Below are 57,671 nucleotides of genomic sequence, written 5' to 3' on the forward strand. Positions count from 1 at the left end.
AAAGAGCCGGCACCAGAACCGCGCCCAGGGCCAACCGGAATATTATTATCTTTACTCCACTGAATAAACTCCATCACGATAAGGAAGTAACCAGGGAAGCCCATTTGGTTAATCACATCTAACTCGGTTTGTAGACGTTCATCGTATTCCGGACGTCGCTTCGCCCGTTCTTCAGGATCGGGAAATAAAAACTCCAAGCGTTCTTCTAAGCCATCGCGCGATACCTTACAAAAATACTCTTCAATAGGCATACCGCCGGTGGGGAAATCTGGAAGAAAATACTCACCCAACCGCACCGTAACGTTACAGCGTTTGGCAATTTCTACGGAATTTTGTAAGGCTTCCGGAATGTCTGCGAACAGCTCAAGCATTTCTTGTTCGCTGCGTAGGTACTGCTGTGGGCTATACTTTTTGGGGCGACGGCTATCGTCAATTGCGTAACCATCATGAATAGCAACACGAACTTCATGTGGTTGAAACTGTTCCTCTTCAAGAAATACGACTTCATTGGTGGCAACCACTGGCAAATGTTGCTCCGCCGCCAAGGCAACCGCTTGATGAAGATAGTTTTCTTCATCTGGACGCCCAGTTCGAATCAATTCGAGGAAGTAATTATTAGAAAAATGTTGTTGATAAAAGCTCACACAACGCTCTAGCAGTACCGGATTTCCCTTGAGTAAAGCCTTACCCACATCGCCCTGACGAGCGCCGGACAGAATAATCACCCCGTCGGCATGTTCCACCAACCATTGCTTGTCGATAACAGGACGCGCCTGAACATGACCACGCAAATAAGCCCGAGAAATCAACATGGTGATATTCTGATAACCTTGATTATCTTTGGCCAGCAAGGTCAAGCGGAATAGCTCATCGGCAAATTCTTCCGATTGCACATAGAAGTCACAACCCACTATGGGTTTAATCCCCTGATTATGTGCTTCACCATAAAATTTAACCAAACCACACATGTTAGTTTGGTCGGTCAGAGCAATTGCCGGCATATTTAATTCTGCCGCCTTAGCCACGATGGGCTTGACCTTTTTCAAACCATCGACCATAGAAAAGTCTGAATGGACTCTTAGGTGAATAAAGGCTGGCGATTGACTAGTTGACGACAAACTCAAAACTCCCCCAATACACGCTGTACCGGTTTAAAACTGCGACGATGCTCAGCAATAGCACCGTGTTTTTGCAACATGTCTAAATGTAAGGCAGTGGGATACCCCTTATGCTTAGCAAACTGATATTCCGGGTGTCGCGCATCCAGCTCAAGCATTTCTTGGTCCCGAGCCACTTTAGCGATAATTGAAGCCGCGCTAATTTCAGCCACCAAACCGTCCCCTTTCACTACTGCCTGACAAGGAACTAGCAACGATGGTTCACGGTTACCATCAACTAAAACAAAATCGGGCGTAATAGCTAACGCCGCTACGGCGCGCGACATGGCCAACATGGTGGCATGCAAAATATTCAGTTGGTCGATTTCTGCAGGCTTAGCACGAGCAATCGCCCAAGCCTTAGCTTTGGTTTTGATTTCATCGGCTAATAGCTGGCGCTTCTTTTCTGAAAGTTTTTTAGAATCATTTAAACCGATTATCGGCTTAGCAGGATCAAGTATCACCGCTGCGGTTACCACATCGCCCACTAGAGGGCCACGCCCCACTTCATCAACACCAGCAAAACACTGATAGCCACTAGGATAAATAAACTCTGACATAAGGATTCCTAAAACAAATGACTACTAGCTGTTAATAACGTCGACAATAGCTTGGGCGGCTTTTTGATCTGCATCACAGCGAATTTGCTGATGTAGCTGAGTAAACCTAGCCAGTAGCTCACTATTGTCAGTATCTAATAAACGCGAAACTTCTTGAACGATGTTGTCACTGGTGCACTGCTCTTGAACATACTCCTGCACCAACATCTTATCGGCTAGCAGGTTAGGCAGCGCCGCAAATTTGGCTTTAACAATGAGCTTGGCGATACGGTAGGTCAGCGGTTTAAAGCGGTAAGCTACTACCATAGGCCGTTTTACCAACATAGCCTCTAACGTCGCCGTGCCTGACGCTAATAACACAACATCGGCCGCGGTCATCACTGTTCGCGCCTGACCGTCTACCAATGTTAGCTTTAACTCTGGAGCGTGCTCAGCCAACAAGGCTTCAAATTGCTCACGTCGTCGCTGATTAACCAATGGCACCACAATTTGTAAGCCCGTATAGCGCTGAGTCAATTGCTTAGCCGCCGCCAAAAATACCGGAGTTAACAAACCCACTTCCGCGTTTCGACTGCCCGGTAACATCGCTAAGACTTTGTTATTAGGATCAAGGCCTAGTTGCTCAAGAGCTGGCTTTTGTGGATTAACTAAAGGAATTTGATCCGCCAACGTATGACCGACAAATTCACAAGGCACATCGAAGCGCTGATAAAAGGCTTTTTCAAAAGGCAGAAATACCAAAATTTTGTTACAGCCTTGCTTAATCTTAAATACTCTTTTTTGCTTCCAAGCCCACACAGAAGGGCTAACATAATGCACTGTTTTAATCGCTTGCTGGTGCAGCTTTTGCTCTACTCCCAAATTAAAATCTGGAGCATCTATACCAATATAAATATCAGGTGGAGACTGCAAATAATGCTTAATTAAATGGCGACGAATTTTAAGGATACGCGGTAAACGTCCCAACACTTCAACCAAACCCATCACCGATAACTCTTCCATATCATAGAGGGCTTCACAGCCTTGTTGCTGCATCAAAGGCCCTGCTATTCCAGAAAAGTGAGCATTGGGATAACGTTGTTTAAGGGCCGATATCAACCCAGCGCCTAAGATATCACCGGAAACCTCTCCAGCAACGATGGCTATGTGTAATTTATCTTTATTTGTCATTGAGTTAAAAGCACTTGCTTAGAGATAACGCTTTACAGTACCACTATGGCACCCGCTTAAAATAGTTCTAATTAATATTACTTTGTATACGCCCGTATGATAACACATGCTGTCATTTTTTATCCCTTTAGCAGAACCCTTGCAAATAGGATTTGTAAGCTCAAATCGACTACGCGAACAGTCTCTCAGAGTAAGTCAAAAAAAACATTACTAACAATAAAGTTGAATTCAGCAAACAAGCATAACTACCCAAGCTTGAGCTGGCTTTTCTTGCTAACTGGTTAGCAGAAGGCTAAATTGCTCAGTTTAACGTACAGCTCTTTGATTAAGTATGGCTGTGGTAATAGCGACTATTTAGTTCACTACACCAACCGAGAGAAGGGAGCAAAGCCATCACTACAATCGCAACAACCGCCAATAAAAAAGCCCTAACCAAAAGTTAGGGCTTAATAAGGCCTGCGCTACCGCCGAGCGATAGCCACTAACTACCTTAAACTAACGGACAATGCCTCGGCCGTTTTCTTTTAAGAAGTCAGCAAACACTTTTACTTCTGGGAACTGCTCAGCTGAGAGTTCAATTTGCTTTAACGCTTCTTCAAGGGTATTACCGCTTCTATAAAGGGTTTTATAAGCTTGGCGAATCGCTTTAATCGCGTCCTTACTAAAGCCGCGACGCAATAAGCCTTCAGTATTTACGGCTACAGGGCGAGCATAGTTACCTACCGCCATCACATAGGGAGGTACGTCTTTATTTACCGCCGCACAACCGCCAACAAAAGCGTAGGATCCCACTTTGCCGAACTGGTGAATAGCCGCTTGTCCGCCAAAAATAACATTATCACCAATGGTCACGTGACCAGCTAAAGTAGCGTTGTTAGCGAAGATACAACCATTACCCACGATACAATCGTGTGCCACATGAGCGTTAATCATAAATAGACAGTTATTGCCGATTTTAGTCACGCTATTGTCTTGAGTCGTTCCCCGATGAATGGTGACACTCTCTCGAATGGTATTGTTATCGCCAATTTCTAAGTAAGTTTCTTCACCAGCATATTTCAAATCTTGGCAGTCTTCTCCTACCGAGGCAAACTGAAAAATACGGTTATTATTACCTATTTTTGAATGACCTTTTATCACCACATGTGAAGCAATTTGGCAATTTTCGCCAATTTCAACATCACCACGAATAATGCTATACGCGCCAACCGAGGTATTGGCACCAATGCTGACATTACCTTCGATAATGGCAGTTGGATGAATCGTTACAGAGCTATCAATCATAAGCGGTTCCACCTATTTAAAGGCTCTACGAGCACACATAATTTCGGCACTGCATACCACTTCGTCGTCGACCTTAGCCACACAACTAAACTTGCCGATACCACGACGATCTCGTAGCAATTCTACTTCTAAATGTAGGACGTCCCCCGGACCAACTGGCTTTTTAAACCTAGCATTATCGATACCAGCAAAGTAATACAGCTCGTTGTCTGCAGGCTTAGAGGTCGATTTAAATGCCAATATACCGGTACATTGAGCTAGAGCCTCTAAAATCAATACACCTGGGAATACTGGCTGTTGTGGAAAATGTCCTGTAAAGCAAGGTTCATTCACCGTCACATTTTTTATCGCGTGAAGCGTTTTCCCTTCTTGGAAATCCAATACTCTGTCAACCAACAAAAATGGGTAACGATGTGGCAATAAGGCCATAATGTCTTGAATTTCTAAACGGTTAAGTTCTGTTGTCAAAATAGTTTCCTAGCTTTACTCTGCTTCAGGGCGCTGGTGGCGCTCTAAGCTAACAATTCGTTTATGCATCTCGTCTAATTGAGAAAGACGCGCCATTGATTTACGCCATTGACGGTTGGCTTGGATTGGCATACCCGATGAATAAGTTCCGGGTTCAGAAATGGACTTAGTCACCATTGAATAACCGGTAATGGTCACCTGATCACAAATATCAATGTGGCCATTAATAGCTACTCCACCACCAATTATACAATAACGGCCAATACTAGTACTGCCGGCAATACCGGTAGTACCGGCAATAGCGGTACCGCTGCCAATGGTGACATTGTGAGCGATATGAACCTGATTATCGATTATCACATTTGAGTCAATGGTAGTATTGTCCAAAGCGCCGCGGTCAATTGTTACCGAAGCGCCGATTTCAACACAATCACCAATCACTACCGAACCGAGTTGCGGGATCTTAACCCACTGCCCCTGTTGATTGGCATAACCAAAGCCATCACTACCAATAACAGTATTCGCTTGGATCAGACAACGCTCACCCAACTCAACCGAATGATAAATGCTACAGTTAGGCCACAGCTTGGTGTGACTACCGATACGGGCGTTTTTACCAACAAAACAACCAGCACCAATCTGAACTCCATCGCCGAGCTTAACGCCACTCTCAATGACCGCATTGGCGCCAATTGAAACCAGCTCGCCTAACTCAACGCTTTCATCAATCACCGCACTGGGGTGAATGGCTTCTGCGCAGGCTGGTGTGGTATCAAACAACTGGGCTAATTTTGCATAACTGACATAAGGGTCTTCACTCAACAACACATTGCCACTGAAAGAAGCCGCGTGATGTTCGGTTAAAATGAGAGCACTGGCCTTACAGTTTGCTAACAACGGCAAATACTTAGCATTGGTAATAAAACTGATCTCTTGCTCCCCGGCTTTTTCAAAGGGAGCGATTTTGGAAATTACTTGCTCGGCATCACCAATTAAGGTGAGGCCAAGTTGCTCAGCTATTTGGCCAAGGCTGAATGTCATATTTACTTACTCTTACTAACTTGCTGAATAACTAGCTTAGTGATGTCTAAAGAATCAGCAGCGTATGCGGTTGCATCTAATGGCAATACTAAATCGTAGCCCTCAGATTTAGATACTTCAACAATCGCACCTTGAACTTTAACCATTAACTTTTGTTGCTCTTCAGCACCACGACGACGCTGATCTTCTTCTAGATTCTTACGTTTAAGTTTATATTCAGCCTGCATTGTTTCTAACTGACGAGTAATTTTAGTGACCTCTTGCTGCCCTAATAACTCACCGTCTTTTTCTCGTTTTTCATAAAGACGTTGCATTTCTGATTCAAGACCGCGCACTTCTTGAACCCGAACTTCAAACTCATCTTTTAAAGTTTTTTGCAGGGCATCACGCTGAGGCAGTTGTTGGAATACCTCAGCAATATTGATAACTGCAATCTTAGTTTCAGCTTGAGCAGCAAAGCTTGAGCTCATCATAGTAATGGCAAGGGCGACTGCGGCGATTAGTTTTTTCAAAAGATTTACTCCTAAAATCAAAGTTTAAAAAGTTTGGCCAATATTAAATGAGAAAGACTCGGAACGGTCACCATCATACTTTTTAATTGGCTTGGCAAACGAGAATACCAATGGCCCCATTGGTGAGAACCATTGAATAGACACACCTACCGATGCTCGAATCCGATCCGGTGATGAGTAATCACCGAAACGGTCACAATAGCTTATACATTGCATTTGACTAAATTTGTCATAGTCAAATTCGGTATCCCATACGGTACCAAAATCGATGAAGGCGGTGGTACGCACCTGGCGAATATAGGCTTCATCGAGGAACGGCGTGGGGAAAATAATTTCGGCAGAACCAACGGCAATAGCATTACCGCCTACCGAATCATTGGAAGCAGTAACATAAGAACTACCACTATTATCGACTAAGTATAAAGCGCGCGGGCCTACAGTATTAGAACGGAAACCACGCAACGATGAATAACCACCGCCATAAAAGTTTTCAAAAAATGGTAGTATTTGCTCGTTACCTTCTAGCTCACCATAACCATTACCGTAGCCCACTTTGCCACGAATCGAAAAAGCCCAGTCATGATTACTGGTTATCGGGAAGAAATGCCGAGTATCAAAGCTCATTTTGAAATACTGAACGTCCGAGCCAGGCACGGTTATTTTGGTATCAAAGCGCTGTGACGAGCCTGCTGTAGGCATAGTACCGTTATTGAGAGTATTTCGCGTCCAACCTAGCGTTGCGTCCACCGACTGAAAGGTTAGTGAACCATCATCATTACGATGGGGAGAATAAATGTCCCAGAACTGCTGAATTTGAGCATAGGCATTTAATTGAGAAATTTTATTTTGTTCGACACCAAGGCTGAGACTTAAACGGTTATCTTCGTTAACCGGGAAACCTAAGGTACCACGCAAGCCAATGGTTTCGTTGTTATAGTCTACGATATCTGCTTTAGAAGCTTCAAAGTCGGTGTAATAGAAGCGGCCACCAAAACTCACACCATCTTTAGTAAAGTAAGGGTTAGTAAAATTAATATCGAAGTTTTTCGAATATTTATTGGTACTAACGTTAACCCCTGCGCGATTACCCGAACCTAAGAAGTTATCTTGTTGTACCCCGGCAGACAAGCTTAAACCCGATTCGGTACCATAGCCCACACCTGCATTGAATGAACCTGAAGGCTGCTCTTTTACCACAAAGTTGACATCAACTTGATCTTCGGAGCCGGGCAATTTCACGGTATCAACGTCAACAGTTTCAAAATAACCTAAACGACTCAATCTCGCTCTAGATTGCTCAACCAAACGACTAGACAACCAAGTGCCTTCCATTTGGCGCATTTCTCGGCGAATCACTTCATCTTTAGTAATGGTATTACCGCTAATATTGATTCGGCGAACGTAAACACGGCTACCAGGATCGATATTGATATTCAATACTACGGATTTATCTTCATCGTTAATCACCGGAAACACATTTACCTGAGGATAAGCGTAACCATAACGGCCTAAAAACTTAGCAATAAGGTCTTCAGTTTGGGTTACCGCAGAACCACTATAAGTATCACCCGGTTGTATTGCGACTAAGCCATTGAGTTCTTCACTTTTATCCAACAAGTTACCCGATAACTCGACCTTGTCTATGCTGTAAACCTCACCTTCATCCACATTGATGGTGATATAAATACCTTTCTTATCTGGAGTAAGAGCAACTTGAGTTGAGTCAATATTAAAACGAATATAGCCACGGTCGTAATAGAAACTATTAATGGTTTCTAAATCGCCTGCCAACTTTTGTTTTTGATATTTTTGGTCAGCCAGCACGTTCCACCAAGGAGCGCTGTCACTTAAACTCATCCGTTTGATCAGCTCACCTGAAGAGAACTTCTCATTACCAATGATATTAATCTGTTCAATCTCGGCAGATAGACCTTCTTGAAAAGTAAATTTTAAATCAACCCGATTACGAGGAAGTGGGGTAACAATAGAACTAACTCGGGCACTATATTTACCAACACTATAGTAAAAATCTTCGAGGCTTTTTTCGATATTACGTAAATTGGTTTTATCTAAAGGCTCACCAATTTTAATTCCAGATGAACGCAGCGACTCTTCCAACTGTTCCGTCTTAATGTCGTCATTACCGGAAAATTCGATGTTGCTCACTGTCGGTCTTTCAAGAACCTTAAACACCAACCCATTACCATCACGGTAGACTTTAATATCTTCAAAGTTACCACTACGGTACAAACGCTTAATACTGTCACTAACTTCTGCGGCATCAACTTCATCCCCGACTCGCAATGGGATTTGTAATAAAGCTGCACCTAAAGAAACCCGTTGTAAGCCTTCAATACGAATATCTGTTACGGTGAAAGCTGAATCCGATTCAGCATAGCTAGCACCGCCTACGCAGGCCAGAAAAAGTCCAACAACCAACTGCTTTTTGAACATAAGAAAAAAGAACGTCCTATTTAATTGTTATAAGCGCATAAAATCATTAAAAATGGCTAAGCTCATCAGAGCCATCACCAATACTGCACCAATCCTAAATCCTATTTCTTGTACGCGTTCTGAAACAGGTTTGCCAGTAATTCCTTCGATAGCAAAAAATACTAGGTGTCCGCCATCTAATACCGGCAACGGAAACAAGTTTATAATGCCTAAGTTAATACTGACTAAGGCAACGAAACCCAAAAAATACACTAAACCATAGTCTGCCGTTGCCCCGGCTCCCTTAGCTATGGATATTGGACCGCTAAGGTTATCTAATGAAACCACCCCTGTCACCAATTTACCGATCATTGAGACCGTCAATTTACTTAAATGCCAAGTTCGTTCCAATGATTTACCGATAGCCTCAAAAAAACCATAATGTAAATCTATGCGATACTGCTCTGGATAAGGTTTAACTTCGGGAGCAAGCCCTACGTACCCTGTCGATTGCCCTTGGTATTCACGACTCTCAGGACGCAACTCCAATTGCAAATATTGGCCTTGGCGAAGCAGGCCCAATTGAATCACTTGTTCTGGCCTAGCTTGAACGTAACTAACAAAATCTTGCCAAGATGACAGGGCTATACCGTCAAGCGCTTTTAACTGGTCACCAACTTGTACTCCAGCTTTAGCAGCAGGCTTACCCTCGACCACTTGGGCTACCTTAGTCAGGATTTCTGGGCTATAGGCCTGCAGACCGAGACTTAAAATAGGATTCTGTTGCTCACTGTCCAGTTGCCAATTGCGAATATCCAGTAGCTTGTTACTTACCCGCTGAGTTTGAACGTCTTTTACCTGTACATCCAGAGCTTGATGACCTAAGTGGCTAACCAAGGCCAAATTGACGGCTTCCCAATCAAGCGTACGTTGCTCATCAATACTCACAATTTCGTGCCCCGCACGCAGGCCAGCTTGCTCGGCGATACTCCCTTCAACAACACCACCTAACACCGGTTTTACCGAAGGAACGCCAATAATAAACATCAGCCAAAAAGCAAAAATCGCTAGAATGAAATTGGCTAAAGGGCCGGCAGCAACAACTGCACTTCGCTGCGCCAAGCTTTTATTATTAAAAGCCTGAGAACGAAGCTCCGGCGCCACCGGAGCCACTCTCTCATCCAACATTTTAACGTAGCCACCCAGTGGAATCAGAGCCACCACATACTCGGTGCCATCGACAGCAGTTCTACGCCACAGCGCTTTACCAAAACCAATAGAAAAACGCTCTACCTTCACCCCACAACGCCGCGCCACCCAAAAGTGACCAAACTCATGAACCGTAACTAAAATGCCGAGGGCAATAATAAAAAATGAGGTATTCCAAATTAGGTCATTCATCCACAGATCCTCTTAACTACTGCGTCAGCTTGAACTCGAGCTCTTTGGTCGACCTCGAGCAATACCGAAAGTTCAGTTTCCGAACCAAGATAGTCAAGTCCATCCAAACAAGTGGCGACAACTTGAGCAATTTGAGTAAATGTTATTCGTTTGGCAAGAAAAGCCGCTACGGCGATTTCATTAGCCGCATTCAAGCAGGTTGTAGCGGTTTGGCTATCATAACAAGCATCGATGGCCAACTTCAGGCAAGGGTAACGAGAAAAGTCAGGCGGAATGAAACTTAATTCTCCAAGGCTAAAAAAATCCAATGGTTCAACACCAGAAGTGATCCTCTGGGGGTAGGCCATAACATGAGCAATCGGTGTTGCCATGTCTGGTTGTCCCATTTGGGCCAGTACCGAACCATCACAATATTGCACCATCGAATGAATTATTGACTGCGGGTGAATAATTACCTCAATCTGTTTTGGCTGAGTATTAAATAAGCGTTTCGCCTCAATATACTCCAAGCCTTTATTCATCATGGTGGCAGAATCAACCGAAATTTTTTGTCCCATCGACCAATTGGGATGATTACAAGCCTCAGCAGGGCTTACCTTATCCAATGCATCCACAGAATGATAACGAAACGGCCCACCAGACCCCGTCAACAGTATTTTGCTTACCCCTGCTTGCTTTAAGTCACAATGGCCTAAGGCTTGTTGTATCGTTTGCGGCATGCACTGAAAAATTGCATTGTGTTCGCTATCAACTGGTAAGATTTGAGCACCACTGCGGGCAGCAGCATCCATGAAGATGGCGCCGCTCATTACTAAAGCTTCTTTATTGGCCAATAAAACAGTTTTACCCGCTTCAACCGCCGCCAAGGTTGGCAACAAGCCGGCAGCACCAACGATAGCGGCCATCACCAAATCAACCGACTCGGCCTTAGCAAGTCCGATAACGGCCTGATCACCACTTAATACTTCGGTGCTTAATTGTTCACTCTTAAGCGCCTCAATTAAGTTCTTGTTACTAGCAGGGTCAGCCATTACAGCAAATTGCGGCGAAAATTCTCGACAGATTTGCAACATAGCCGCCACATTACGGGCTCCCGTCACGCCGTATAAATCATAGGCTTCAGGGTTATTGCGCAACACCTTTAAGGTGCTGCTGCCAATTGACCCAGTAGCGCCAAGTATTACAACTTGTCTACTCATAATGATTTACATCCAATTAAGGTAGAAAAAGGCGAATACAGGCATGGCAGCCGTTAAACTATCGATACGGTCCAACAAACCACCGTGACCGGGTAACAAGGTTCCACTGTCTTTAATTCCAGCTTGTCGTTTGAACATACTCTCAACTAAATCACCAACTACTGAGGCTAGAACAGTACAGATACTCGCAACAACAAGCACCCACTCTTTTCCTGCCGCTACGGGGAGATACAAGAAAGCACCAGCAGTCACCAAAGCGGCCACACAGAAGCCTCCCAGCAAACCTTCAATGGTCTTTTTCGGGCTAACATTTTGTGCCAATTTATGGCGACCAAAACGCTTACCTGCAAAATAGGCACCGGTATCGGCAGCCCACACTAAAAGCAATACATAGAGCACCCATGCACCACCCACTCTTGGGTTTTCGGGTTCTATCGAGCGTAGGAAAATTAACGACCAAAAGAATGGTAATAAAACCACTAAGCCAACCAACAACTTAAACAAGCTGTTGTTATGCCAAAAGCGAGCCGAATTGGGGTAGCAAGCCAACAGATATACGCTACCCAGCCAGGCCACTACAGCAAGCCCTACCAAAGAGCTAAATACCGCTGAGGCGCTCAATTCTTGCAAAGGCATTAACCAGAAGCTGAGGCCAAAACTGAGTGCAAACACTAATAAAAAACGAACACGCTTGGAATTATGCGCAGAAACAACTCGAGCCCATTCCCTAGCGGCAAGCACTAGCACTAAAGCTAAAGCTAAAGCCAAGCCCGCCAGAGGTAGCATGAAGATAGCCGCAAGGGCTAGGGGCGCCAGTATAAGGGCAGTTAACACTCTTTGCTTAAGCAAAATGGTCCTCATTCTGTTGATTATTATTTAATAAAGCCTGCACCTGCTCACCGGTACAGCCAAAACGACGCTCACGGCTGACAAATGCGGCGATGGCTTTGCCAAACACATCGTCGTCGAAGTCAGGCCAAAGTACGTCACTAAAATAGAACTCTGCGTAAGCCGTTTGCCATAACAAAAAATTACTTATTCGATGATCGCCGCCGGTACGGATCAACAAATCAACATCACCAACGGTATCGGTTTCCATTAAAGCCGATATATCTTGCTCGGTGATCTGCTCTGGATTAATCATACCTTGCTTAACCTGTTGAGAGAGCTTCTGGCATGCATTAACGATATCCCACCGTCCACCATAATTAGCCGCTATATTCAGCACCAAACCAGTATTGTCAGCGGTTTCTTGTTGGGCTGTGGCAATGCGTTGTTGCAATTTCTCACTAAAACGAGAAGTATCCCCAATTATTCGAAGTTGTACATTATTGTTTTTTAGTTTTTTCACTTCACGTTGCAAAACTGTCAAAAACAAATTCATTAAACTTGACACTTCTTCTTCAGGACGACGCCAGTTTTCGCTACTGAAGGCAAATAGGGTTAAGGATTTGACGCCTACATGGGTGGCAAAACTCACCGCCCGTCTCACTGACTTCACCCCGGCTTGATGGCCGAACATCCGCAATTTACCACGCTGCTGAGCCCAGCGACCATTACCATCCATAATAATGGCAACATGTTTAGGGATCGCTTCTTTAACAGCCGCTTGCTGTGCTTCGGGTAAGGTCATATTCACTACTCATACTTACAAAAAAAAACCGTGTAACAAGACACGGCTATTCTTAAACTTACTACTTGCTTAAACTTCAAGCAACTCAGCTTCTTTGGCGGCTAAGGCCTCATCAACCAACTTAACAGCGGCATCGGTAATTTTTTGAATGTCATCTTGCGCGCGACGCTCATCATCTTCACCGATTTCTTTTTCTTTTAGCAATTCTTTTACGTCACCATTGGCGTCACGACGAATATTGCGAATCGCAACACGAGCTTGCTCAGCCTCAGCTCGAACAATCTTAATTAAGTCACGACGACGCTCTTCGGTTAGCATCGGTAGTGGAATACGAATTAAAGTACCAGCAGAAGAAGGGTTCAAGCCCAAATCAGAGCTCATAATCGCTTTCTCAACTGCGCTAATTAAACTAGCGTCAAAAACGGTTACGGTTAGCGTTCGAGAATCTTCAGTAGAAACGTTACCCACTTGTTTCAAAGGGGTATCAACACCGTAATACGGCACCATAATCCCATCTAATAGACTAGTATGAGCACGTCCAGTACGAATTTTTGACATTTGAGTCTTTAATGACTCAATGCTTTTGCCCATGCGTGTTTGAGCATCTTGTTTGATTTCGTTTATCACGATAACTATCCCTACTCTGTTTCAGTTTTATTCGATAGATGATGAATAGTGGTTCCCTCATCGGCGCCCATCACCACATTTTTTAGACTACCCGGTTTGTTCATGTTGAATACACGGATCGGTAGGCTATGGTCACGTGCCAGAGTGAAGGCCGCTAAATCCATCACTTTTAATTCTTTTTCTAATACTTCTTGATAATCCAACTCGCGGTACAATGTGGCGGCAGGGTCTTTTACTGGATCAGCAGTATATACACCGTCAACTTTCGTGCCTTTTAATACTGCTTCGGCTTCAATTTCAATACCACGTAAGCAAGCAGCTGAATCTGTCGTGAAAAATGGATTACCAGTACCCGCGGAAAAAATCACCACTTTCCCCGCTTTCAAATTGCTTATGGCATCGGCCCAATTATAAGAATCACATACGCCATTCAATTCAATTGCCGACATCAACCGAGCATTAACAAAATTCCGATGTAAGGCATCGCGCATCGCTAAGCCGTTCATTACCGTGGCTAACATCCCCATGTGATCGCCCACAACGCGGTTCATACCCGCTTTGGCTAGACCTTCACCTCGGAACAAGTTACCACCACCAATAACTAAGCCAACTTGGATCCCAAGCTCTACTAACTCTTTAATTTCAAGAGCCATACGATCTAATACTTTAGGGTCAATACCAAAACCTTCGTCACCCATGAGGGCTTCACCTGAAAGTTTTAAAAGAATGCGACGATATGCAGGTTTAGGATTGGTGCTCATAGCAATGATGTTCTCTCATTAGTAAGAATACAAGAAGGTTGCGGCATGATACCGCAACCTTTACAACAACTAAAATTACTTTTTAGCTGCAGCGATTTGTGCGGCTACTTCAGCAGCAAAATCTTCTTCTTTTTTCTCGATACCTTCACCTACTTCTAGGCGAATGAATCCAGTCACTGAAGCGCCTTTCTCTTTCAACATTGCGCCTACAGTTTTCTTTGGCTCCATGATGAAAGCTTGACCAGTCAATGAGATCTCACCGGTGAATTTCTTCATACGGCCAGCAACCATTTTCTTAGCGATTTCTTCAGGCTTACCTTCGTTCATCGCGATCTCAATCTGTAGTTTTTCTTCTTTCTCTACAACGTCAGCAGGTACGTTTTCAGGAGATAAAAACTCAGGTTTAGAAGCCGCTACGTGCATGGCTACGTGCTTCAATGTTTCAGCGTCAGCTTCACCAGTTACAGCAACACCAATACGCTCACCGTGACGGTAAGAAGCAATAGAAGTACCATCTAAGTACTCAACACGACGAATAGAGATGTTCTCACCGATTTTAGCAACAAGTTGAACACGCTCTTCTTCGAAGCTTGCTTTCAAAGTCTCAATGTCAGTTTTTTCCGCAGCAGCTGCATCGGCAACTTTATTAGCAAAAGCAGTAAAGCTTGCATCTTTAGCCACGAAGTCAGTTTGACAGTTAACTTCTAATAGGGCTGCAAAACCAGCACCTTCTTTAATGATAATTGCGCCTTCAGCAGCGATATTACCGGCTTTCTTAGCCGCTTTAGCAGCACCGCTTTTACGCATGTTTTCAATCGCTAACTCGATGTCACCATCAGTTTCAGTCAACGCTTTTTTACAATCCATCATGCCTGCGCCAGTACGTTCGCGCAGTTCTTTCACTAGGGCAGCAGTAATTGCCATTTGTTTGATCCTCGACTATTTATCGGATAAAACTCAGGGGACAAGCTTGTCCCCTGCTAATCATCAAGCTTCTCAGTATAGTGCAAATGCACTAATTACTCAGCCGCTTCCTCTACGAAACCATCTTCTTCAGCTTGTACAACGATGTCGTCTTGACGACCTTCGATAACTGTATCAGCAGCTGCGCCTAGGTACAATTTGATTGCACGGATAGCATCGTCATTACCAGGAATGATGTAATCAACACCGTCTGGTGAAGAGTTAGTATCAACTACAGAAATAACAGGGATACCTAAGTTGTTTGCTTCACGGATCGCGATGTGCTCGTGTTCAGCGTCAATAACAAACAATACGTCTGGTAGACCGCCCATGTTTTTGATACCGCCAAGGCTTTTCTCAAGCTTTTCCATTTCGCGAGTACGCATAAGCGCTTCTTTCTTGGTTAGCTTGTCAAAAGTACCGTCTTGGCTTTGAGCTTCAAGATCTTTTAGACGCTTAATAGATTGACGAACTGTTTTCCAGTTAGTCAACATACCACCCAACCAGCGGTGATTAACGTAGAATTGATCAGAACGAAGTGCTTCAGCTTTAACTGTGTCACCCGCAGCACGTTTAGTACCAACGAATAAAACTTTACCTTTTTTAGCTGCAACTTTTTTAAGAACAGCCATTGCATCATTAAACATAGGAACAGTTTTTTCTAAGTTAATGATGTGAACTCGGTTGCGAGCGCCAAAAATGAAAGGCTTCATTTTTGGATTCCAGTAACGAGTTTGGTGACCGAAGTGTACGCCTGCTTGAAGCATATCGCGCATTGAAACGTTTGCCATTATAATTTCCTCAAATTGGGGTTAGGCCTCCACACATCCCATTTTACCGACCAAATCAACGATTCAGCACCCCGGAAAACGTGACGATGTGTGTGTGTGTTTAAAATAAAGATATTTAGTTTATGTAGATATCAACAGTGCTCAGAAAACCCAGTAATAACCTACGGCGCGCTTTATACCATAAATAGCTAAAATGTTAAAGTGAAGCCTTGTTTTTTTGTTAATTTTTCTAGCTACTACAACTCACCTCAGGCTTACGGTAAACTAGCGCAAAACCACGGTAAGCACTCAACTATTTAAAACTCATGAGCATAGTAATAAAAACCCCAGAACAAATTGAAAAAATGCGCATAGCCGGCCGTTTGGCAGCAGATGTGCTAGATATGATCGCACCGTTTGTAAAAGTGGGGGTCAGCACAGAAGAGTTAGACAAACGCTGTCACGACTACATCGTGGAACAAGGCGCCATTCCTGCCCCACTCAACTACCATGGCTTTCCTAAGTCTATTTGTACCTCGGTTAACGACGTCGTTTGTCACGGCATTCCCTCGCCAACCCATATTCTTAAAGATGGGGACGTATTGAACATTGATATTACCGTTATTAAAGATGGTTATCATGGTGATACCTCTAAAATGTTCTTACTAGGTAATACTAGCCCTGCCGACAAACTGCTATGCAGAGTGACTCAACAAGCGCTGTATCAAGGTATAAAAGCGGTAAAACCGGGAAATAAGGTGTCCGATATTGGCAGCGCCATTCAAAGATATTTGAAAAAAGGCAATTACCGCTACGGGATCGTCGACAACTTCTGTGGCCATGGTATCGGCGAAGGCTTCCATGAAGAGCCGCAAATTATGCACTACCGCAACAGCGACCACACCCTGCTAAAACCGGGCATGTGCTTCACTATCGAGCCAATGATTAACCAAGGTAAAAAAGGTAACTGGGTCGATGACAACGATGGTTGGACAGCCCGTACCAATGATGGCAAAAACTCTGCCCAGTGGGAGCACACCTTACTGGTGACAAACGACGGCGTTGAAGTACTGACACTACGTGATGAAGAAGATTTTCCGCGCATCATAAAAAATTAATTAGCAAGGTTGTAGAGGTTTAGTCATGGAAACGACAGTAGCAGCGCCGCCTGTGCCTTGCATTAACGACATTTCAGTAAGTTGTTGTAAGCAATATCTCGACCAACTGCAGCAGTATCTTGCCGAACAATTTGACCAAGGTGTACATGTTGTTGAACTGGTACAGTTACGTTCACAACAAATGGATCGCCTATTAACTGAGTTGTGGCAACATTTTGGTTTATCCGAACAAGCAGACCTGTCTCTCCTTGCCGTAGGCGGTTATGGTCGAGGAGAGCTACACCCGCGCTCAGATATCGACATTTTGATCTTAAGCCAACAACAAGTAGCTCCAGCCGTAGCTGAAAAAATCTCTACTTTTATCACCCTGCTATGGGATATTCGCCTAGATGTAGGTCAAAGCGTACGAACCCTTGATGAGTGCCTAGAGTTAGGTTTACAAGACATTACCATTGCCACCAATTTGCAGGAGTGTCGGTTAATTTATGGCGATAAGCAGCTTTATAAGAAGCTCTGCCTCGCCGTCTGCGCTGACAGCTTCTGGCCAAGCGAAGCATTCTTTCGAGCTAAAAAAGATGAGCAACTCACTCGCCATAGGCAATACAAAGGAAACGCCTACTCTCTTGAGCCTGATATTAAGGCTAATCCTGGCGGTCTACGCGATATACAAACCGTGTGCTGGGTAGCGGGTCGCCACTTTGGCAGTAGTGATTTAGAGGAATTAACCAAACAAAATTTCTTAACTCTGGCCGAATGTCGCGAGCTACAAGACTGCCGAGATTTTTTATGGCGAGTTCGTTTTGCCTTACATATTCACCTGACGAAGAGTGACGACCGTCTACTATTTGACCGCCAACTAGCGGTGGCCAAATCACTAGGTTACAGCGGCGAACATAATGCACCGGTTGAGCGCTTAATGAAGCACTTTTTCCAAACGGTGCGGCGTATCTCAGAACTCAATGAGATGTTACTGCAACTGTTTGATGAAGCCATTTTGGGTAATACCGCGATGGATGTGCAAACGGTTGACGAACACTTCATGTTACGTGGCAATCGCATCGACACTAATAATGGCCAATTATTCTTAGAGCGACCAGAACAGATTTTAGTGATGTTTTTACATATCGCCGACAACCCTAAAATCACCGGTATTTATTCGGCGACGCTGCGTCAATTGCGTGAAGCTCGTCGCCGATTAACTCATTGGCTACAGGACCTACCGGAATGCCGTCGCCATTTCAAACGGTTAATTCAACACCCAAACGTCACGGGTCTTCCGCTCACCTTAATGCACCGCTACGGGGTTCTTTCCACCTATTTCCCAGCGTGGAGCCGCATTGTTGGGCAAATGCAATTTGATTTGTTTCACGCCTTTACAGTGGATGAACATACACATCGTCTTATAACTAAAATCCATTCTTTTAACTTTAAAGAAACCGAAGAAACACACCCTCTCTGCTGTCAGGTCTATCCTCGCTTAGAACGACCCGACTTATTAACCTTAGCCGCCATCTTCCATGACATAGCCAAAGGAAGAAAAGGCGATCACTCCACTTTAGGGGCTGTTGATGCAGAAGAGTTTTGTTTAGCTCACGGGTTTAGTAGCCCTTCGGCTCGTACCGTTGCTTGGTTGGTAAAACACCACTTATTGATGTCGGTAACCGCGCAGCGACGTGATATTTACGACCCAGAAGTTATCAGCAAATTTGCTAAAACCGTGCGCGATCAGCGCCACTTAGATATGTTGCTGTGCTTAACCGTAGCCGATATTTGCGCCACCAACGACGATACTTGGAATAGTTGGAAGCGAACCCTAATTAGCGAGCTATACCACGCCACCCAAAAAGCCCTTCGCCGTGGCTTGGAAACTCCTGTTGATGTGCGTGGCATGATCCGCGACAAGCAGAAAAAAGCGATTGAACGACTTGAGTTAAAAGGTTACTCAGAAGAGCAAATACGTGGTTTGTGGCAACGTTTTAGAGCCGATTACTTTCTGCGCCATACCCCCCAGCAAATAGCATGGCACAGTGACAATCTATGGGGTCATAGTGAAGATCAGCCTCTGGTCTTAGTCAGCCGCAGAGCGACTCGTGGGGGAACCGAAATATTTGTACATTGCCGGGATATTCCCCACCTCTTCGCTTCGGTAGCAGCAGAACTTGACCAAAAGAATCTTAATATTCACGATGCTCAAATCATGTCTAGCCGCGATGGTTTCGTGCTGGATACCTTTGTGGTACTCGACCATGAAGGAGAACCTTTATCTCCTGAACGCGGCGTATTACTTCAACAAACTTTAGCCACTAAGCTTCACGTTGCTGCGCCTATAGACATCAAGCAGCGCCGCGTCCCAAGGCAGGTACAACAATTTTCTATTGCGCCAAGGGTCTCGTTTCTTCCAACCAAAGGGAAACGCACTTTAATCGAAATCGTTGCGTTGGATAAACCTGGATTATTGGCTAGAATAAGCGCCGTATTTCAGTCGTTCAACTATTCGATTCATGCAGCTAAAGTCACCACTATTGGTGAAAAAGCTGAAGATTTCTTCAGCATTAGCAATTGCGAACGAGAAAAGCTTAGTCCTGAACAAAAGCAACAGCTTAAACAAATTTTGGAACAAGCACTCAAACAATAATATTCTGCAAGCTCAACTACTATTTGGAGACAAACATGTCAAAAGACTTTTTTAGTTACGCCGTTGGTGTGGGAAGTAAAAACGCAAATGGCCAATGGCTAGAAGTTTTTTACCCCGCCCCTGTATTAAACCCCACTGCAGCCGAAGTTAGCGCGCTAACTAAAGGTTTAAACTACAACAATGGCAAACAAGACATCGAGTTAGATGATCAAGCGCTAAATAGCTTGATTAGCAATGCTGAAGCTCTAGAGCTTAACGAACAAGTCAGCGCTTATAAAGCCCTAATCGGTAGTAAGCAAGCTCGTGTTCTATGTTTGCTCAATGAAGATAGTGCAGCAGCTTCTACCCCCGAAGCCTACCTCAAGTTGCATCTATTATCTCATCGCTTAGTTAAACCTCATGGAACCGATTTAACCGGGATTTTTGCGGTACTGCCTAATGTAGCTTGGACCAACCAAGGTGCTATTGATTTAGCAGAGTTACCTGCTCGTCAATTAGAAGCGCGCGCTAAAGGCGAGTTGCTACAAGTCACCTCCGTTGACAAATTCCCTAAAATGGCTGATTACGTAGTACCAAGTGGCGTACGTATCGCTGCTACCTCTCGCGTACGTTTAGGTGCTTACCTTGGCGAAGGTACCACGGTAATGCATGAAGGCTTCTGTAATTTCAACGCCGGAACAGCTGGCACAAGTATGGTTGAAGGCCGTATTTCTGCAGGTGTATTCGTCGGCAAAGGCTCGGATCTTGGCGGTGGCTGTTCAACCATGGGCACCCTCTCTGGTGGCGGCAATATGGTTATCTCGGTAGGTGAAGAGTCACTGATTGGTGCCAATGCTGGAACAGGCATCCCCTTAGGCGACCGTTGCACCATCGAGTCGGGCTTATATATTACCGCCGGTACCAAAGTGATTTTGATCGATGAGAACAAACAACAAGCTGGCACCATCAAAGCCCGAGAATTAGCGGGTAAATCAGACCTATTGTTCCGTCGCAACAGCATTAGCGGAGCCATAGAATGTTTAACCAATAAAACCGCGATAGCCTTGAACGAAGAACTACACGCTCATAACTAAGAGCAATAACCCAAGTAGTGCCAACTACTTGGGTTTCGCCCCTATTTCCTCTGCTAGCTTTTAAAAACTTTCCCAGTTCACACCGCTTCTATTTTTTCTGCGCTATGCTGCTAGTTACAGGCTCTGTAAAAAACACAGCAGCAGCTGTTTCATATTAAAACGAAGACTCACGATAGAGGGAAATCCATGTACAAAAACCTAAAAAGCATTGGCATAAATAATCCAAATGATATTGAACGCTACAGTCTTCGCCAAGAAGCACATTCCGATACGTTGAAAATTTACTTTCATAAAGAAAAAGGTGACTTCCTCACTCGCAGCGTGAAGTTTAAGTATCCGCGGCAAAAGAAAACCGTGTTAATTGATGGAGGGCGAGGTACTTATAAAGATACCACTGAAATCAACGCTAACTTGCGCTTTATCGTCGAAGAGTTAGATCAAATAACCCGAAGAGAGCAACAGGAAAGAGACACAAAACAGCAAATACTGTCAGAGCTAAAACATCTAGAGAAAGTGGTTTCAAATAAAATCGCAGAAATAGAAGCAAAATTAGAGCGGCTGTAAAAGTCAACATAAAAAAGGAGGCTAAGCCTCCTTTTTTATTCAGGGTAACAAACTAAGGTTATAGTGTTTTTAAGTACACTTCCATATCGGTTTTTAAGTTATCCGATTTAGTACCAAAGATAGCTTGAACACCTTGACCAGCAACGACAACACCTGCAGCACCTAGGCCTTTTAGTCTCGCTTGGTCTACAGACTCTACCGTTTTAACTTGAATACGTAGACGAGTAATACAAGCATCAAGGCTAACGATGTTGTCTTTACCACCAAACGCTTCAACTAAGTTTTTAGACATTTCATCTTCAGAAACAACGGCACCCGCAGCTGCTTCTTCATCTTCACGACCAGGTGTTTTAAGATCAAGCTTAGCAATAACAACACGGAATACAGTGTAGTAAATAGCGGCATAAGCCAAACCAACTACTGGGAACAACCACATTTTTTGAGCGTTGCTTGACAATACGATGAAGTCAATCAAACCGTGCGAGAATGAAGTACCGTGCACCATACCTAAAGTATTAGTGATGACGAATGCCAAACCTGCTAATAGAGCGTGAATAACATATAGAACAGGTGCTACGAACAAGAACGCAAATTCAATGGGTTCAGTAATACCGGTTAGGAATGAAGTTAGAGCAGCAGAGATCATGATGCCGCCAACTTTAGCGCGGTTCTCTGGCTTAGCAGAATGCCAAATAGCGATAGCAGCAGCAGGAAGGCCGTACATTTTAAACATGTAACCACCAGCTAATTGACCAAAGCCTGAAGTGCTAGCTGCACGAGAAGCTTCATCTGCTGAAAGGTAACAGGTTAACACGCCATTTAATTGCTCACCGTTAGCACTTACACAAGAACCCGCTTCGAAGAAGAACGGTACGTTCCATACGTGGTGTAAACCAAATGGAATTAACGAACGCTCAACCACGCCATAAATACCAAACGCTAGAGTTGGGTTTTGTTCTGCCGCCCAGTGAGAGAAAGTAGCAATACCGTTTCCGATAGGAGGCCAGATGAAAGCTAACAATACACCTAAGAAAATGGTTAAGAAACCGGTAATAATTGGCACACTTCGCTTACCAGCAAAGAAGCCAAGATAGGCTGGTAACTGAATGCGGAAGAAGCGGTTAAAAGTCCAACCGGCTACACCACCGGCCAAAATACCGCCAAGTACACCTGTATCAATCTTATCAACGCCCATAACACCGGCCATAACGCCTAGTGTTGCAGTCATAATGCCATAACCAACGATAGCAGCTAATGCCGCTACACCATCGTTATTAGTAAAACCGAGTGCTACACCAACAGCGAATAGTAGAGCCATTTGGCCGAACACCGAACCACCGGCATTTTCCATTAACGCTGAAATAATGCTAGGCATCCAGCTGAAGTCGGCCGCACCGACACCAAGCAAGATACCCGCAACCGGCAGCACTGATACGGGTAGCATCAGTGCTTTACCTACCTTTTGCGCTTGCGCGAACAAATTTTTAAACATAGTAAGCTCCTAGTGGGCTGATTGTGTACTAAATAAAGCCTTAATCACTTTCCTGTAAAAGGCCAATACTGATACGACATAAATATAATTATTTTGAACTGTCGCTAAATTCGTTACCTAACGATTTATGGCGCTTAGTGTAGGCTGGTCTTTGCAAGAAAAATGCGAGTTAGCACAAGTTAAACCGCTCTTTTTGTAACGCTTTGTAACGAGCAATAACAAAACAGATAAAAATACGAGTTAACGTAACCAAGCCCCTCGGTTAGCTCAAATTTTAGCTCATCTAAACCCACTAAGCCCTCATACAAAAAAAAGCATAAAAGCCCAGCGTTAGACTTAATCTCATACGTTAAATCCAGTAAGAATTAACACTATAGTTATTTATTTCGCTTCATCAAGTTAACGTGAGTTTATTCACAAATACAAAATGGAAGTCGATTGACACCATACTATTCACACAATATTCCAATGGATTTATAAATTCTTGAGCAAGATGTGTATCCATATCCATTATAAGCACTCAATATAGATAAGGGTTATGTAATCAAATTACCAAACCTATCTTCGCCAGTGTGAGAGCGTAGCGGTCTCTGCTAACGCTATGGTGGCAAGCCTGTAAATTAACGACTACAAGCGCTCTGATGTCGGTACGAACGGTTCGGGTGCTCTATGGCCCCACTATAAATGTTTTGTAACTAAAATCATCAAGGGGCTTACAAGCCTGAGCTCAAGGGTAGCAAACATGTAAATACCAAAGCGGAGGGGAGAAAGTCAATTACCGCCTACTGAAGTAGGTGGTTTAAGGCTGAAAACAAAAAAGCCAGCATTGCTGGCTTAATCAAAAGAACTATTTCAGTAACTTATTTATTCTTAACGGCTTCGATAAAGGCGTCTCTAGCGGAACGAGAGCCAGCATATTCAGCTTCTTCGACTAACTTAAGCGCTTTTTCCACCTCACCTTGCTTAACCATTTCTGAAATAAGCTTATTGTAAAAACTTTCAGTTTCTTCAAGCATTGGTTTCTTCAAGCTACGATTGGCCGCTGGCGCAACTAAGGTTGGAGTAGCTGTCTGCGCTGCCTGTGATGGTTGGACTTCTTCAACAATAGCTAAGCTTGGATCGGCGTTGGAGCTACCAAACCATGCCTCATCAGAAAAAAAGCCCTTCGACAAATCAGGATTTAAAGTCACATTAACTAAACCAAAAGCTGAATGAGGAATTAACGGGTCGGGAATGCCGGGATCGGCTTTTGCTTGCGCTTTTGCACGCGAACGTTCGGGGTGTACAATTTGAGTGCTCTGTGAACGCGCCTCGTCCGTAGTATATATCAGCATATAGGCATCACGAACCCGCCCTTCTCGTTGCTCTGTGTTAACACGAAAAGCAGCCGATAACTTATTACCAGAAAAACCCTTTAACTCATGATACTGAAACGAACTAGCAGGAACTACACGATTGATTTCAAAGGTATCACTCAATAAGGCTACGGTTGGTGCGAATACTGTTTCACCAATAACACTCTCTATCCTTACAGGAATATCAGTGTTTAATGCGGGCAATTTATAAGCCAATACAAAACTTTTACCAGACTTAAATGAAAAGGCTTGGTACCGAGCATCTAGCTCTTCTTCCGCATCATAGTTATAAGATATGGGCTTATAAGATAACTGAGCAAGTTGCTCACAACAAATCGGTGCGCTTTGCAAACTGGCAGCAGCTTCACTAGGCTCAACAAATAGATCTCGAGTATCACTAGATAGACCTAACATGTCTCCAGAACTACAACCACCAAGCCCTAACAAGGAGGCAACAAAAACTACGGCTATTTTGTTTCGCACGTTATTCTCCGTAAAATCAAATAAAAAGACCCCCAAAATAGTTCATTTTGAGGGCCTTGACTAGCTACAAATTTAATTAACTAAATTTGTGTGGCTTACCACCATGCTTCAACTTGAGCGCCGTAGAATAGGTCGTTGTTTTCAACAACACGAACACCCATCCAGCCACCGTCTTCACCGGTTCCATCGCTACGTTTGTCACCGCTGTATTTAGTAACAAATACACGGATTTCAGGACGAGCCCAGAAACCGCCTTTCTCTTTAAGAGGTGACCACGCTTGAGCAAGAGTCACTTTATTGATAGTAGAATCTACGCTTTCCCATGGGTCTTGTTGATTATAGTAACCTAGTTCAAGTTGAGTACTTAGAGTGTCATTCCACTTATAACGTGGACGTAAAGTTGCACCATAACGCTCACCTGGACCAGCATCACAACAGCTATCATCTACTTTAGAGAAGAATACTGAGTAGCCTAAGTCCCAGTTACGGCCGAAGCTTGCTACACCATGATCAATCACACGCCATGATTTACGGTCTAGTTGAGCATCACCACCGTTGTTGTAAGCACCGATGTTGTAAGAATCACCTAGGTGGTTATTCATACCGTAACCAGACCAAGCGAAACCTTCAGTATTGTACTGAGCTACCAATTTGTTAAAGCCACCGCTATAACCAACAGCCCACTCAGCAGTCAACGACACACCTGTTTTATCGTTGTAGTTGCCTTCAGCAGCTTCTTTTTGATCATCGCTTAGGTTAGCCCAGCCTACCATGGCGATTAAATCTAAAGAACCTAGACCAACATCTACACCTTTCCAACGTAAGTCTACGATAGGAGTTGAAGACATAGTGTTGTTAGCGTCTGCACCACCAGAAACATCGTGCCATTTAGTATGACGCACAGCTACAGCGATTTGACCTAGGCCAACATCAATGTTGTCAGCACCAAAACCGTAACCAGAGCCATTTAGGTAGTACCAGTCATTTACGTGAACGTCTTTACGACCGTAGTAACGGTTACCCGCCCAGATTTCTGTGCCGCTAGCCATCATGTATTTCGCGTAAGCTTCACGGAAAGACATACGTTGACCAGACCATGGAGCACCTGCTCCTGTTGCTTCATCGGCAGGAGCTCCACCAGTCACGCCTTGCCAAGAGTTACCACGAGTGTCTGTGCCACCTTGCCAATCTTCATAAGTACCTAAAGCAAGCAAAGTGTGAATAGAGAATTTTTCACCAGTAGGACGTTCTACTACGTTTTGGCTAAAAGATAATTCTGCATAAGTATCACACTCATCACCTAGACGACCAACAACGTGAGCATTTGGGCCACCAGAACCGTAACAACGTTGAGAACCACCATCAGCATTCACACCAAAACCGGCACGGAAGTAACCGTTGAAATCAAGTGCAAATGCGCTTGATGAAATTGTTGCTGCAGTGATTGCAACAGCAAGTGTTTTCAGTTTCATAATCCTTTCCTTTTCCATTAGAACTATTTTAAGTCCCTTACCTTTTGAGTAAGAGCCAGCGGTGCATTTGTATGAGTGCTTATATCCGCTAACTGAGGTGGATTATAGGGAGCCGCACCCTACGCAACTTTGAACTAGCTCACAGTTCAGTTTTATGAAAATGGCTTGAAAACAGCGTTTTCACCAACAAAAACAAGGCCTGGATCACAAGAAGCTAGAGTTAAGCAAGTCGACATGAAAATGCTTTCAATCACAAAGAAAACCCTTTCAGTAGGGAAATTACCAAAAATTTAGCCAGATTAAGCTAAAATAAGCAATTTACCGCTGAAAAAAGTAATAAATTTACAAAGACCTGAAAAGGCTTTCACGGTTCCGTTTGAATGCAAAATTTGTGATCTAGATCATTAATAAAGAGTGAACTAATTCCAAGTCATTAATTGATATAAGCGTTTCCAACGGCTTGGCAAGGGACAATCAATTTCAATTGACTTCAACTTATAAGGGTGAATAAAGCTCAAACGGTTAGAAAACAACCACAACCCAGGATAGCCCAAATCACGGAACAAACGATTATGCCGCCCGTCTCCATAGGTAGTATCACCAATAATATGGTGACTCAGGTGATGCATATGACGTCGAAGTTGATGTTTTCTTCCAGTTTTAGGTTGCATCGCCACTAGGCTATAGCGCGATGTAGGAAACTTTCCTGATGGGTAAGGTAACTCCGCAGTTTGTAAACCTTGGTATGCGCTTATCGCAGTTTGTGCCGGTTTGTCCTCTCGCGCTTGTCGGTCGGTCATCTTATCGAGCTTTTCTTTCAAGGGATAGTCGAGGATATGCTCTCCCTCAACATACCCCCTCACCACTGCTAAATAATTTTTTTCAATGTGATGTGAAGAAAATTGCTCAGCTAATTTACGCGCAGCTTCCGAAGATTTCGCCATGATGAGTACGCCACAGGTTGGACGATCGAGCCGGTGTACCGGATAAACATACTGGCCCAATTGGTCGCGTAACATCTGCATAGCAAATTGGCTCGCCTCTTTTGCTATCCAACTACGATGAACCAATAAACCTGCTGGCTTATAGACTGCTACGTAGTGTTCATCTTCGTATAACACATCTAATTGAGAGCCGATCACTTCTATTTCTTCTATATCTTCGCTAGATAAAAGCCCAGACTCATTCATTTGAGAAACTCGCATCAAAGGTTTTTAGAACCGCCAGCAACTCTTCTCCATCAAAAGACTCATGTTTCAATGCTTCTTCAGCGTAAGGGCTAATCGCCACTGCAGTAGGTAGCGGTAAATCACTCTCGATTAAGTGATACATTTTAGGCAACAGCACAAACTGTAGCCATTGAGTGAATGACAGGCTGTCGATACAAAATGGTTGAGTGCTAGCCAAGGCCTGAGCCGAAGGAGGATTATGCTGCCAACACTGAGCTTGCTTTAAACAGCACTCAATTTGCTGGAGTTGTTCAAGGATAATTTGCGACATCAATTTTGTTCGGCTAAAGAGCGAATTATATCATCGCGTGCACCCAGCTCCCAAGCTTTCATCAACAATTGCCCTTGGCCTAATAAATGTGGATACTGACGGCAAAATTTGCAAAGAACAGCGAATAGACTTAATGAAACAACTCTCTACTCTCAGTGAAATACTACAGGCTTCGGGCAGTGAGCTTCAAATTTTCGAAATGGGTCGACAAGTACAACGCATTGACAAGCAAGACTTTTATCAAATAGAAATCGCTACACGCCCCTATCCAGCGCCCATTCAGCAGCACGCTCGTTTCGCTCTATGTTTTTGGCAAAAACAACAGTCAAACACACCTTATATTTGGTTTCTGCAATTCCCTGTAGACGAACAAGGTTTTATTCACTTGGGGGCTCGTGACCAATTCATTACATTAGTGATCGAGGCCATGGGTCAGCAACTTAATCAGCAACCCAGTGAACAGCAACAACAGGCATTGGCAAACAATCAATATATTTATAAACCGATTGAAGAAAAATTGGCTTTTTTTAACGCCATTTATAAACGTGATTGTCGACTTCCACCATCAGAGCACTACGCTGCAGTGCGTCAGTATTTAGCCGATGAAAGCCGTTGGGAACAATGGCAAAAGCTAGCGTTGCAGGGGCTGGCCGACCTAGTTGCTCGCTTAGATAAGGAGGGTAACAGTAAATTACTCTGTGACGCTCTACCCAAGCTGCCCATGGAAGTCACGCAAAAAACCTTGGAGCTATTAGAACACGTTCCACTGGACCAACAACTAAGCCATTGCATCGCCAGCTTACATCAAAGCCAATTGGAAAAAAATGAAGAGTTAGCCAGTGTATATTTACGCGCTTTAAATGGTGCCCAAGTTAGCCAACTAACCAAAAAAGCCATCATATTACAGTTAGATGCTGCGAGTTCAGTCCACAGCTTCATTGCGATAGCCGGGCGTTTATGGCCACATTTAAGTGATCCAGACTTACTCAAGCACTTTTTTGAAGCGCTAGCTCGACAACAAGACCAACAACTGTTTTATCAAATTTTTAGCGATTTAGTGTTCATCCCTCAGCTACGCAGCTTTGTATTGGCCCAGCTACGCGATCCCAACAACTCCCCTGCGCTGCAAGGGGCTGTCGCCCAATTGCTCCAGCTTTATCAGGCCAAACAAACTCATTAGGTAAGCTTATGTCTCAACAAATCGCCCTGCTCGCAATAAAAACACTGGTAAATGAAAATAAAGAACCCACCCTAGCGCTGGTTAAAAGTAGGCTCACCAGCCGGGTCCCTATGCCGATTGTTATTGATGCTATTAAGGCATATAAACAAAATCCCGACATTCTTAAGCAACTCGCCACGCCTGCTGAAACCAAGCAAACTGAGCCCAAACACTCGCTTGAACAACGCGTCACCGAGCTTGAAACTCAACTGGCTCAGCTAGTAGATCGCATAAAACGACTAGAGGCAAACAACTAAGCATGTTCTTATATGAAGTTCGTTTCGAATGCTACAGCGATACCACCATTAGCCAAGCCGAAAAAGCCATCAATGGTTTACTCGATTGCTGGCGCTACAATGGGCAAATCATTGGCCGAGAGTTTCCACTTGTACTAAAAGAGGCTGTTTTCGCTTGCCGAGTAGTTTCTCCTCTGCAAGATAGTTTGCTAGAAAAATACCAAAGTAACCAAGTAAAGAGGGCGAAACAGGGCTTACACGATGTCGGTTTACTGAGCCCCAAACTGAAGTTACTCGGGCGCGATATAAACTCCGATGACAGCGATGAGTGCCATACACCCATATGGCAAGTACTCTATACCAACTACTTGCAAACCTGCTCACCGCTGCGCTGCGGTGAACACTTCACTCCCATTCCTCTGTATCGCTTACCAGCGGTGGCCAATGGCGACCATAAACAACTGATTAAATGGCAAGAAGATTGGTCGGCTTGCGACCAGTTACAAATGAATGGCAGCATTCTAGAACACGGCGCACTAAACGAGATTAGCCAGATAAACAGTCGACTATTTCGCCGCGGCTATGATCTTTGTAAAAGGCTGGAGTATCTCACTAAAGTTCCCACTTATTATTACTTGTATAGAGTGGGAGGCGAAAGCCTGACTAGCGAACAAAACCGAACTTGCCCTAACTGCCATAGCGATTGGCGCCTAGAACACAGCGTCCACGATATTTTTGACTTCAAGTGCGACAGTTGTCGATTAGTATCAAATCTATCGTGGGACTTTAAAAGCTAAGCAGCAACGACCAACTTAGCTAAAAACTCATCTAAACAACTAGCCAGAACGAGTTCAATGCCTTTACCCAGCTGTTCAAGAACCACTTCACCACTGTCATTATCAATACTCACCACTTTCATTTCATCGTCAGTGGTAGCGATAAACACGGTGGCCTTCTGTTTTAAACGCCTTTGCATTAGTAGGTGACCAATAATATTTTCCAGTAACATCTCAAAGTCTTGCTCATTCCAAGCTTGTACTAATTCGATGCGATTCTGCTGATAATCCATGACTAAACCAGCAGAAAAATAATCACCATAAAACGCTTTTACACTGGCATGTAAGGGCAGTTCTAAGGCGTGTTCTATACCCGAAAAATCTCCTTGCTGCTCACGAAGAAAGGGTTTCCATAGAATATTACCATTCTGCTCCTCACCTAACTGACAAGGAGATAACCAATCTGGGTCATAGTCGATACTCGGATAACCGTTAATCTGCCAATCTTGTTCAAACTTAGAAAAAACTACAGAGAGAGGAGAGCTTATAGGCTTGTTCATAGATGTGTTTCGTTTCAAATTAAGATAGACTAAGCCTAACTAATTCGATGTAACAACACCATGAAAAAGCAATCCTTAGACACCTCTGAACAATTAAAAGACAGTTTAAGCCTTGGTAAACCCACTGACTATATAAGCCACTACTCACCACAATTATTACAAGGCGTGCCTCGCAGCATAAATCGCCAACAAATTAAGCTCAACGAAAATCAAGCCTTACCCTTTAAGGGCTATGATTTATGGAACCTTTATGAGTTATCTTGGTTGAATAATTCAGGTTTACCGGTGGTAGCGATAGCAGAAGTAAAAGTGGCGGCTGACTCTCGCTGTTTAATCGAGTCTAAGTCTTTCAAACTTTATTTAAATAGCTTCAACCAAAGCCATTTTGCTGACGCCGCTGCTGTAGAAGACACGCTCCGTAAAGACTTGCAAAACTGTGCCGAAGGCAAGGTTGAAGTGAGCCTAATCCCAATAGACAGTAGCTATAACAATAGTGCGCTACCTGGGATAAACATTGACCAGCAAGACATCAACATCGATGACTACCAGCTCAATCCAAGCTTATTAACAGGAGCTGCCAACCCACAACAGCCGGTCAATGAAACCCTAAACAGTCATCTACTAAAATCAAACTGTTTAATTACCAACCAGCCTGATTGGGCCAGCGTTTATATCGATTACCAAGGGCCTCAGATTAATCGTGAAGCACTACTGCGCTATTTGGTTTCCTTCCGTCAACACAATGAATTTCATGAACAGTGTGTTGAACGAATTTTTTGCGACATCATGCACTTCTGTAAGCCCAACGAGCTAACTGTATATGCTCGTTATACTCGGCGCGGCGGGCTTGATATCAACCCCATGCGCACCAATGCCGCTGAAGCAGAGCAAAAGTTGGGCAATTGGCGTTTACTCCGACAATAAAAGGCTAGCTAGTTGAACGTGTCAGTTAAAGTCGTACGCTTATTTGCCCTATTCTGCTGCTTAATAAGTGGCAATCTAGCCGCTTATGAACACGGCTTTATTCACGTACCGAAAAACCTCGAGCCCTTGCGACAATTATTAATTGCCAACCCAAGGGCTTGCTTGCAAGAAATTGCTCAACCCCAGCGTAATTCCATTAAGTCCAAAGACCCGCAAGGCGAACAAATTCTCAGCGAACAGCTCGGTGCACTTTGTGCTTACCGTCTCAAGCATACCGAACAAGCCTTAAGTTTTATCAATAAGGCAATCGAACAGGCCTCTGCCAAACAATATCAAGCCTATTTAACTCAAGCCTACATTATTGCTGGATTAATACTTAGTGGAGATCCTAATCAAGCGAGTGCTAGCTACCACTACATCCAGTTAGCACAGCAAAACTTAGACAAACTCAACGTGTTCCCGCTACCCAATATGCGTTTTCAACTAGAAAAGGTATTGGCTATTTATAATCAAAGCCAAGGGAAAAGTAACGAGGCTAAAAATCACTTACTCAAGGCAAAAGAAGAAGCCTACGCAGGTAAATCCACGATAATTCGTTCATGGTCAGAAAATTTACTAGCGGAATACTACCTCACCAACCAACAACCGGAACTAGCCTTAAGTCACCTAAGTGAAGCGAAGATAGATGAACGAGGAAGGCCCAGCCCTGAAGGACAACTACTTAACAGCATCGTCAACGCCAATATCGCTAAAGTCTATTTAGACCAAGGCGAACTCGCCATTGCTGAGCAATATCAACAAGAGGCGATTGCCAGTGCTGTGCAATTAAATAACCCAGATCTTCAAGCTAAAGAAATAGCCGTACTGGGTGACATGGCAGAGCTGGCTGGTGATATCGACGCGGCTTTAGTGCATTATCTCAATGCAAAAGACATTGCCAAAGCCAACAACAATAAGCCCTTACTGGCCGACATTGAATTACAACTAGGCAAAACCTATATGGAATTGTCTAACTACACTCCCGCGCTAGTGCATTTACAAATATCGAGGCAGCTATTTAGTGAATTAAAGCTCACCAACAAACTACTACGAAGCTTGTTATTACTAGGTGAACTGCATATCAACAACCACGAAAATGGTTTGGCTATCTTACAGTTAGAGAAAGCCGAGAAAATTGCCAATACCATGGGTTTAAGCAGTAGCCATAGCAAAGTCTATAAACTGCTAACTCAAGCTTACGAACAAAATGGTAACTACGACTTAGCCTTAGAGCAGTTCAAGGTATACCACAACCTTAACCAGCAATATCAGCAGATCCGCAACGAACTAAAACGCGAACAATTTAAACAGCATTACCAATATATTGAACAAGCTCAACAGCTCTCAGAATTAACCAAAGAAAAAGCCTTAATGGTGCAACAAAGCAACGTTCAACAACTCATATTGGTGTTGGTGTGTGCCTTTGGCATTATGTTGCTGTTCCTCTACCTCGTAACAAGGCAAAAACTACTCAGCAAAACCACCAGCTTAAATCAGCTGACAGAACAATTTACGCTTCATCCTATGACCGGCTTACCACAGCTAGCCAATAGCGAAATTCCACTCCTTTGTTTGCGTGGCTCACAACATAAGGCTCCACATTCGCGAACCCTTGCCATTCTGTCAATTGAACACCTTGGTTTAGCCAGTCATCAAACGCTAGGCTTTCAAACTCAACGCAATTTGCTCACTTGCCTAATTAGCGATTTAAAAGAAAATTTAGAAGGGAATTACCAGCTAGGTCATATCAATGACAAACAATTAATCTTATGTATTGACCAAGCTAACACTTCCCCTTATCAGCTATGCCAACAATTAGTAGCTTGTGCAAAGATGTCAGCCGATAGACAACAAATTGAGTTATCCATGGCCATTGGCTGCTGTAGTCAGCCATTTTTAGTTAAAGCTGAAGACGCCATTGACGATAAAGGAATGATTGAGGTTGTATGGCTTGCCCTAGAAGGAGCACAACAACTGTGCGCCCAAACCCAACAGAGTCAGTGGCTAGAACTGAGCGCAATGAGTGGCTCTCACGCTGCATTTTTCTGCAGTGATATCACTCAAGATATAAAGCAAGCCATTGCCAAGGGTTTAGTTAAGGTGAATGCCTCAGCTGACAAGAGTTTGATAAGTTGGTAAACAAAAACGAACACATAAAAGAAAACAAATGCCCTAAAAGCAAGGGACTGTAGTTACCTAACGACTAATGTTATGCTAAATTCAGTTAATATTTGGCACGCTAGGAAGTATTGGTTTAAACGATGAGCGACATCATCACTATTAAGAAGCGACTTGCGTTGGTGAGAAACGAAATAAATAGCTCCAACAACGATCCTTCAAACCAAGAAGCAAAGGTTAGAATGGAAAATAAAGCGATAAGCCAGCTCATTTCTCGCCTATCAAAAATTTGTTATGGCATAGATGAACAGCTTGACCAAAAATTAGACAAGCTAGTAAAAGAAGTTGAAACTAATTCCGATCTCTCGGTAATTTCCCAGTACCAACACGACTTGGATGGGCTGTTTAAACAACATAGTGAAACCTTAAAAAAGCTACTTGCTCACAATCAGCGAATTATTAAAACGTCAGGGGAATCGCTAAAACGTATCAATGGTTTGCCGCCACAATTACGCCGAAAACTCACCGATTTTTTAGATCATCCCCCTTCCTACTCTCATACAGACAATCAACAGCGGCTAGAGCAATTACTAAACTATTATTATCAAGCGCTGATTAACAAACCCATAGTAGGGGGCGCACCCAGTTCAGAAAATGTCGCAGCCTTAAAGCCGAAAGAGAGCGTTCTAGACAGCCGTTTACACAAGCGGATCTGCGATGACCTACAGCGTCTAATTACCGAATTAGATTATGCTGGTGACGTAGGCACTCAACTCGCTCAAATACGTTCTGAGCTGCTGGTTGGCATAGAGCCTGAAGATCTACCTAATTTATGTATTAAAGTCATTCAGCTGGTGATTGAAGGCAGCCGAGAAGAGCGTAAAGCCTCACAAGAATTTTTATATTCTCTTAACGAAAGTTTGGAAGGGGTTCACGATAAATTCAGCGATTCTCTACACCAATCTAAATTAATTCATAAAGACCAACGACATAATGACGGCCAATTAAAAACACGCATTCTAGAGCTGGGGGCGGAAGTTCGCTCCAGTGACAACTTAGAGAGCCTAAAAAACTCTATACAGAATCGCCTAATCCAAATTGCCGATGTCTTCAAAGAAAAAGAGCAACTTGAGCAACGCACCAGCGAATTACTCGATGAGTTAAGCAAGGTAGAGCTAAAACTGCGCCTAGTGCGCGAAGAAACCAATGAGTACAAAAAGCGCCTCAATGCCCATAAACATAAGTTGTTTATCGATAGCCTCACTCAAGTCTACAACCGTGCTGCTTTAGATGAACGCTTAGAATTGGAATACAAACGTTGGAAGCGCTATGGCTACAACTTAGGTATGGCCATCATTGATATTGACCACTTTAAGTCAATTAATGATAAGTTTGGCCATATGGCTGGTGATAAGGCTTTGAAAGTTATCGCTCGGGCGCTACAAAACAACCTGCGCGATACCGATTTTCTGGCACGTTTCGGCGGCGAAGAGTTCGTATTACTCATGCCTAATATATCACCCGATGCGGTAATGGTGCCTTTAGATAATATTCGCGAACAAATCAAAGCGCTTCCATTTAGATTCAAAGATCAACAAGTAACGGTCACCGTTTCCATCGGTGCAACCTTATTTAAAGAAAATGATAAACCGCTTGATGCATTTGAACGTGCCGACCAGGCCTTGTACGAGTCTAAAAGCAGCGGCCGAGACAAAGTTAATATAATCAGCTAGTTAGTTTCTAATTTACTGAAAATAACCGCCCAAAATCAAACACCTCGCGCTATACTGTAAATATAAAATTACACAATAAGTCGTGAGGTGTTAATGATTACCCATATCAATCCCGTCGGTAGCATGAATTTGCTGTCGAGACTCGAAGTCAATCAACTCACCCAAGCCGCCTCAGAAGATATCTATTTGTTGTATCGCAATTGCAGCCTAGCGGTACTAAACTCGGGCAGTAAAACAGACAGTAGCCGTGAAATACTAGAACGCTATAAAGACTTTGAAATCAATGTTCTCAGCCGTGAGCGGGGCGTAAAATTAGAGCTGGCTAATGCGCCTGAAGATGCCTTTGTCGACGGAGAGTTAATCCGCGGTATTCAAGAACACTTATTCAGCGTTTTACGCGATATTGTTTATGTGTCTAACGAAATTAAAGAACAAGTTAACTTAGACCTTAACCAATCATCCCATATCACTAACCTAGTCTTTTCTATCTTACGTAACGCTCGGGTAATTCACCCCGGAACGGAACCCAATTTAGTGGTATGTTGGGGGGGGCACTCAATTAACGACGAGGAATATCAATATACTCGCGAAGTGGGTAGTCAGTTAGGTTTACGTGAGCTGAATATTTGCACCGGCTGTGGGCCAGGGGCAATGGAAGGCCCCATGAAAGGCGCAGCGGTTGGTCATGCCAAACAACGGGTAAATGATGGGCGTTACATCGGTCTAACCGAACCCAGTATCATTGCCGCTGAACCGCCCAACCCTATTGTCAATGAATTAATTATTTTGCCCGACATTGAAAAACGCCTTGAAGCCTTTGTCAGAATCGGCCACGCCATTGTTATTTTCCCCGGTGGAGCAGGCACCGCCGAAGAGCTCTTATATGTATTGGGCATAATGCTTCACCCAGAAAATGCACGCCAGCCTCTACCGATTGTGCTAACAGGTCCTAAGTCTAGTGAGCAGTACTTTAAGAGTATCGACGATTTTATTGGTGCAACTCTGGGACATGAAGCCCAACAACATTATCAAATTATCATTGATGACGCTGCTAGAGCCGCACAAACCATTAAACAGATGATGCCAAAGGTAAAAGACTACCGCCGCGCCATTGGAGACGCTTATTCGTTTAACTGGAGTTTAAAAATAGATGGGGATTTTCAACACCCATTTGAACCTTTGCACGAGAATGTAGAAAAGCTCAACCTTCATTACGATCAAGCACCACAAGATCTAGCGGCTAATCTACGCCGAGCTTTTTCTGCCATTGTTAGCGGAAATGTAAAAGAAGAAGGGATAAAACAAATTGAACAAAATGGACCTTTTGTTATCGATGGCGACCCTAAAATAATGAAGATGTTAGACAAACTATTAGAAGATTTTGTCTCACAGCACCGAATGAAGTTGCCCGGAAGCCACTATGAACCCTGCTATAAAATAGGCAAATTTGGTAAAAATGGCTGCTCAACAAAATAACAAACAATTAGTCATCATTGATGCCCTTAATTTGATCCGCCGACTTTTTGCCGTTCAACAGCAACGAGCAGCAAGCTCATCATTAGCGGCAGCCACCGAGCAGGCGCTAAGAAGTGCCTGTAGGCGGATAACCACATCTCTGCAACCCAGTCATATTATCGCTGTATTTGATGGCGAGCGCTCTGCGTGGCGAGAACAAATCGCTCCCTCATACAAACAAAACCGCTCGCCCATGCCCCAGGAGTTAGCCGAGCAACTAGAGCAACTAAAAGATCTATTACTCGATATTGGCATTGACTCAATTTCGGCACCTGAACACGAGGCCGACGATATTTGTGCCACCCTAGCCAGTAAAGCGGCCGCAGCCAATTATCCGGTGAGTATTGTGTCTACCGACCGAGGCTACTATTCCTTACTCAACCAAGGGGTTCACCTTTACGACTACTTCCGAAGGGAGTACATCACCATCTCAGAAGTAGAAGACAAACTCGGTATCCAAATCAACCAACTCAACGATTATTGGGCCTTAGTGGGAAACAGCAGCGTCAATGTAACAGGAGTAAGCGGTATTGGGGCCAAAAGTGCTCAACAGCTTCTCTCACAATATCCTAATGTACAGGCGATATTAGATGAGCCTCAGCCACAAAAACTCGCAAAAAAAGTACAAAAGAATCACCAACAACTACAACAGGCTCAGCGTCTTCTTAAGTTGAGAACCGATTTAAAACTAGGTTTTTCGTTAAAGCAGTTACGCTATCAGCAAGATTGAATCAACCAACAGCCGTCCCTTGCTAAAATAGGGAAAAGCCTTTCCACAAAGGCCTAAGCTCTGTTATATCTTAACAACTAAGACCTAAGTCTTAGCTATTTAACTTTGAGTATAGCGTTAAAAAATTGTAAACTAGCTGTTGCCCAAACACCTGATATTTGGGTATTAACACGGAGTGTTACCTCCTCCCCCGATAATAAGAATGCCTACGAATTAGGAAGATATATGTCAACGAGACGAATCACCGTCATACCTGGAGATGGTATTGGACCTAGTATTATCGAAAGTGCAATCGCGATCATGGATAAAGCCGGTTGTGGGTTCGAGTATGATTACGCCAACGCAGGGCTAGCCGCCCTAGAAAGTGATGGCAGTCTATTGCCAGAAAAGTCACTCCAACTAATAGAACAAAATGGTATCGCGCTTAAAGGCCCACTGACCACACCTGTTGGTACCGGTTTTACTTCGATTAACGTTTCCATGCGTAAGCATTTTGATCTTTACGCTAACCTGCGACCCGTTCGCTCTTTTGTGGGAACCAAAGCTCGCTACGAAAATGTCGATATCATTACGGTTCGCGAGAATACTGAAGGCATGTACTCTGGTATAGGCCAAAAACGCAGTGAAGATGGCAACAGCGCCGAAGCAATGAGTGTGATCACCAGAGATGGTGCTAAGCGAATTGTAAAATTTGCCTATGAACTGGCCCGTCGAGAAGGTCGCAAAAAAGTGACCGCTGTACATAAAGCTAACATCATGAAATCCACATCAGGTTTATTCCTTGAAGTGGCTCGCGAAGTGGCTAAGCTCTACCCCGACATCGAATCAGAAGAAATGATCGTTGATGCAGCCTGCATGAATTTGGTCATGTATCCTGAGCGCTTTGATGTAATGGTCACCACTAACCTATTCGGTGACATTCTGTCTGACTTATGTGCAGGTCTAGTAGGAGGCCTAGGTATGGCGCCAGGCGCTAATATCGGTGAACGGGCGGCAATATTCGAAGCAGTACACGGTAGCGCACCGGATATTGCAGGCCAAGACATTGCTAACCCAACCTCGGTGATCCTCGCCAGTATTCAAATGCTGGAATATTTGGGTATGGACGATAAAGCTGAGAAAATCTTAAATGCAGTGAAGGATGTTATTGCCAGTGGTGACAGAACCACCCGTGATTTAGGTGGTAGTGCCGGCACTAAAGAATTTACCCAAGCGATTTTAGACCGACTATAAAAGCTAAGTCCCACTAATCTCAACAAAAAGCAGCGTAGTAAATGCTGCTTTTTTAGTTTCATCTCAGCTTAAATCAGTCGAGCAAATACCGTGACCTCTTCTCTGTCATGATACAAGTGCTTAGCTCTGACTTCGTGCTCTAAGCCTAGTTCTGCCAAGCCTTCACGTAACAGGGTTAAATCTTGCTGTACTTCATTAAAACGCTGTTTCATAGGCAATTTCAAATTGAACATCGCATATTGACACCAGCCGTTAGCCAACCATTTCAACATTAACTTAGTGACCTTTGCAGGGCGCTCCACCATGTCACAGACCAACCAACTGACATTACTTCGTTCTGGTTGATATTTAAAACCATCTTCTCGATGGTGCTGCACCTGCCCAGTCTCCATTAACGATGGCGCCATCGGGCCATTATCAATCGCTGCCACAAACATATTTCGCCGTACTAATTGATAAGTCCATCCTCCTGGGCAGGCACCTAAGTCAACCGCATGCTGGCCATTAACTAAGTACTGCTCTCGCTCCTGCTGATTCAGCAATACCATAAACGCTTCGTCGAGTTTTAAAGTAGAACGGCTAGGCGCTTGCGACGGAAACTTTAACCGCAGTATGCCATTGTGCTGGGGATTACCATTACGCGTATCAGCGTACCCAAGCCAACAGTGTGTACCGCTGGTAAAAAATAACTGCATAGCCGGCAGCTTAAGATTAGCTTTGGCGGTTAACCAATGATGTTTTATTAGGGCCTTCTCTAAAGGACGCGAAAACTTTTTACAAAAGCTAGACAGCGCCTTGCCTTCGTTAGTATCTGGGTACTCTAAACGCAAACTGCCACACTTTGGCAGTTGTTGTTCAAGGGCCAAAATAGATGCAATTCGATTATTTTCATCTAACTGCAATTCTTCAAGTGCTAAAAACCAATGTCGAGCAAATACCAACTGACGAAAATCAATAGCCTGATACAGCGCTTGTGTATGCTCACTGATATAACAGTTAAATTCGACAAATCCACTGTCGGCTACCGCTTTGGCATAACCAAAGTAAGCCAGTTGCTCGGCATGAAATTGAATTTCCGCGGCGCAATCACTCTCAAAGCCAGAGCGACAATATAGAATCACACTACTCATCTATTTTACTCTTTATTGGCCAAGCCAAACTTAACCAGCCAATGATCATTACCACTCCGCCAATTGGCGTTATTGGCCCAAACACTTTTGAGCCAAAAAATGCTAAGCAATACAAGCTACCCGCAAACAACCAGCCTCCCACCAGCCACAACCAGGCAGTTAGACGACGTTTTTCAAACACACTTAATGCGGCGACGAGGTGAAATAGCTGATAAAGTACTGCCGTTTCCACCCAAGATAATTGGCTTTCACCCAAAATACGGCTTAATCCATGGGCAGCCCCGGCCCCCATCATCACTGCAAAGGCACCCGATAACGCCAATGCCATAGGTAGTGCCGAAACCCTCTTATTACTCATGCTATTCAATCTCTACTAGACCTTCATGGACAAACTCTTGCTGCTCTTGTTCAACCAGCGAAATCATCCACTCGCGAAACGCCACCAGCTTACCTTGCTCAGCTTGACTGGGTTTACACACCATGTAATAGGCGTTTTTACTCAGTAATACTTGTTCAAAGGGACACACTAAGCGCCCTGCTTCAATTTCGGGCTTAGCCAAAACACTATGCCCTAATGCCACCCCTTGCCCATAAACCGCAGCCTGCAATACCATGGTGGAGTGTGAAAAGATCGGGCCATGATTCACGTTCATTTGGCGCAAACCCACCAATTTAAACCATGCTTTCCAATCACGTCTGGCGGTATCATGCAGCAGCGTGTGATATTGCAAATCTTCTGGTTTGGTTAGGGCCTTTTCTCCCACCAACAAGCTTGGTGAGCAAACCGGCAACAAATATTCGGTATGCAGTTTATCTGCGCGCAAACCAGACCAATTACCCCGGCCATAATAAATGGCTACGTCTACGTCTTCGGTTAAGGAGCCTTCATAGAGGTCAACTGCTTTAATGCGTACATCAATATCGGGATGTAGCTCACTAAACTGAGATAAACGCGGTACCAACCACTGAATAGCAAAACTGGGCTGCAAGCTGACAGTAATGGTTCCTTTTGCCCCCCTTGCCAACAAACGATCTGTCGCCTCAGTCAAGGAAATAAAAATGTCTTTGATGTCTAAGAAGTAGCCTTGGCCTTCCTCAGTTAAAAGTAATGCTCTGTTTTTTCTACGAAAAAGCTTTAAACCTAGAAACTCTTCTAGGGCTTTAATCTGATGACTTACTGCCGCCTGAGTCACAAACAACTCTTCGGCTGCACGAGTAAAGCTCAAATGCCTAGCTGCCGCTTCAAAGGCTTTTAATGCATTTAATGGAGGCAAACGACGCGCCATATTCACACCCTGTTAACGGATAAGTTTTTCTAATCTATGGGCATTATAAATTATCTGTTGTTGCACGGCTAGTTGAAGCTTATTATGCCCCCGCAATCAGCTGAAGGGGTCTGACACAGCACCTAAGATCAAGGTGTTATGTCAGGCCTCTTCAAGTCGTTACCGGATTTGTAGTGGCTGTGATTGCTATGTTGTGTTTGCATTTGTCAGCCTATTTGCTGACTTCCCTGTTTCTTATTTTGACCCTGTCTGTCAAAAAGAATTTTAAGCCACTGCCTTACGCAGTGGCTTTTTTTTGCCTATATTTCAGAAATATAAGCAACTAAAGCCAACTTTGGCTTAAGTAAACACAACTTCAGTAATCATTAAAAAAATTAATCTTTGATCCGGCTCACTAAATATCCCTATCGCTCAAGCCCTTTTATTCTCATCACCGTTTATGTTGATAGCCGCGCCAATCGAGCTTTACCCCTTACTATTAACCTAACAATCCACCGCCATGAAATGGACAGCGCTTAAGCCAAGCACTTTGAGGGTTTAATCACAAGGCTAATGCTAGCGACAACGAATCGCTACACCGATAAACTGATAAAACGTAAACTAACAAGGATTTCTTTCTACAGGTGTATTTATGAAAATCAATGACCATGCGCCAGTGCTTCCCTATCAGGCCAATACTCAGCGCTATAACAACATGCCTTATCGTCGTGTCGGCAACAGCGGGGTTCAGCTTCCTTCTTTATCTTTAGGCCTTTGGCATAATTTTGGAGAACACGATAATTTCAGTAACGCCCGCGCTATGTTGCGCACCGCCTTTGACCTAGGCATCACTCATTTCGATTTAGCTAACAATTACGGTCCTCCATATGGCTCAGCAGAAAGCACCTTTGGACGGCTAATGACTATGGACTTCTCGCAGCATCGTGATGAGTTGTTTATCTCTTCTAAAGCGGGCTACGACATGTGGCCAGGCCCTTATGGTGTGGGCGGTTCTAGAAAATATTTGATATCCAGCCTTAACCAATCCTTAAAACGAATGGGTTTAGATTATGTGGACTTGTTCTATCACCATTGCCCAGATGATGAAACGCCAATAGAAGAAACCGTTGGAGCCTTGGACAGCATTGTGCGTCAAGGCAAGGCCTTATATGTTGGCATTTCTAATTACAGTGCCAAACAAACCCGACAAGCTTTAAATCTATTTAATGAACTAGGTACGCCCTGCCTAATCCATCAGGTGCGCTATTCCATGTTTGACCGCGCTGCGGAGCAACAACTGATGCCCTTACTCGATGACAAAGGAGTCGGCCTTATCACCTTCTCTCCTCTTGCTCAAGGCTTGTTGAGTGAACGTTACCTCAATGGCATTCCCAAGGACTCACGCGCGGCCAACAGCAAGTCCTACTTACAGCAAGACAGCGTCAATGAGCACTTGACCCAAATAAAACAGCTGCATAGCTTAGCCCAGCAACGAGGCCAAAGCTTGTCACAGATGGCTTTGGCATGGATCTTAGAAAAGCCCGAGGTAAGTTCTGTATTGATTGGTGCCAGCTCGCCTCAGCAACTGATTGACAACGTTAAAGCGGTAGATAATTTGTCGTTTAGTGAGCAAGAGCTCGAGTCCATCGAGCAAATTTTAGCCAAGCAGTAGTTAAACTGTGAAGGAAGTTTCGGGCTTAAATAACAAAGGCGCCATTGGCGCCTTTGTTTATTCTTTGTAGAAATGAGTTCCAGCTGGATATCAATGAAAAACAACAACCTTCTCGCAATATCCCCACTCCACCCACTCTGCTAGGTACTCAGGTAAGTCGGCTTACTTACAGCTTCATACCTTACCGAACCGCTGGGATATCACTCATGCGCGTGGCATGTCATTCACACTCAGCGGATTCAACACAGGCTAAACCAGTCACCGCTAATAAGACATTGAATAACCTAGTTATCTTCAGGCCGCTTCGTTTTCTAGTGTCAGAAACAAGTAAGCTAGGCCGAGCTTCACGAAGCCAACGTCTTGGCAACCCGCCTAGTCAACTTAATGCATAACTCATAGGGAATGGTATCAATGGCTTGAGCAACTCTTTCAATAGGTAATTGCCGGCCCCAAAGCTCAACGCTATCACCCACTTTATCGCTAGCATCCGCGCCTAAATCAACCGTTAGCATGTCCATCGACACCCTACCAACAATAGGAACAATCCGATCATTAATATGAACTGGAGTGCCCGCAGGCGCCGACCGTGGATAACCGTCACCGTAACCCATGGCGACCACACCTATCAGAGTATCTTCACTGGCACGCCAAATTTCACCGTAACCAATCGGTTCACCTTTGCGATGATGGCGCACCGAAATCAATTTCGACTTTAAACTCATTACTGGTTTTAACTGATGCTGTTGGCCTATCGAGTGCTCGCTGGGCGAAATGCCATACAGCGAAATCCCAGCTCGAACGTAGTCATACTGGGCATCTGGCCAAAATAACGCGCCGGCAGAGTTAGCCAGTGTTTTGGGCCCGCTATAATCCTTGGTTAAATCTTCAAACAAGGCAATCTGCTGGCGGGTCGTGTTCGACTGTAAATCGTCGGCACAACTTAAATGGCTCATGAAACCCAGCTCTCCAGCAAGGTTGGCTGAGCTCTGTAGCCGCTGCACAAACTCAGAAAATTGTGCTCGCTCTATGCCCACTCGATGCATTCCGGTATCTAACTTAAGCCAAACCCGCATCGGTTTGGGTAGGCGCGCCGAAGTAAACTGTTGTAATTGAAAGTCACTGTGGATCACCGTATGAAAGCGCTGTTCCGCAGCAAGTATTAAATCTTCAAGGCAAAAACAGCCCTCCAATAACAAAATGGGCGTCTCGATACCCGCTGCTCGTAACTCTAATGCTTCCTCAATGCGAGCCACAGCAAACATATCTGCAGTGCTTAAGGTTTGAGCCACTCGCAGCGCACCATGGCCGTAAGCATCTCCTTTAATAACCGCAACTAACCGTTGCTCTGGACAATGCTGTTTCAAGATCTGGTAATTATGTTGTAAAGCCTGTAGATCGATCACAGCTTCTGCAGTGAACATCCTTCCTCCTTAATGGGAAAACTGAAGATAGCAGCTGACCGAGTTAACAACTCGGCCAGCTAAAGCTGGACCAATCCATTAAGATTCAGTGGCCGCATCATCAAGCGCTTGCTGCTGACCAAAGTAACGCTTGGTTAACTTAAATACCACCGGACTTAATACCGCCAAAGCAATTAAGTTTGGCACCGCCATCAACGCGTTAAGGGTATCACCTAGCAACCACACAAAATCTAATTCCATGATGGCGCCCACCGGCAAGGCAACAATAAATAGCAAACGAAATGGCAGTACCGCTTTTGCGCCAAACAAGTATTCGGCACAACGCTCGCCATAGACAGACCATCCCACGATGGTAGTAAAAGCAAATACCGCCAAGCTAATCGCCACCAAGTAACCACCGAAGCCGGGGAAAACTTGGTCAAAGGCTGCAGAGGTTAATGCCGCTCCTGAGGCACCGTCAGTCCAAGCACCAGAAATCACAATCACCAACCCAGTAATACTACAAATCACTAAGGTATCGAGAAAAGTACCTAACATGGCGATCAAACCCTGGCGAACCGGCTCATCTGTTTGCGCGCTAGCATGAGCAATCGGTGCAGACCCCAAACCTGCTTCGTTGGAAAAGACGCCACGCGCTACTCCAAAACGGATTGCCATCCAAACCGTTGCGCCAGCAAAACCACCTTGAGCCGAAGCCGGCGAGAACGCATGTTGCAGTATCGTCATTATCGCCGGACCAATTTCGCTAAGGTTCATCAGCAATATGATCAAGCCACATACGATATAAGCCAGTGCCATCACCGGCACCAAGGCGCCAGCAAACTTGCCCACTCGCTTCAAGCCACCAAGGATCACGCCACCAGCGAGGAGCATGATGATAAGACCGACAATTAAAGGGGAAAAAGAGAAGTTAGAATATAGCACCTGGGCAATCGAGTTTGACTGCACCGCATTGCCAATACCAAAACAAGCTACCGCACCAAATATTGCAAATAAGGTACCTAACCAAGCCCACTTTTGGCCCATACCATTTTTAATGTAATACATAGGGCCACCCACATAGGCGCCATTCTCATCTTTCTCGCGATAGTTCACCGCTAATACTGCTTCAGCATACTTAGTGGCCATCCCCAATAGGGCGGTCATCCACATCCAAAATAGTGCGCCCGGACCACCAATGAAAACCGCTGTTGCCACACCTGCAATATTCCCGGTACCCACGGTTGCAGACATAGCGGTCATAAGAGCTTGAAAAGGCGGAATCTCTCCTTTCCCACTTGCTCCTCTGCCATCCCACATAAGTTTAAAAGCCGGACCAATGTTTAGAATTGGCATAAACTTTAGACCTACGGTGAGAAATATCCCGACCCCTAAAATTAATACCAGCATCGGTACACCCCACACGATGCCATTCAACTGGCCAATCAGCCCAGAGATAAAGTCCATTTTTTGTTTCTCCATAAATAAATTTGATTAACTAACTAAAATGACTCAAAGCAAGTAGCAGACCAAGTTTCCCCAAAGCATTAACAAATGACGGTTATCGTTGCCTTGAGCGCGCAACAAACCAACAAATGTTAAAGGGTTGTAACACATAGCCACTCAAAACCAAACAGCACAACAATCCAAAAACAAGCACAACATAAAGAATAAAACACTAGAAAAGATTTGTTTTAAAAGTTAGCTCTATAGACAATAAGTTCGTTGAAACATGGCGATACATTTTATTAACACTAACCATAGTTGCTGGTAATGCTTAAATCCGCAGTCGAGTAAGCACCAATTTCGTGCAAAAACACCAACAAAATCCCAAATAGGTGCAATAAGTGGCATTGTTTACAAAAAAAATCGGGTCATCCGATAAAGACTGCAATAAAAAATTAAACATGGAAAATAAAATCAGCAGAAAAACTTGCAGAGCATCTAACTAAGCAACCACCAATAATCCAATATTATATAAATCCAGCTTTCCATCACTATTGATAAATTGTTCTGGGAGTAAAATTCACCATAAAATTAAAACCCAAACAAACTAAAAAAAACAGCACTTTGTAAATACACCAACTGCATCAAAAATGGCTTAATTTGCCTAGCAACAGCCAAATTTACCAGTCGAACTAAAGTATTTTTAACCATAAAGCCAACTAGATACGAAACTTTGTCATGCTTTTTGCTAAAGGTCTTATAACAATCAACAAGGACAACGATGCTGCTGAAACCAAACCAATGATCACCAGCAACACCTTTTACGGAGTAAAAAGTAATGGAACTGAAAAAACCTTATCTATTGTTTCTAGGCGATGCTGCCGATCAACTCGCGGCAAAGGTTGCCCAAGGCATCAAAACCTGGCATCCCGAGTATTGCGTGGGTCAATTTCGCTTGCCAGCTTGCAATGCCGATTGCGGCTTAGCCGATCTCTCAATTGCCGAGGCAGCACAAGCAGGAGCAAGAACCTTAGTGATTGGCGTCGCCAACCGAGGCGGCATCATCTCTAATGAATGGATTAGCGTACTAATTGAAGCGTTAGAATCGGGCCTTGATATTGCGGCGGGCCTGCATAATAAACTCAACGACATTCCCGAATTGGTTGCATGCGCAGAAAAGCATGGTCGTCAGTTGTTCGATGTACGCTACCCAAGCCAAAGCTATCCGGTTGCCAATGGTAAAAAACGCTCCGGTAAACGCCTGCTCACCGTGGGAACAGATTGCTCAGTCGGCAAAATGTACACCTCATTAGCCATTGAAAAAGAAGCGCAGAAACAAGGTCTGGATGCTGATTTCAGAGCCACCGGACAAACTGGCATTTTGATCTGTGGCGAAGGGGTCAGCGCCGACTGTGTGGTAGCCGACTTTATCGCCGGAGCCATTGAAACCATCGCGCCAGCCAATAGTGACGACCACTGGGATATTATTGAAGGTCAAGGTTCCTTATTTCACCCTTCATTTGCTGGGGTAACCACCGGTTTAATTCACGGCTCACAAGCCGATGCCTTGGTATTGTGTCATGAGCCTACCCGCAGCCATATGCGCGGCGTACCCGACTACTCTCTACCTGATATCGAGACTTGCATGCAGGCAAACTTGGCTACCGCCAGCTTGACCAACCCCAAGGTGCAATTTGTGGGCATTTCAGTAAACACCTCTCAGTTAGAAGAACAACAAGCGCTGGAGTATATGGCTCAACTTGAGGCAAAGTTCGGTCTACCGGTTGTTGATCCATTCCGCCAAGGCGTGGGCCGCATTGTTGAAGCATTGGCGGAACTATAATGAAGGTAAGTTTATCTAACCAAAGTTGGCCAATTCGCGGACATTTCACTATTTCTCGTGGGAGTAAAACTCAGGCGGATACCGTCATCGTTGAAATAGAAGATCAAGGCAAGATTGGCCGTGGCGAATGTGTGCCCTATGCTCGCTATCAAGAGTCGATAGAAAGCGTAATGGCTGAACTGGAAGGGATCTTACCGCGCCTACGCGAAGGCATATCCCGCCAAGAGCTACAGCTGTTGCTACCTTCTGGTGCTGCACGCAATGCTGCAGATTGTGCCCTGTGGGATCTAGAGTGCAAGTTATCTGGCATGTCGATTTGGCAACAAGTGGCGACTAAACCCGCCGCTCTCACCACCGCCTATACCTTGTCTTTGGATACACCAGCTAAAATGCAACAAGCGGCCAGCGACAACGCCTTTCGTCCGCTGCTTAAGCTAAAACTGGGGGGAACAGAAGACTTACAACGGGTCGCCGCTGTTCGCCAAGGCGCGCCTAACGCCAAGATCATTCTTGATGCTAACGAGGCCTGGACGGTAGATCTTTATAACTCACTGATCCCCGAATTAATTAAGTTAGATGTAGCCATGATCGAACAGCCCTTCCCGGCCGATGATGATGAGGCGCTTAGAAGCTTGGCTCGCCCCATCCCAATTTGTGCCGACGAGTCATGCCATGACCGCGCCAGTTTACCCAGCATCATTGGCAAGTACGACATGATCAACATTAAAACCGATAAAACCGGCGGTTTAACCGAAGCCCTAGCCTTAAAGGAACAAGCCAAACAAGCAGGGCTGCAAATTATGGTAGGTTGCATGCTCTCCAGCTCGCTCAGCATGGCACCCGCGTTTGTGGTGGCTCAAGGCTGTGAAATTGTTGATCTTGATGGCCCGCTGTTACTCAGTGAAGACATCGAACATGGTTTTGAATTTAATAATAATCAGATGTTGCCTTTCACAGCGCAGCTGTGGGGCTAAGAGGAAATCATCATGCAACGTATCGTGTATGTAAATGGGAACTACCTTCCCGAATCAGAAGCAACAGTGTCGGTATTTGACCGTGGTTTTTTATTCTCAGATGCGGTCTACGAGGTCACCGCAGTACTCGACGGTAAGCTCATCGATAATGCCGGCCACTTAGCCCGCTTAGAGCGCTCATGCGCCGAACTCGAACTCACTTTGCCTGTAAGTGGCGAGCAGCTTACCGAGATCCAACGCGAGCTCATCAAACAAAATGGCTTAAGCGAAGGGGGTATTTACTTGCAACTTAGCCGTGGCAATGCCGGTGACCGCGATTTTGCGTTCCCAGCGAACACCACTCCCACTCTGGTATTGTTCACCCAATCTCGGTCCTTAATCGACTGCCCTAAAGCCGCTAAAGGCATGAAAGTTATTTCGATTCCCGACATTCGTTGGAAGCGCCGCGACATCAAAACCGTGGGTCTGCTTGCCCCCTGTCTGGCCAAACAAGCAGCGCTAGCAGCTGGAGCCAGCGATGCTTGGTTAATTGAAGACGGCTATGTCACTGAAGGAAGCTCCAACAATGCTTACATCGTCACCGAGCAAGGTAAAATTATCACCCGGCCTTTAAGCAATGACATCCTGCACGGTATTACTCGCGCTAGCTTGTTACAACTCGCCGAAGATGCTCAGCTCGAAGTGGAAGAGCGTAACTTCACCATAGAAGAAGCTTACGCAGCCCAAGAGGCCTTTGTTAGCTCAGCCACCACCTTTGTCTGGCCAGTGATAGAGATTGACGGCAAGCCAATAGGCGATGGGAAACCGGGGCCAATAGCGCAAAAGCTACGTAAAATTTACATCGAAGTGGCCCAAGCTGCCGCAGTGTAAAGCCAAATCAATCCTTCACTTGCGGTCTTTGCACCTCAGGTGAAGGGGTAAACTAATCCCCTTGCTTCTGTCAGCACCCTCTAAAACAGCGCGCGACCGCCAACATTTTATTCAATTAAATCAAAGCACTCTATACGCAATAGCAGTGGCAAAAAACCAGTCACCACCGCCATAAAAAATAACTTATTTTTTAAAAATTTAAATAACGCTTTACAATGTGGCAAACTCAGGTACTATCTAACTCGCTCTGCTATTCAGAGTTATTAGTGAACCATCAAGTAAATGTAAACCTCAGAATTTCTTCGTTACGGTTGTTATCCTCAGTTTTTCCTTAGCTTATCGTCACATTCAATAATTCAGTTTCAGCGCTCGCATTACTTGCGATTACTTTATGAATTTTTAAAATATTAAGGGACAACACATGTCTAATAAAACAACTGGCTCAGTAAAATGGTTTAACGAAGACAAAGGTTTTGGTTTTATCACTCAAGACAACGGCGGCGCTGACGTATTCGTACATTTCCGCGCAATTGCCTCAGAAGGTTTTAAAACCCTCAATGAAGGCCAAAAAGTATCGTTTGAAGTAGAACAAGGTCAGAAAGGACCTCAAGCTGCCAACGTACAAGCTATATAAGTATGGCATCGGCGTAAATGCTGCCTAGCATTTACGTCACCTCCCGCATTTCTTCACTTATTTATACAATCACTTCGATCAACAGCACATTTAAATTGGCTGTTTCTTGCTAGTGTTAGCTGTCACTTACTAACAAGTAAAACATCTAAACTCTACTTAATAAAAAATAATTATAAGGACACTTATGTCTCGTTCAACTGGTCGACATCGTTTTTGGTTTCAACATTCACGCCAACAAAATAACAAACCCGCTAAATAAAACATTAGCTTTCAACGATCCGCATGTTCTAATAACGGCAAATCGACACAGCCGTTGTTAAAGCATATGGTTACACCTTGCCGCTAGGCTAATCTCCCATTTTAACAACAGCATCGTGAAAAATTTCACTGCCATTGGCTCAGTCTAGCGAAACCACCATATCCAGCACTTCATGCTTATCTACATCCTTGATAAAACCTACGCCATACTTGGTGTCGTTTGTTAACGCGCTAGCGAGTTTTTCATTCGGTGTCTGCAAGCACTGCTAGGCCAATAGCAGCAATCTTTAAATACTTAATCGGGCGAATATTTATGCTCGCCGCAGTCGTCAGCGATTAAAAGTCGAATTATTCAGTGCCAGTCCCCCCCTTTAATAACGCCTTCTAAAATGCAAAACTCGGCTTAAACATTCTTTTCATTATTGCTACTGCGTAGGCTTACGATACAACCTTCACACAATTTGCGTGAAGTTAGGACTAACGTTGATTTTCTAGATGAGCTGGTGCCTGCAAGCCAAGAAGCAAAATTGCCATAAAAAATGCCAGTCAGTAAAACTGACTGGCATTTCATTTGTTTTATAAAGACTAGGCTAGTTGTTTACAACTAAACCTACTCCCACTCAATCGTTGCTGGCGGCTTACCTGAGATATCGTAAACCACTCGTGAGATCCCGTCGATTTCATTGATGATGCGATTACTCACATTACCTAAGAAATCATAAGGTAGGTGTGCCCAATGCGCGGTCATGAAGTCGATAGTTTCTACCGCGCGCAATGATACCACCCAGTCATACTTACGCGCATCGCCCATTACCCCAACCGAACGAACCGGTAAGAAAACGGTAAAGGCTTGGCTCACTTTGTGGTAAAGCTCAGCCTTATGCAATTCTTCAATGAAAATAGCATCGGCGCGGCGTAGTAAGTCACAGTACTCTTTCTTCACTTCGCCCAGTACCCGAACACCTAGACCTGGTCCGGGGAAAGGATGGCGATATAACATGTCGTAAGGTAAGCCAAGTTCTAAGCCAATTTTACGCACTTCATCTTTAAACAGCTCTTTAAGCGGCTCAACCAAGCCCATTTCCATGTCGTCAGGTAAACCACCTACGTTATGGTGAGATTTAATCACATGAGCCTTACCGGTTTTAGCGCCAGCAGATTCAATCACATCTGGGTAAATGGTACCTTGAGCCAGCCACTTGGCATTTTTCAATTTCTTCGACTCTTCATCAAAGACATCAATAAACACATGGCCAATAATTTTACGTTTCTTCTCAGGGTCGCTTTCTCCCGCTAGGGCATCTAAGAAACGCTGCTCCGCATTGATATGAAGAATGTTCAAACCAAAATGGTTACCAAACATATCCATTACTTGCTGGCCTTCGTTTAAGCGAAGTAAACCGTTATCAACAAATACACAGGTAAGTTTGTCACCAATGGCTCGCTGAATAAGCATCGCCACAACCGAAGAGTCAACCCCACCACTTAGGCCAAGAATAACTTCGTCATCACCCACTTGCTGTTTAATTTGAGCAATCGCATTTTCAATAATCGATTCCGAAGTCCACAAGGTATCACAGCCACAAATGTCTTTAACAAAGTGCTCTAACATGCGCAGGCCTTGGCGAGTATGTGTCACCTCTGGGTGAAACTGTACGCCGTAGAAGTGCTTTTCTTCATTCATCATTGCCGCGTAAGCACAGCTTGGCGTTTTAGCTACGGTAGTGAATCCTTCAGGAATGGCCGAGACCTTATCTCCATGGCTCATCCACACGTCGAGCAAAGCATTACCGTTAGCGGCTACGGCATCTTCAATCGCTTGAAATAATGGTGACTTAGCCACCACTTCTACCTGCGCATAACCAAATTCACGCTCGCCTTCACCTTGAATAACCGCACCACCCAATTGCTCAGACATGGTTTGCATGCCGTAACAAATGCCTAATACTGGTACTCCTGCTTGGAATACATATTCAGGCGCTCGTGGCGAATTATTTTCAGTCACGCTTTCTGGACCACCGGCTAAGATAATCCCGTTGGGGGCAAATTCTCGAATGTCTTCTTCAGCTACATCCCAGCCCCACAACTCACAATAAACACCAATTTCACGAATACGGCGGGCGATCAGTTGGGTGTATTGCGATCCAAAATCTAAAATGAGAATACGATGTTCGTGGATATCTTTGCTCATAATCACTTACTTAAAAATAGGCTGATGGAACTAAGCGCCTAAAATGGCGCTTAGTAAAAGTAAACTCGCTAGGCTTAGCCCATACGGTAGTTAGGTGCTTCCTTGGTAATAGTCACATCATGAACATGACTCTCTCCCATACCAGCACTGGTCACGCGTACAAACTCAGCTTTAGTATTTAATTCGCTAATGGTGGCACAACCGGTTAAACCCATACATGAGCGTAAGCCACCCATTTGCTGATGGATAATCGCTTTTACTGGACCTTTATAAGCCACTCGACCTTCAATGCCTTCTGGCACTAACTTATCCGCGGCATTATCAGTTTGGAAATAACGATCCGATGAGCCCTGAGACATAGCGCCTAAAGAGCCCATACCACGATAAGACTTATAAGAACGGCCCTGATATAGCTCAATTTCACCGGGCGCTTCTTCAGTACCCGCAAACATACTACCCACCATCACACATGAAGCGCCGGCTACCAACGCCTTGGCGATGTCACCCGAGAAACGAATACCACCATCGGCGATAACTGGAATATCTCGGCCTTTCAACGCTTCTACGGCATCCGCTACCGCGGTAATTTGAGGTACGCCTACACCGGTTACAATACGAGTAGTACAAATAGAACCTGGGCCAATACCCACTTTAACCGCACTCACACCCGCATCGGCTAAGGCTAAAGCACCAGCAGCTGTGGCCACATTGCCGCCCACAATAGGTAGGTCTGGGTATTTGCTATGAGTAGCTTTGATTCGATCTAATACACCTTGAGAGTGACCATGTGAAGAGTCGATAAGCAATACATCCACACCCGCTTCAACTAAGGCGTCGATACGAGCTTCATTACCTTCGCCCGCTCCTACCGCAGCACCTACGCGCAAACGACCAAAGCTGTCTTTACAAGCATTAGGTTTACGTTCTGCCTTTTTAAAATCTTTTACGGTAATCAAGCCGGTTAATTTAAAGTTATCGTCAACCACTAGCATTTTCTCGATGCGGTGCTCATGCATCAACTTTTCTACAACATCACGAGATGTATCAGTGGTGGTAACCAAGCGTTCTTTTGGCGTCATCACTTCTGAAACCGTCTTATTCAAGTCAGTTTCGAAGCGTAGGTCGCGGCCAGTCACAATACCAACTAAATCGTTCGATTCAGTGACCACTGGGAAACCAGCAAAACCATGGATCTGACGTAACTCGGCAATTTGACCCAGTGTAAGCTCAGGCGTCACGGTAATAGGCTCTAATACCATCCCAGCTTCAAACTTTTTCACTCTGCGCACTTCAGCAGCTTGCTGCTCAATGCTCATGTTTTTGTGAATAAAACCAATACCACCTTCTTGGGCAAGTGCGATAGCAAAGTTCGCTTCGGTTACCGTATCCATAGCAGCCGATACCATAGGAATGCTTAAGGTAATATCTTTGGTTAGACGTGTCGCCAAATTGGCGGTATTAGGAAGTACTTCTGAGTGAGCAGGAAGTAGTAGTACATCATCGAAGGTTAAGGCTTCTTTGGTAATTCTCAACATAGCAACATTCGCCTAAATCAGTTAATAAAGGGGTAAAATATTGCGGATGGATTATAGGTATAAAGCTAGCCAAGGTAAATTGAAAAATGTTATTTTCTTACATTATTTTACATTCTACTTAGAACAAGCCCATGCAGCGTAAGCAAATCGCCGGAAATATCCTTAATGTAAGTCAGTTAAACCAAGAAGTTAGAAGCTTACTAGAACATTCTCTGGGTATGGTTTGGTTAGAAGGTGAAATATCAAATTTTTCTAACCCTTACTCAGGACACTGGTATTTCAGCCTAAAAGATCATGCGGCTCAGGTTCGCTGTGCCATGTTTAAAAATGCCAATCGTAAGGCCGTTTTTACCCCAGAAGCTGGTATGCAAGTACTGGTAAAAGCAAAAATAACACTATATGAACCTCGCGGCGATTATCAGCTGATTGTCGAAGCCATTCATCCCGCCGGTGATGGCGCAATGCAACAAGCCTACGAGCAATTAAAAATGAAACTGGCGGCCGAAGGCTTATTTGCCCAATCTGCCAAACAAGCCTTAGTGGAATACCCCAGCGTTGTAGGTGTAGTGAGCTCGCTTAGCGGCGCGGCACTGCAAGACATACTGTCGGTATTGGCGCGTCGAGCCCCAGCAATTAAGGTGATTGTTTACCCGGCAGCGGTACAAGGTGAGCAAGCCGCCAGCCAACTGATTAACATGATCAACTTAGCCAATCAGCGTGATGAAGTGGATGTGCTTATCGTCGGCAGAGGAGGGGGTTCTAAAGAAGACTTATGGGTATTTAACGATGAGCAGCTAGCTCGCACTATATACCACTCCAACTTGCCAATCATTTCCGCGGTAGGCCATGAGATTGATGACAGCATCAGCGATTTAGTGGCCGACCTAAGAGCGGCTACGCCTTCTGCAGCCGCCGAAATCATCAGCCAGCAAGCTAGTCACATTCAGCAGCGTCTGGAAAGCTTGAAACAGCAGTTAAACCTGGCAGCTAGACATCAGTTTAACGCTCGCCAACTACAGTTAGCTAAGCTGCAGCACCGCATTGAAGCCCAATCTCCGCTGCATCGCTTAGAGCAGCAGCAGCAGCGTTTCGATGAACTAAACCATCGTTTAAACATAGCTCTGGAACAACGACTCAAAGGCGATGAGAAACAGCAACAAGAACTAAAACAGCGACTAAAACTACAAGATCTCAGTAAACGACTAGCGCAGTATCAACACAACTTGCATCAACTCAGTCGAAGCCTACAACAAGCTCAGCACGCCCAGCTACTGCAACAACAGCAACACTTAGCCAGCCTATGCCGTCAGCTCAACAGTTTAAGTCCACTAAATGTGCTAGAACGCGGGTTTAGCTTAGTCACCCGCCAACAAGAAATTATAAAATCAGCGACTATGTTAACAAGAGGTGATGAGATAAGCCTCAGATTCACCGATGGTACACGTAAAGCCACTATTAGCGACTAAAGCTTAACCTTTTAAACGTCGACATCACAACTAGTGAGTAATTAGTCAAATTCAATAGGATTTTAGTAAGTTCTGACATATTATTGACTTGCTAAGAATAGCGACTGATTGTTTAGCTGTTTAGCCACGATAATGACCAAGCCTAACAAGGCGAGGCGAATACAAAAAACTAGCAAGTAAGAATTAGCAGCAAAACTATGAACTCATCGGATAGCAGCAAGGATAGCAAGCTAACCTGGGTCGATAATCAAGAACAGCTCATCGGTATGATCTACCGCTCTGCTGCTGAGCCTGAACATTGGCCTGAATTGCTTGAATACCTATATACACTACTCGCGCACCAAGCTATAGACGTGTCGGTGCCCCTGCCAGATAGCAACGATACCAATGCTAGCACACTGCCTCTTACTGGCATGTCTTCAGTCAACCTAGAGCGCAAGCAAGTATTACTCAAACACTTTAATCAAGCGCTAAGCATTGCCGAACGCATCGGTTATTTAGAACAAAAAAACCATTCTTTAAACTCACTGCTCAATCACATTCCTGTTGGTGTAATTCTCTTAAATGCTGAAAGCGAGATATTACTCACCAATGAATTGTCAGAAGAAACCCTGCAACTTGGGCAAGGACTAAGCCAACAAGGCAGGACTTTGGTAACTGAAGAAGAAGAGAACACCCTGCTATTACAGCAATACGTTCGCGAACTTTCAGAGCCTGATATCGATGCTCGGCACAGCCGTGGACTCGCTATACCATCAGCCGGAAAAAGCGAACAGCAAAGCATGGTTATCCTCAGCCCGGTTAACCACTTAAGTAACTCCGACTTAGAAAAAAGCGCCAGTGTGGTGCTATTTATTTCTCCGTCACGACCCGATGTTGAACTGGATCTAACCGCCTTTGCTGAAGGTTATAAACTCACACCTAAAGAACAGCGCATCGTAAACTATATTGCGCAAGGTGTAGCGCCTCCCGATATCGCGGGCAAATTATTCGTCAGTTACAATACGGTCAGAACTCAGCTTAAATCAGTTTATAAAAAAACTGGCGTAAACAGCCAAAGTGAACTGGCAAGTTTGGTATTGACTGGCCCTTGGGGCATGCTTTCACAAAATGGTCGCCGTTGCGCGAAGGCTAAGGCCGAGAACAGCGAAACCTACTGCTTTACCCTGCCAGATGGCCGTAAACTGTGTTATCAAGAATATGGAGCGGCAAACGGAAGCCCTGTTATATACTGCCACAGCATACTGGGTTGCCGTTTAGAGAACTTTTTTGACCAAGTTGATATTGCTAAGCAACAGGGCTTGCGGCTAATAATTATTGACCGCCCCGGTTTTGGTGGCTCGGACTACGCAGAGGGATACAGCTTTGTAAAATGGAGTGAAGACTTACAAGCACTGCTCGACCACTTACAACTTGAGCAAGTTGAAATTGTCGGTTATGCCACTGGTGGTGTCTATGCCGCTTGTGCTGCCGCAACCATACCAGAGCGAATTAGCCACCTTAGCATGGTGAGCTCAGGAGACACGCTACGCTATGATAGCGACTATCAAGCAACAGCAAAACTCTATCGTATGCACATGAAATTAGCACGAGACTACCCCAAATTACATCGTTTGTTTGCGGGGATCTTAGATAAAGGCCTGCAAAAAGACCCTAATAAATTGTTCAAAGTATTAGCGCGAGACCTCCCGCCCAGCGACCTTAAGGTCCTACAAGACCCGTGTTTTAGAGCCAAATTTAGCCGCTATCTTAAGGAAGCTAAAATTCAAGGTAGCAATGCCTTCTCTAACGAAGTCCGCCAAGTGATGTCTCCTTGGCAATTCGAAGCAGAACAAATAAGCGTGCCGACTACCCTGTATCACGGTCAGCAAGATCGGCTTATTCCAGTTGAATTGGCAAAACGTTTTGCCAGTCGAGTAGCTCAAAGCCAGCTACATATCTATCAAGATCAAGGCCATTATATTATCTATCGCCATTGGCCAGAGATATTGCAAAATATCGCTAAGCGCCAGCAATAAAAAAGGTGGCCTTAGCCACCTTTCATATTAACTTAGTAAGCACTTATTCTATCCGCTCAAAACGTCGAATCACCGCTCGTTTAGACTTAAGCTCATTACAACTATTACAAAAATAGTCCACCGCACCACAGGCTTTTAACTTTTCCAGCTCGGCATCACACTTGTCACAATGCACTCGCTGTAAAAATTTGTGGTGACAAGCACCACACAACCAA

The 57,671-nt window shown here is 44.4% G+C and carries 50 protein-coding genes (1 of these 50 running past the window's edge); 20 read left to right on the forward strand and 30 right to left on the reverse strand.

Annotated elements, in window-relative coordinates:
• The 16 genes from ACQY6Q_RS00925 to rpsB form a co-directional block, all read right to left on the reverse strand.
• A partial coding sequence (locus ACQY6Q_RS00925; protein WP_427976950.1) for a PHP domain-containing protein occupies nucleotides 1–1,058 on the reverse strand: 1,058 nt, incomplete at its 3' end.
• A gap of 62 nt (nucleotides 1,059–1,120) precedes the next feature.
• Entirely contained in the window at nucleotides 1,121–1,717 is a 597-nt protein-coding gene (gene rnhB / locus ACQY6Q_RS00930; protein ID WP_427976781.1) for a ribonuclease HII, read from the reverse strand.
• 24 nt (nucleotides 1,718–1,741) lie between these two features.
• Nucleotides 1,742–2,887 (reverse strand): lipid-A-disaccharide synthase, encoded by a 1,146-nt coding sequence (lpxB, locus tag ACQY6Q_RS00935; protein ID WP_427976784.1) that lies wholly within the window; start codon nucleotides 2,885–2,887, stop codon nucleotides 1,742–1,744.
• 495 nt (nucleotides 2,888–3,382) lie between these two features.
• Complete coding sequence (lpxA, locus tag ACQY6Q_RS00940; RefSeq protein WP_427976786.1) at nucleotides 3,383–4,171, reverse strand: acyl-ACP--UDP-N-acetylglucosamine O-acyltransferase; 789 nt, start codon at nucleotides 4,169–4,171, stop codon at nucleotides 3,383–3,385.
• 12 nt (nucleotides 4,172–4,183) lie between these two features.
• Nucleotides 4,184–4,639 carry a 3-hydroxyacyl-ACP dehydratase FabZ gene (fabZ, locus tag ACQY6Q_RS00945; RefSeq protein WP_427976789.1) on the reverse strand — a complete coding sequence of 152 codons (456 nt, stop codon included), beginning with the start codon at nucleotides 4,637–4,639 and terminating at the stop codon, nucleotides 4,184–4,186.
• 15 nt (nucleotides 4,640–4,654) lie between these two features.
• The gene (lpxD, locus tag ACQY6Q_RS00950) at nucleotides 4,655–5,680 is read right to left on the reverse strand and encodes a UDP-3-O-(3-hydroxymyristoyl)glucosamine N-acyltransferase (protein ID WP_427976792.1); all 1,026 of its coding nucleotides are present in this window, start codon (nucleotides 5,678–5,680) and stop codon (nucleotides 4,655–4,657) included.
• A 2-nt stretch (nucleotides 5,681–5,682) separates the two neighbouring features.
• Nucleotides 5,683–6,192, reverse strand: a complete 510-nt coding sequence (locus tag ACQY6Q_RS00955; RefSeq protein WP_427976795.1) for an OmpH family outer membrane protein — start codon at nucleotides 6,190–6,192, stop codon at nucleotides 5,683–5,685.
• A 24-nt stretch (nucleotides 6,193–6,216) separates the two neighbouring features.
• Nucleotides 6,217–8,646 (reverse strand): outer membrane protein assembly factor BamA, encoded by a 2,430-nt coding sequence (bamA, locus tag ACQY6Q_RS00960; RefSeq protein ID WP_427976798.1) that lies wholly within the window; start codon nucleotides 8,644–8,646, stop codon nucleotides 6,217–6,219.
• A gap of 27 nt (nucleotides 8,647–8,673) precedes the next feature.
• The gene (gene rseP / locus ACQY6Q_RS00965) at nucleotides 8,674–10,026 is read right to left on the reverse strand and encodes a sigma E protease regulator RseP (protein ID WP_427976801.1); all 1,353 of its coding nucleotides are present in this window, start codon (nucleotides 10,024–10,026) and stop codon (nucleotides 8,674–8,676) included.
• Entirely contained in the window at nucleotides 10,023–11,225 is a 1,203-nt protein-coding gene (ispC, locus tag ACQY6Q_RS00970; RefSeq protein WP_427976803.1) for a 1-deoxy-D-xylulose-5-phosphate reductoisomerase, read from the reverse strand. The genes rseP and ispC overlap by 4 nt, the downstream gene beginning before the upstream one ends.
• Before the next feature lie 6 nt (nucleotides 11,226–11,231).
• Entirely contained in the window at nucleotides 11,232–12,059 is an 828-nt protein-coding gene (locus ACQY6Q_RS00975; RefSeq protein ID WP_427976806.1) for a phosphatidate cytidylyltransferase, read from the reverse strand.
• A gap of 7 nt (nucleotides 12,060–12,066) precedes the next feature.
• Entirely contained in the window at nucleotides 12,067–12,858 is a 792-nt protein-coding gene (locus tag ACQY6Q_RS00980; protein WP_427976953.1) for an isoprenyl transferase, read from the reverse strand.
• A gap of 69 nt (nucleotides 12,859–12,927) precedes the next feature.
• Nucleotides 12,928–13,485 (reverse strand): ribosome recycling factor, encoded by a 558-nt coding sequence (frr, locus tag ACQY6Q_RS00985; RefSeq protein WP_427976808.1) that lies wholly within the window; start codon nucleotides 13,483–13,485, stop codon nucleotides 12,928–12,930.
• Between the two features lie 11 nt (nucleotides 13,486–13,496).
• Nucleotides 13,497–14,246: a UMP kinase gene (gene pyrH, locus ACQY6Q_RS00990; protein ID WP_427976811.1), complete on the reverse strand. Its 750-nt coding sequence runs from the start codon at nucleotides 14,244–14,246 to the stop codon at nucleotides 13,497–13,499.
• Between the two features lie 75 nt (nucleotides 14,247–14,321).
• Nucleotides 14,322–15,170, reverse strand: a complete 849-nt coding sequence (gene tsf / locus ACQY6Q_RS00995; protein ID WP_427976814.1) for a translation elongation factor Ts — start codon at nucleotides 15,168–15,170, stop codon at nucleotides 14,322–14,324.
• A 95-nt stretch (nucleotides 15,171–15,265) separates the two neighbouring features.
• Complete coding sequence (gene rpsB, locus ACQY6Q_RS01000) at nucleotides 15,266–16,000, reverse strand: 30S ribosomal protein S2 (RefSeq protein ID WP_427976817.1); 735 nt, start codon at nucleotides 15,998–16,000, stop codon at nucleotides 15,266–15,268.
• 305 nt (nucleotides 16,001–16,305) lie between these two features.
• Here rpsB and map point away from each other — a divergent pair, with 305 nt between their 5' ends.
• From map to ACQY6Q_RS01020, 4 genes are all read left to right on the forward strand, one after another.
• Nucleotides 16,306–17,097, forward strand: a complete 792-nt coding sequence (gene map, locus ACQY6Q_RS01005; protein ID WP_427976819.1) for a type I methionyl aminopeptidase — start codon at nucleotides 16,306–16,308, stop codon at nucleotides 17,095–17,097.
• A gap of 25 nt (nucleotides 17,098–17,122) precedes the next feature.
• Nucleotides 17,123–19,732 carry a bifunctional uridylyltransferase/uridylyl-removing protein GlnD gene (glnD, locus tag ACQY6Q_RS01010; RefSeq protein WP_427976822.1) on the forward strand — a complete coding sequence of 870 codons (2,610 nt, stop codon included), beginning with the start codon at nucleotides 17,123–17,125 and terminating at the stop codon, nucleotides 19,730–19,732.
• 35 nt (nucleotides 19,733–19,767) lie between these two features.
• A complete protein-coding gene (gene dapD / locus ACQY6Q_RS01015; RefSeq protein WP_427976824.1) occupies nucleotides 19,768–20,805 on the forward strand; it encodes a 2,3,4,5-tetrahydropyridine-2,6-dicarboxylate N-succinyltransferase in 1,038 nt (345 codons plus the stop codon).
• Nucleotides 20,806–20,991: 186 nt separating this feature from the next.
• Nucleotides 20,992–21,369: a DUF3461 family protein gene (locus ACQY6Q_RS01020; RefSeq protein WP_427976826.1), complete on the forward strand. Its 378-nt coding sequence runs from the start codon at nucleotides 20,992–20,994 to the stop codon at nucleotides 21,367–21,369.
• A 58-nt stretch (nucleotides 21,370–21,427) separates the two neighbouring features.
• On the opposite strand, the gene ptsG is transcribed toward ACQY6Q_RS01020, so the two are convergent.
• The 5 genes from ptsG to ACQY6Q_RS01045 all read right to left on the reverse strand — a co-directional run bounded on the left by ptsG (nucleotide 21,428) and on the right by ACQY6Q_RS01045 (nucleotide 27,671).
• Nucleotides 21,428–22,861, reverse strand: a complete 1,434-nt coding sequence (gene ptsG / locus ACQY6Q_RS01025; protein WP_427976829.1) for a PTS glucose transporter subunit IIBC — start codon at nucleotides 22,859–22,861, stop codon at nucleotides 21,428–21,430.
• 860 nt (nucleotides 22,862–23,721) lie between these two features.
• Nucleotides 23,722–24,699, reverse strand: coding sequence for a MalM family protein (locus ACQY6Q_RS01030; protein WP_427976832.1), 978 nt, complete (start codon nucleotides 24,697–24,699; stop codon nucleotides 23,722–23,724).
• A gap of 95 nt (nucleotides 24,700–24,794) precedes the next feature.
• A complete protein-coding gene (locus ACQY6Q_RS01035; RefSeq protein WP_427976834.1) occupies nucleotides 24,795–26,171 on the reverse strand; it encodes a carbohydrate porin in 1,377 nt (458 codons plus the stop codon).
• Nucleotides 26,172–26,590: 419 nt separating this feature from the next.
• Nucleotides 26,591–27,361 carry a tRNA pseudouridine(65) synthase TruC gene (truC, locus tag ACQY6Q_RS01040; RefSeq protein WP_427976837.1) on the reverse strand — a complete coding sequence of 257 codons (771 nt, stop codon included), beginning with the start codon at nucleotides 27,359–27,361 and terminating at the stop codon, nucleotides 26,591–26,593.
• Nucleotides 27,354–27,671: a YqcC family protein gene (locus tag ACQY6Q_RS01045; protein ID WP_427976840.1), complete on the reverse strand. Its 318-nt coding sequence runs from the start codon at nucleotides 27,669–27,671 to the stop codon at nucleotides 27,354–27,356. The genes truC and ACQY6Q_RS01045 overlap by 8 nt, the downstream gene beginning before the upstream one ends.
• Before the next feature lie 133 nt (nucleotides 27,672–27,804).
• Between ACQY6Q_RS01045 and ACQY6Q_RS01050 the strand changes: the two genes are divergently transcribed.
• The 3 genes from ACQY6Q_RS01050 to ACQY6Q_RS01060 are packed head-to-tail and all read left to right on the forward strand — an operon-like array spanning nucleotide 27,805 to nucleotide 29,923.
• Entirely contained in the window at nucleotides 27,805–28,851 is a 1,047-nt protein-coding gene (locus tag ACQY6Q_RS01050) for a DUF3549 family protein (protein WP_427976842.1), read from the forward strand.
• An 8-nt stretch (nucleotides 28,852–28,859) separates the two neighbouring features.
• Nucleotides 28,860–29,147, forward strand: a complete 288-nt coding sequence (locus ACQY6Q_RS01055) for a hypothetical protein (RefSeq protein ID WP_427976845.1) — start codon at nucleotides 28,860–28,862, stop codon at nucleotides 29,145–29,147.
• Between the two features lie 2 nt (nucleotides 29,148–29,149).
• Entirely contained in the window at nucleotides 29,150–29,923 is a 774-nt protein-coding gene (locus tag ACQY6Q_RS01060; RefSeq protein ID WP_427976847.1) for a Zn-ribbon-containing protein, read from the forward strand.
• Here ACQY6Q_RS01060 and syd read toward each other — a convergent pair.
• Nucleotides 29,920–30,462 (reverse strand): SecY-interacting protein, encoded by a 543-nt coding sequence (syd, locus tag ACQY6Q_RS01065; protein ID WP_427976850.1) that lies wholly within the window; start codon nucleotides 30,460–30,462, stop codon nucleotides 29,920–29,922. The genes ACQY6Q_RS01060 and syd overlap by 4 nt on opposite strands.
• 60 nt (nucleotides 30,463–30,522) lie before the next feature.
• On the opposite strand from syd, the gene queF reads away from it, so the two are divergent.
• From queF to ACQY6Q_RS01095, 6 genes are all read left to right on the forward strand, one after another.
• Nucleotides 30,523–31,386, forward strand: coding sequence for an NADPH-dependent 7-cyano-7-deazaguanine reductase QueF (gene queF / locus ACQY6Q_RS01070; RefSeq protein ID WP_427976852.1), 864 nt, complete (start codon nucleotides 30,523–30,525; stop codon nucleotides 31,384–31,386).
• 18 nt (nucleotides 31,387–31,404) lie between these two features.
• Nucleotides 31,405–33,564 carry a hypothetical protein gene (locus ACQY6Q_RS01075; RefSeq protein WP_427976855.1) on the forward strand — a complete coding sequence of 720 codons (2,160 nt, stop codon included), beginning with the start codon at nucleotides 31,405–31,407 and terminating at the stop codon, nucleotides 33,562–33,564.
• Nucleotides 33,565–33,686: 122 nt separating this feature from the next.
• The gene (locus tag ACQY6Q_RS01080) at nucleotides 33,687–35,276 is read left to right on the forward strand and encodes a GGDEF domain-containing protein (protein ID WP_427976857.1); all 1,590 of its coding nucleotides are present in this window, start codon (nucleotides 33,687–33,689) and stop codon (nucleotides 35,274–35,276) included.
• Between the two features lie 93 nt (nucleotides 35,277–35,369).
• Nucleotides 35,370–36,752, forward strand: coding sequence for a nucleotide 5'-monophosphate nucleosidase PpnN (ppnN, locus tag ACQY6Q_RS01085; protein WP_427976860.1), 1,383 nt, complete (start codon nucleotides 35,370–35,372; stop codon nucleotides 36,750–36,752).
• Nucleotides 36,733–37,521, forward strand: a complete 789-nt coding sequence (gene xni, locus ACQY6Q_RS01090; protein ID WP_427976863.1) for a flap endonuclease Xni — start codon at nucleotides 36,733–36,735, stop codon at nucleotides 37,519–37,521. The genes ppnN and xni overlap by 20 nt, the downstream gene beginning before the upstream one ends.
• Before the next feature lie 225 nt (nucleotides 37,522–37,746).
• Nucleotides 37,747–38,754: an isocitrate dehydrogenase gene (locus ACQY6Q_RS01095; protein WP_427976865.1), complete on the forward strand. Its 1,008-nt coding sequence runs from the start codon at nucleotides 37,747–37,749 to the stop codon at nucleotides 38,752–38,754.
• A 68-nt stretch (nucleotides 38,755–38,822) separates the two neighbouring features.
• Here the strand turns inward: ACQY6Q_RS01095 and rlmM are convergent, their stop codons facing one another.
• The 3 genes from rlmM to ACQY6Q_RS01110 are packed head-to-tail and all read right to left on the reverse strand — an operon-like array spanning nucleotide 38,823 to nucleotide 41,170.
• On the reverse strand, nucleotides 38,823–39,884 hold the full coding sequence (rlmM, locus tag ACQY6Q_RS01100) for a 23S rRNA (cytidine(2498)-2'-O)-methyltransferase RlmM (RefSeq protein ID WP_427976867.1): 1,062 nt from the start codon (nucleotides 39,882–39,884) through the stop codon (nucleotides 38,823–38,825).
• Nucleotides 39,877–40,242 (reverse strand): DUF423 domain-containing protein, encoded by a 366-nt coding sequence (locus tag ACQY6Q_RS01105; protein WP_427976870.1) that lies wholly within the window; start codon nucleotides 40,240–40,242, stop codon nucleotides 39,877–39,879. The genes rlmM and ACQY6Q_RS01105 overlap by 8 nt, the downstream gene beginning before the upstream one ends.
• Before the next feature lies 1 nt (nucleotide 40,243).
• Nucleotides 40,244–41,170, reverse strand: coding sequence for a transcriptional regulator GcvA (locus ACQY6Q_RS01110; protein WP_427976873.1), 927 nt, complete (start codon nucleotides 41,168–41,170; stop codon nucleotides 40,244–40,246).
• Between the two features lie 631 nt (nucleotides 41,171–41,801).
• Between ACQY6Q_RS01110 and ACQY6Q_RS01115 the strand changes: the two genes are divergently transcribed.
• Nucleotides 41,802–42,821: an aldo/keto reductase gene (locus tag ACQY6Q_RS01115; protein ID WP_427976875.1), complete on the forward strand. Its 1,020-nt coding sequence runs from the start codon at nucleotides 41,802–41,804 to the stop codon at nucleotides 42,819–42,821.
• A 344-nt stretch (nucleotides 42,822–43,165) separates the two neighbouring features.
• Here ACQY6Q_RS01115 and alr read toward each other — a convergent pair whose 3' ends face one another.
• Together alr and ACQY6Q_RS01125 are read right to left on the reverse strand one after the other, a co-directional pair.
• Complete coding sequence (alr, locus tag ACQY6Q_RS01120) at nucleotides 43,166–44,242, reverse strand: alanine racemase (protein WP_427976877.1); 1,077 nt, start codon at nucleotides 44,240–44,242, stop codon at nucleotides 43,166–43,168.
• Between the two features lie 78 nt (nucleotides 44,243–44,320).
• Nucleotides 44,321–45,688: an alanine/glycine:cation symporter family protein gene (locus tag ACQY6Q_RS01125; RefSeq protein WP_427976879.1), complete on the reverse strand. Its 1,368-nt coding sequence runs from the start codon at nucleotides 45,686–45,688 to the stop codon at nucleotides 44,321–44,323.
• Nucleotides 45,689–46,505: 817 nt separating this feature from the next.
• Here ACQY6Q_RS01125 and dgcN point away from each other — a divergent pair.
• The 4 genes from dgcN to cspE all read left to right on the forward strand — a co-directional run bounded on the left by dgcN (nucleotide 46,506) and on the right by cspE (nucleotide 49,988).
• Complete coding sequence (gene dgcN / locus ACQY6Q_RS01130) at nucleotides 46,506–47,510, forward strand: N-acetyltransferase DgcN (RefSeq protein WP_427976881.1); 1,005 nt, start codon at nucleotides 46,506–46,508, stop codon at nucleotides 47,508–47,510.
• Nucleotides 47,510–48,484: an N-acetyl-D-Glu racemase DgcA gene (gene dgcA, locus ACQY6Q_RS01135; protein WP_427976883.1), complete on the forward strand. Its 975-nt coding sequence runs from the start codon at nucleotides 47,510–47,512 to the stop codon at nucleotides 48,482–48,484. The genes dgcN and dgcA overlap by 1 nt, the downstream gene beginning before the upstream one ends.
• Before the next feature lie 12 nt (nucleotides 48,485–48,496).
• A complete protein-coding gene (locus ACQY6Q_RS01140) occupies nucleotides 48,497–49,354 on the forward strand; it encodes a D-amino-acid transaminase (protein ID WP_427976886.1) in 858 nt (285 codons plus the stop codon).
• Nucleotides 49,355–49,775: 421 nt separating this feature from the next.
• Nucleotides 49,776–49,988 (forward strand): transcription antiterminator/RNA stability regulator CspE, encoded by a 213-nt coding sequence (gene cspE / locus ACQY6Q_RS01145; protein WP_055734877.1) that lies wholly within the window; start codon nucleotides 49,776–49,778, stop codon nucleotides 49,986–49,988.
• A gap of 868 nt (nucleotides 49,989–50,856) precedes the next feature.
• Here the strand turns inward: cspE and guaA are convergent.
• Both guaA and guaB read right to left on the reverse strand, forming a co-directional pair.
• Nucleotides 50,857–52,437 carry a glutamine-hydrolyzing GMP synthase gene (guaA, locus tag ACQY6Q_RS01150; protein ID WP_427976890.1) on the reverse strand — a complete coding sequence of 527 codons (1,581 nt, stop codon included), beginning with the start codon at nucleotides 52,435–52,437 and terminating at the stop codon, nucleotides 50,857–50,859.
• A 74-nt stretch (nucleotides 52,438–52,511) separates the two neighbouring features.
• Nucleotides 52,512–53,972: an IMP dehydrogenase gene (guaB, locus tag ACQY6Q_RS01155; protein WP_427976892.1), complete on the reverse strand. Its 1,461-nt coding sequence runs from the start codon at nucleotides 53,970–53,972 to the stop codon at nucleotides 52,512–52,514.
• A gap of 131 nt (nucleotides 53,973–54,103) precedes the next feature.
• On the opposite strand from guaB, the gene xseA reads away from it, so the two are divergent.
• Nucleotides 54,104–55,438 (forward strand): exodeoxyribonuclease VII large subunit, encoded by a 1,335-nt coding sequence (gene xseA, locus ACQY6Q_RS01160; protein WP_427976894.1) that lies wholly within the window; start codon nucleotides 54,104–54,106, stop codon nucleotides 55,436–55,438.
• A gap of 197 nt (nucleotides 55,439–55,635) precedes the next feature.
• On the forward strand, nucleotides 55,636–57,456 hold the full coding sequence (locus tag ACQY6Q_RS01165) for an alpha/beta fold hydrolase (protein WP_427976896.1): 1,821 nt from the start codon (nucleotides 55,636–55,638) through the stop codon (nucleotides 57,454–57,456).
• 43 nt (nucleotides 57,457–57,499) lie between these two features.
• Here the strand turns inward: ACQY6Q_RS01165 and ACQY6Q_RS01170 are convergent, their stop codons facing one another.
• Nucleotides 57,500–57,671 carry the 3' portion of a zinc ribbon domain-containing protein gene (locus ACQY6Q_RS01170; RefSeq protein ID WP_427976898.1) on the reverse strand. The gene runs 59 nt beyond the window's last position, so only the last 172 of its 231 coding nucleotides appear in the window; its start codon lies beyond the right edge, outside the window; it ends in the stop codon at nucleotides 57,500–57,502.

Source organism: Agarivorans sp., assembly GCF_050295395.1.
Lineage (GTDB): Bacteria > Pseudomonadota > Gammaproteobacteria > Enterobacterales > Celerinatantimonadaceae > Agarivorans.

Excerpts from the sequence above, each read along its gene's own strand:
- rnhB (WP_427976781.1), bottom strand. The coding sequence starts at position 1,717 with ATGTCAGAGTTTATTTATCCTAGTGGCTATCAGTGTTTTGCTGGTGTT.
- lpxB (WP_427976784.1), bottom strand. The coding sequence starts at position 2,887 with ATGACAAATAAAGATAAATTACACATAGCCATCGTTGCTGGAGAGGTT.
- lpxA (WP_427976786.1), bottom strand. The coding sequence starts at position 4,171 with ATGATTGATAGCTCTGTAACGATTCATCCAACTGCCATTATCGAAGGT.
- lpxD (WP_427976792.1), bottom strand. The coding sequence starts at position 5,680 with ATGACATTCAGCCTTGGCCAAATAGCTGAGCAACTTGGCCTCACCTTA.
- bamA (WP_427976798.1), bottom strand. The coding sequence starts at position 8,646 with ATGTTCAAAAAGCAGTTGGTTGTTGGACTTTTTCTGGCCTGCGTAGGC.
- rseP (WP_427976801.1), bottom strand. The coding sequence starts at position 10,026 with ATGAATGACCTAATTTGGAATACCTCATTTTTTATTATTGCCCTCGGC.
- ispC (WP_427976803.1), bottom strand. The coding sequence starts at position 11,225 with ATGAGTAGACAAGTTGTAATACTTGGCGCTACTGGGTCAATTGGCAGC.
- ACQY6Q_RS00980 (WP_427976953.1), bottom strand. The coding sequence starts at position 12,858 with ATGACCTTACCCGAAGCACAGCAAGCGGCTGTTAAAGAAGCGATCCCT.
- pyrH (WP_427976811.1), bottom strand. The coding sequence starts at position 14,246 with ATGAGCACCAATCCTAAACCTGCATATCGTCGCATTCTTTTAAAACTT.
- tsf (WP_427976814.1), bottom strand. The coding sequence starts at position 15,170 with ATGGCAATTACTGCTGCCCTAGTGAAAGAACTGCGCGAACGTACTGGC.
- rpsB (WP_427976817.1), bottom strand. The coding sequence starts at position 16,000 with ATGGCAAACGTTTCAATGCGCGATATGCTTCAAGCAGGCGTACACTTC.
- map (WP_427976819.1), top strand. The coding sequence starts at position 16,306 with ATGAGCATAGTAATAAAAACCCCAGAACAAATTGAAAAAATGCGCATA.
- glnD (WP_427976822.1), top strand. The coding sequence starts at position 17,123 with ATGGAAACGACAGTAGCAGCGCCGCCTGTGCCTTGCATTAACGACATT.
- dapD (WP_427976824.1), top strand. The coding sequence starts at position 19,768 with ATGTCAAAAGACTTTTTTAGTTACGCCGTTGGTGTGGGAAGTAAAAAC.
- ACQY6Q_RS01020 (WP_427976826.1), top strand. The coding sequence starts at position 20,992 with ATGTACAAAAACCTAAAAAGCATTGGCATAAATAATCCAAATGATATT.
- ptsG (WP_427976829.1), bottom strand. The coding sequence starts at position 22,861 with ATGTTTAAAAATTTGTTCGCGCAAGCGCAAAAGGTAGGTAAAGCACTG.
- ACQY6Q_RS01035 (WP_427976834.1), bottom strand. The coding sequence starts at position 26,171 with ATGAAACTGAAAACACTTGCTGTTGCAATCACTGCAGCAACAATTTCA.
- truC (WP_427976837.1), bottom strand. The coding sequence starts at position 27,361 with ATGAATGAGTCTGGGCTTTTATCTAGCGAAGATATAGAAGAAATAGAA.
- ACQY6Q_RS01045 (WP_427976840.1), bottom strand. The coding sequence starts at position 27,671 with ATGTCGCAAATTATCCTTGAACAACTCCAGCAAATTGAGTGCTGTTTA.
- ACQY6Q_RS01050 (WP_427976842.1), top strand. The coding sequence starts at position 27,805 with ATGAAACAACTCTCTACTCTCAGTGAAATACTACAGGCTTCGGGCAGT.
- ACQY6Q_RS01055 (WP_427976845.1), top strand. The coding sequence starts at position 28,860 with ATGTCTCAACAAATCGCCCTGCTCGCAATAAAAACACTGGTAAATGAA.
- ACQY6Q_RS01060 (WP_427976847.1), top strand. The coding sequence starts at position 29,150 with ATGTTCTTATATGAAGTTCGTTTCGAATGCTACAGCGATACCACCATT.
- syd (WP_427976850.1), bottom strand. The coding sequence starts at position 30,462 with ATGAACAAGCCTATAAGCTCTCCTCTCTCTGTAGTTTTTTCTAAGTTT.
- queF (WP_427976852.1), top strand. The coding sequence starts at position 30,523 with ATGAAAAAGCAATCCTTAGACACCTCTGAACAATTAAAAGACAGTTTA.
- ACQY6Q_RS01080 (WP_427976857.1), top strand. The coding sequence starts at position 33,687 with ATGAGCGACATCATCACTATTAAGAAGCGACTTGCGTTGGTGAGAAAC.
- ppnN (WP_427976860.1), top strand. The coding sequence starts at position 35,370 with ATGATTACCCATATCAATCCCGTCGGTAGCATGAATTTGCTGTCGAGA.
- xni (WP_427976863.1), top strand. The coding sequence starts at position 36,733 with ATGGCTGCTCAACAAAATAACAAACAATTAGTCATCATTGATGCCCTT.
- ACQY6Q_RS01095 (WP_427976865.1), top strand. The coding sequence starts at position 37,747 with ATGTCAACGAGACGAATCACCGTCATACCTGGAGATGGTATTGGACCT.
- rlmM (WP_427976867.1), bottom strand. The coding sequence starts at position 39,884 with ATGAGTAGTGTGATTCTATATTGTCGCTCTGGCTTTGAGAGTGATTGC.
- ACQY6Q_RS01105 (WP_427976870.1), bottom strand. The coding sequence starts at position 40,242 with ATGAGTAATAAGAGGGTTTCGGCACTACCTATGGCATTGGCGTTATCG.
- ACQY6Q_RS01110 (WP_427976873.1), bottom strand. The coding sequence starts at position 41,170 with ATGGCGCGTCGTTTGCCTCCATTAAATGCATTAAAAGCCTTTGAAGCG.
- ACQY6Q_RS01115 (WP_427976875.1), top strand. The coding sequence starts at position 41,802 with ATGAAAATCAATGACCATGCGCCAGTGCTTCCCTATCAGGCCAATACT.
- alr (WP_427976877.1), bottom strand. The coding sequence starts at position 44,242 with ATGTTCACTGCAGAAGCTGTGATCGATCTACAGGCTTTACAACATAAT.
- ACQY6Q_RS01125 (WP_427976879.1), bottom strand. The coding sequence starts at position 45,688 with ATGGACTTTATCTCTGGGCTGATTGGCCAGTTGAATGGCATCGTGTGG.
- dgcN (WP_427976881.1), top strand. The coding sequence starts at position 46,506 with ATGGAACTGAAAAAACCTTATCTATTGTTTCTAGGCGATGCTGCCGAT.
- dgcA (WP_427976883.1), top strand. The coding sequence starts at position 47,510 with ATGAAGGTAAGTTTATCTAACCAAAGTTGGCCAATTCGCGGACATTTC.
- ACQY6Q_RS01140 (WP_427976886.1), top strand. The coding sequence starts at position 48,497 with ATGCAACGTATCGTGTATGTAAATGGGAACTACCTTCCCGAATCAGAA.
- cspE (WP_055734877.1), top strand. The coding sequence starts at position 49,776 with ATGTCTAATAAAACAACTGGCTCAGTAAAATGGTTTAACGAAGACAAA.
- guaA (WP_427976890.1), bottom strand. The coding sequence starts at position 52,437 with ATGAGCAAAGATATCCACGAACATCGTATTCTCATTTTAGATTTTGGA.
- guaB (WP_427976892.1), bottom strand. The coding sequence starts at position 53,972 with ATGTTGAGAATTACCAAAGAAGCCTTAACCTTCGATGATGTACTACTA.
- xseA (WP_427976894.1), top strand. The coding sequence starts at position 54,104 with ATGCAGCGTAAGCAAATCGCCGGAAATATCCTTAATGTAAGTCAGTTA.
- ACQY6Q_RS01165 (WP_427976896.1), top strand. The coding sequence starts at position 55,636 with ATGAACTCATCGGATAGCAGCAAGGATAGCAAGCTAACCTGGGTCGAT.